Origin of the sequence: Peribacillus phoenicis, from assembly GCF_047238085.1 — a bacterium.
In the GTDB taxonomy this organism is placed as follows: Bacteria; Bacillota; Bacilli; order Bacillales; family DSM-1321; genus Peribacillus.
Genome location: NZ_JBDFMF010000001.1, coordinates 3,239,280 through 3,296,950 on the forward strand (window position 1 = coordinate 3,239,280; position 57,671 = coordinate 3,296,950).

60 protein-coding genes, 1 pseudogene and 2 riboswitches (2 of these 63 cut by a window edge) are annotated in these 57,671 nt (G+C 41.4%); of the genes and pseudogenes, 10 read left to right on the forward strand and 51 right to left on the reverse strand.

Annotated elements, in window-relative coordinates; translation table 11 throughout:
- The 4 genes from ABC374_RS15830 to ABC374_RS15845 form a co-directional block, all read right to left on the reverse strand.
- Positions 1-177 carry the 5' portion of a thiamine pyrophosphate-dependent dehydrogenase E1 component subunit alpha gene (locus ABC374_RS15830; RefSeq protein WP_413020381.1) on the reverse strand. 819 nt of this gene lie to the left of the window's left edge, so only the first 177 of its 996 coding nucleotides appear in the window; it begins with the start codon at positions 175-177; its stop codon lies off the left edge, out of view.
- A 24-nt stretch (positions 178-201) separates the two neighbouring features.
- Entirely contained in the window at positions 202-1,623 is a 1,422-nt protein-coding gene (lpdA, locus tag ABC374_RS15835; protein ID WP_413018824.1) for a dihydrolipoyl dehydrogenase, read from the reverse strand.
- 131 nt (positions 1,624-1,754) lie between these two features.
- A complete protein-coding gene (gene bcd / locus ABC374_RS15840; protein ID WP_350299437.1) occupies positions 1,755-2,852 on the reverse strand; it encodes a branched-chain amino acid dehydrogenase in 1,098 nt (365 codons plus the stop codon).
- 368 nt (positions 2,853-3,220) lie between these two features.
- Positions 3,221-5,278, reverse strand: a complete 2,058-nt coding sequence (locus ABC374_RS15845; RefSeq protein WP_413018827.1) for a sigma 54-interacting transcriptional regulator — start codon at positions 5,276-5,278, stop codon at positions 3,221-3,223.
- Positions 5,279-5,485: 207 nt separating this feature from the next.
- On the opposite strand from ABC374_RS15845, the gene ABC374_RS15850 reads away from it, so the two are divergent.
- Positions 5,486-5,722, forward strand: coding sequence for a DUF2627 domain-containing protein (locus ABC374_RS15850; RefSeq protein ID WP_101222519.1), 237 nt, complete (start codon positions 5,486-5,488; stop codon positions 5,720-5,722).
- Positions 5,723-6,045: 323 nt separating this feature from the next.
- Here ABC374_RS15850 and ABC374_RS15855 read toward each other — a convergent pair whose 3' ends face one another.
- From ABC374_RS15855 to ABC374_RS15990, 28 genes and pseudogenes are all read right to left on the reverse strand, one after another.
- Positions 6,046-6,780 (reverse strand): glycerophosphodiester phosphodiesterase, encoded by a 735-nt coding sequence (locus tag ABC374_RS15855; protein ID WP_350299439.1) that lies wholly within the window; start codon positions 6,778-6,780, stop codon positions 6,046-6,048.
- Between the two features lie 71 nt (positions 6,781-6,851).
- Positions 6,852-8,441 (reverse strand): flagellar assembly protein A, encoded by a 1,590-nt coding sequence (locus ABC374_RS15860; protein ID WP_413018829.1) that lies wholly within the window; start codon positions 8,439-8,441, stop codon positions 6,852-6,854.
- 353 nt (positions 8,442-8,794) lie between these two features.
- Positions 8,795-9,586, reverse strand: a complete 792-nt coding sequence (gene spo0A, locus ABC374_RS15865; RefSeq protein WP_137016177.1) for a sporulation transcription factor Spo0A — start codon at positions 9,584-9,586, stop codon at positions 8,795-8,797.
- A 329-nt stretch (positions 9,587-9,915) separates the two neighbouring features.
- On the reverse strand, positions 9,916-11,208 hold the full coding sequence (gene spoIVB, locus ABC374_RS15870) for a SpoIVB peptidase (protein WP_137016179.1): 1,293 nt from the start codon (positions 11,206-11,208) through the stop codon (positions 9,916-9,918).
- Positions 11,209-11,370: 162 nt separating this feature from the next.
- On the reverse strand, positions 11,371-13,086 hold the full coding sequence (recN, locus tag ABC374_RS15875; protein ID WP_350299441.1) for a DNA repair protein RecN: 1,716 nt from the start codon (positions 13,084-13,086) through the stop codon (positions 11,371-11,373).
- Positions 13,087-13,108: 22 nt separating this feature from the next.
- Complete coding sequence (gene ahrC / locus ABC374_RS15880) at positions 13,109-13,558, reverse strand: transcriptional regulator AhrC/ArgR (RefSeq protein WP_034308279.1); 450 nt, start codon at positions 13,556-13,558, stop codon at positions 13,109-13,111.
- Between the two features lie 326 nt (positions 13,559-13,884).
- Positions 13,885-14,712, reverse strand: a complete 828-nt coding sequence (locus tag ABC374_RS15885; RefSeq protein WP_350299442.1) for a TlyA family RNA methyltransferase — start codon at positions 14,710-14,712, stop codon at positions 13,885-13,887.
- A 4-nt stretch (positions 14,713-14,716) separates the two neighbouring features.
- Entirely contained in the window at positions 14,717-16,609 is a 1,893-nt protein-coding gene (dxs, locus tag ABC374_RS15890; protein ID WP_413018832.1) for a 1-deoxy-D-xylulose-5-phosphate synthase, read from the reverse strand.
- Between the two features lie 248 nt (positions 16,610-16,857).
- Positions 16,858-17,751: a polyprenyl synthetase family protein gene (locus ABC374_RS15895; RefSeq protein WP_413018834.1), complete on the reverse strand. Its 894-nt coding sequence runs from the start codon at positions 17,749-17,751 to the stop codon at positions 16,858-16,860.
- A 1-nt stretch (position 17,752) separates the two neighbouring features.
- Positions 17,753-17,986, reverse strand: coding sequence for an exodeoxyribonuclease VII small subunit (locus ABC374_RS15900; protein WP_413018836.1), 234 nt, complete (start codon positions 17,984-17,986; stop codon positions 17,753-17,755).
- Positions 17,983-19,335, reverse strand: a complete 1,353-nt coding sequence (gene xseA, locus ABC374_RS15905; protein WP_413018838.1) for an exodeoxyribonuclease VII large subunit — start codon at positions 19,333-19,335, stop codon at positions 17,983-17,985. The genes ABC374_RS15900 and xseA overlap by 4 nt, the downstream gene beginning before the upstream one ends.
- 130 nt (positions 19,336-19,465) lie before the next feature.
- Entirely contained in the window at positions 19,466-20,341 is an 876-nt protein-coding gene (folD, locus tag ABC374_RS15910; protein WP_413018840.1) for a bifunctional methylenetetrahydrofolate dehydrogenase/methenyltetrahydrofolate cyclohydrolase FolD, read from the reverse strand.
- Positions 20,342-20,410: 69 nt separating this feature from the next.
- Positions 20,411-20,803 carry a transcription antitermination factor NusB gene (gene nusB, locus ABC374_RS15915; RefSeq protein ID WP_063233092.1) on the reverse strand — a complete coding sequence of 131 codons (393 nt, stop codon included), beginning with the start codon at positions 20,801-20,803 and terminating at the stop codon, positions 20,411-20,413.
- A 450-nt stretch (positions 20,804-21,253) separates the two neighbouring features.
- Positions 21,254-21,658 (reverse strand): Asp23/Gls24 family envelope stress response protein, encoded by a 405-nt coding sequence (locus tag ABC374_RS15920; protein ID WP_222620245.1) that lies wholly within the window; start codon positions 21,656-21,658, stop codon positions 21,254-21,256.
- A gap of 37 nt (positions 21,659-21,695) precedes the next feature.
- On the reverse strand, positions 21,696-23,048 hold the full coding sequence (gene accC, locus ABC374_RS15925) for an acetyl-CoA carboxylase biotin carboxylase subunit (RefSeq protein WP_101222529.1): 1,353 nt from the start codon (positions 23,046-23,048) through the stop codon (positions 21,696-21,698).
- 14 nt (positions 23,049-23,062) lie between these two features.
- Positions 23,063-23,554, reverse strand: coding sequence for an acetyl-CoA carboxylase biotin carboxyl carrier protein (accB, locus tag ABC374_RS15930; protein WP_137016193.1), 492 nt, complete (start codon positions 23,552-23,554; stop codon positions 23,063-23,065).
- Positions 23,555-24,169: 615 nt separating this feature from the next.
- Positions 24,170-24,763 (reverse strand): SpoIIIAH-like family protein, encoded by a 594-nt coding sequence (locus tag ABC374_RS15935; protein ID WP_413018843.1) that lies wholly within the window; start codon positions 24,761-24,763, stop codon positions 24,170-24,172.
- Between the two features lie 14 nt (positions 24,764-24,777).
- Positions 24,778-25,449 (reverse strand): stage III sporulation protein AG, encoded by a 672-nt coding sequence (gene spoIIIAG / locus ABC374_RS15940; protein ID WP_413018845.1) that lies wholly within the window; start codon positions 25,447-25,449, stop codon positions 24,778-24,780.
- A gap of 7 nt (positions 25,450-25,456) precedes the next feature.
- Positions 25,457-26,065 (reverse strand): stage III sporulation protein AF, encoded by a 609-nt coding sequence (spoIIIAF, locus tag ABC374_RS15945; protein WP_413018847.1) that lies wholly within the window; start codon positions 26,063-26,065, stop codon positions 25,457-25,459.
- Positions 26,066-26,081: 16 nt separating this feature from the next.
- Complete coding sequence (gene spoIIIAE / locus ABC374_RS15950; RefSeq protein ID WP_413018849.1) at positions 26,082-27,290, reverse strand: stage III sporulation protein AE; 1,209 nt, start codon at positions 27,288-27,290, stop codon at positions 26,082-26,084.
- A gap of 33 nt (positions 27,291-27,323) precedes the next feature.
- Positions 27,324-27,704 (reverse strand): stage III sporulation protein AD, encoded by a 381-nt coding sequence (spoIIIAD, locus tag ABC374_RS15955; protein ID WP_223255841.1) that lies wholly within the window; start codon positions 27,702-27,704, stop codon positions 27,324-27,326.
- A gap of 23 nt (positions 27,705-27,727) precedes the next feature.
- Positions 27,728-27,931 (reverse strand): stage III sporulation protein AC, encoded by a 204-nt coding sequence (gene spoIIIAC / locus ABC374_RS15960; protein WP_034308319.1) that lies wholly within the window; start codon positions 27,929-27,931, stop codon positions 27,728-27,730.
- A gap of 21 nt (positions 27,932-27,952) precedes the next feature.
- Positions 27,953-28,468 (reverse strand): stage III sporulation protein SpoIIIAB, encoded by a 516-nt coding sequence (gene spoIIIAB, locus ABC374_RS15965; protein ID WP_350299449.1) that lies wholly within the window; start codon positions 28,466-28,468, stop codon positions 27,953-27,955.
- A complete protein-coding gene (spoIIIAA, locus tag ABC374_RS15970) occupies positions 28,461-29,393 on the reverse strand; it encodes a stage III sporulation protein AA (RefSeq protein ID WP_413018852.1) in 933 nt (310 codons plus the stop codon). Before spoIIIAA ends, spoIIIAB begins: the two co-directional genes overlap by 8 nt.
- Before the next feature lie 645 nt (positions 29,394-30,038).
- A complete protein-coding gene (gene efp / locus ABC374_RS15975; RefSeq protein ID WP_034308328.1) occupies positions 30,039-30,596 on the reverse strand; it encodes an elongation factor P in 558 nt (185 codons plus the stop codon).
- Between the two features lie 26 nt (positions 30,597-30,622).
- Positions 30,623-31,685 (reverse strand): annotated as a pseudogene (locus ABC374_RS15980) (M24 family metallopeptidase).
- On the reverse strand, positions 31,686-32,132 hold the full coding sequence (aroQ, locus tag ABC374_RS15985; protein WP_137016305.1) for a type II 3-dehydroquinate dehydratase: 447 nt from the start codon (positions 32,130-32,132) through the stop codon (positions 31,686-31,688). It lies immediately after the preceding pseudogene.
- A gap of 94 nt (positions 32,133-32,226) precedes the next feature.
- On the reverse strand, positions 32,227-32,739 hold the full coding sequence (locus ABC374_RS15990) for a YqhR family membrane protein (protein WP_413018854.1): 513 nt from the start codon (positions 32,737-32,739) through the stop codon (positions 32,227-32,229).
- Between the two features lie 332 nt (positions 32,740-33,071).
- On the opposite strand from ABC374_RS15990, the gene ABC374_RS15995 reads away from it, so the two are divergent.
- Together ABC374_RS15995 and ABC374_RS16000 are read left to right on the forward strand one after the other, a co-directional pair.
- Positions 33,072-34,025 carry a DUF1385 domain-containing protein gene (locus tag ABC374_RS15995; protein ID WP_413018856.1) on the forward strand — a complete coding sequence of 318 codons (954 nt, stop codon included), beginning with the start codon at positions 33,072-33,074 and terminating at the stop codon, positions 34,023-34,025.
- A gap of 138 nt (positions 34,026-34,163) precedes the next feature.
- Positions 34,164-34,538: an SA1362 family protein gene (locus tag ABC374_RS16000; protein ID WP_048677789.1), complete on the forward strand. Its 375-nt coding sequence runs from the start codon at positions 34,164-34,166 to the stop codon at positions 34,536-34,538.
- Positions 34,539-34,561: 23 nt separating this feature from the next.
- On the opposite strand, the gene ABC374_RS16005 is transcribed toward ABC374_RS16000, so the two are convergent.
- A complete protein-coding gene (locus ABC374_RS16005; RefSeq protein WP_350299454.1) occupies positions 34,562-35,443 on the reverse strand; it encodes a patatin-like phospholipase family protein in 882 nt (293 codons plus the stop codon).
- Between the two features lie 84 nt (positions 35,444-35,527).
- Entirely contained in the window at positions 35,528-36,553 is a 1,026-nt protein-coding gene (gene splB, locus ABC374_RS16010; protein ID WP_350299455.1) for a spore photoproduct lyase, read from the reverse strand.
- Between the two features lie 137 nt (positions 36,554-36,690).
- Here splB and ABC374_RS16015 point away from each other — a divergent pair, with 137 nt between their 5' ends.
- Complete coding sequence (locus ABC374_RS16015) at positions 36,691-36,876, forward strand: hypothetical protein (protein ID WP_048688331.1); 186 nt, start codon at positions 36,691-36,693, stop codon at positions 36,874-36,876.
- A 148-nt stretch (positions 36,877-37,024) separates the two neighbouring features.
- On the opposite strand, the gene ABC374_RS16020 is transcribed toward ABC374_RS16015, so the two are convergent.
- Entirely contained in the window at positions 37,025-39,595 is a 2,571-nt protein-coding gene (locus ABC374_RS16020; RefSeq protein WP_413018859.1) for a vitamin B12-dependent ribonucleotide reductase, read from the reverse strand.
- Between the two features lie 387 nt (positions 39,596-39,982).
- Positions 39,983-40,819 (reverse strand): lipoate--protein ligase family protein, encoded by an 837-nt coding sequence (locus tag ABC374_RS16025; RefSeq protein ID WP_413018861.1) that lies wholly within the window; start codon positions 40,817-40,819, stop codon positions 39,983-39,985.
- Positions 40,820-41,020: 201 nt separating this feature from the next.
- Between ABC374_RS16025 and ABC374_RS16030 the strand changes: the two genes are divergently transcribed.
- On the forward strand, positions 41,021-41,404 hold the full coding sequence (locus ABC374_RS16030; RefSeq protein WP_076365383.1) for a rhodanese-like domain-containing protein: 384 nt from the start codon (positions 41,021-41,023) through the stop codon (positions 41,402-41,404).
- A 139-nt stretch (positions 41,405-41,543) separates the two neighbouring features.
- Here ABC374_RS16030 and gcvPB read toward each other — a convergent pair whose 3' ends face one another.
- The 3 genes from gcvPB to gcvT are packed head-to-tail and all read right to left on the reverse strand — an operon-like array spanning position 41,544 to position 45,464.
- Positions 41,544-43,001: an aminomethyl-transferring glycine dehydrogenase subunit GcvPB gene (gene gcvPB / locus ABC374_RS16035; RefSeq protein WP_413018863.1), complete on the reverse strand. Its 1,458-nt coding sequence runs from the start codon at positions 42,999-43,001 to the stop codon at positions 41,544-41,546.
- Positions 42,994-44,340 (reverse strand): aminomethyl-transferring glycine dehydrogenase subunit GcvPA, encoded by a 1,347-nt coding sequence (gcvPA, locus tag ABC374_RS16040; protein ID WP_350299459.1) that lies wholly within the window; start codon positions 44,338-44,340, stop codon positions 42,994-42,996. The genes gcvPB and gcvPA overlap by 8 nt, the downstream gene beginning before the upstream one ends.
- Before the next feature lie 17 nt (positions 44,341-44,357).
- Positions 44,358-45,464 carry a glycine cleavage system aminomethyltransferase GcvT gene (gene gcvT, locus ABC374_RS16045; RefSeq protein ID WP_350299460.1) on the reverse strand — a complete coding sequence of 369 codons (1,107 nt, stop codon included), beginning with the start codon at positions 45,462-45,464 and terminating at the stop codon, positions 44,358-44,360.
- Positions 45,465-45,602: 138 nt separating this feature from the next.
- A riboswitch (glycine riboswitch) is annotated at positions 45,603-45,686 on the reverse strand.
- A 3-nt stretch (positions 45,687-45,689) separates the two neighbouring features.
- Positions 45,690-45,777, reverse strand: a riboswitch (glycine riboswitch).
- A 375-nt stretch (positions 45,778-46,152) separates the two neighbouring features.
- On the opposite strand from gcvT, the gene ABC374_RS16050 reads away from it, so the two are divergent.
- Both ABC374_RS16050 and ABC374_RS16055 read left to right on the forward strand, forming a co-directional pair.
- A complete protein-coding gene (locus ABC374_RS16050) occupies positions 46,153-47,841 on the forward strand; it encodes a DEAD/DEAH box helicase (protein WP_350299461.1) in 1,689 nt (562 codons plus the stop codon).
- Positions 47,819-48,616: a YqhG family protein gene (locus ABC374_RS16055; RefSeq protein WP_413018866.1), complete on the forward strand. Its 798-nt coding sequence runs from the start codon at positions 47,819-47,821 to the stop codon at positions 48,614-48,616. The genes ABC374_RS16050 and ABC374_RS16055 overlap by 23 nt, the downstream gene beginning before the upstream one ends.
- Before the next feature lie 46 nt (positions 48,617-48,662).
- Here ABC374_RS16055 and ABC374_RS16060 read toward each other — a convergent pair whose 3' ends face one another.
- The 9 genes from ABC374_RS16060 to ABC374_RS16100 all read right to left on the reverse strand — a co-directional run bounded on the left by ABC374_RS16060 (position 48,663) and on the right by ABC374_RS16100 (position 53,514).
- Positions 48,663-48,848, reverse strand: coding sequence for a YqzE family protein (locus ABC374_RS16060; RefSeq protein WP_063233067.1), 186 nt, complete (start codon positions 48,846-48,848; stop codon positions 48,663-48,665).
- Between the two features lie 111 nt (positions 48,849-48,959).
- Entirely contained in the window at positions 48,960-49,316 is a 357-nt protein-coding gene (gene comGG, locus ABC374_RS16065) for a competence type IV pilus minor pilin ComGG (RefSeq protein ID WP_413018868.1), read from the reverse strand.
- A gap of 22 nt (positions 49,317-49,338) precedes the next feature.
- Complete coding sequence (gene comGF, locus ABC374_RS16070; protein ID WP_413018870.1) at positions 49,339-49,821, reverse strand: competence type IV pilus minor pilin ComGF; 483 nt, start codon at positions 49,819-49,821, stop codon at positions 49,339-49,341.
- Entirely contained in the window at positions 49,769-50,107 is a 339-nt protein-coding gene (locus ABC374_RS16075; protein ID WP_413018872.1) for a hypothetical protein, read from the reverse strand. Before ABC374_RS16075 ends, comGF begins: the two co-directional genes overlap by 53 nt.
- The gene (gene comGD, locus ABC374_RS16080; RefSeq protein WP_350299466.1) at positions 50,094-50,552 is read right to left on the reverse strand and encodes a competence type IV pilus minor pilin ComGD; all 459 of its coding nucleotides are present in this window, start codon (positions 50,550-50,552) and stop codon (positions 50,094-50,096) included. Before comGD ends, ABC374_RS16075 begins: the two co-directional genes overlap by 14 nt.
- Complete coding sequence (gene comGC / locus ABC374_RS16085) at positions 50,545-50,856, reverse strand: competence type IV pilus major pilin ComGC (RefSeq protein ID WP_063233178.1); 312 nt, start codon at positions 50,854-50,856, stop codon at positions 50,545-50,547. Before comGC ends, comGD begins: the two co-directional genes overlap by 8 nt.
- Positions 50,857-50,934: 78 nt before the next feature.
- On the reverse strand, positions 50,935-51,969 hold the full coding sequence (comGB, locus tag ABC374_RS16090; RefSeq protein ID WP_413018873.1) for a competence type IV pilus assembly protein ComGB: 1,035 nt from the start codon (positions 51,967-51,969) through the stop codon (positions 50,935-50,937).
- Entirely contained in the window at positions 51,953-53,038 is a 1,086-nt protein-coding gene (gene comGA / locus ABC374_RS16095) for a competence type IV pilus ATPase ComGA (RefSeq protein ID WP_413018874.1), read from the reverse strand. The genes comGB and comGA overlap by 17 nt, the downstream gene beginning before the upstream one ends.
- Before the next feature lie 95 nt (positions 53,039-53,133).
- A complete protein-coding gene (locus tag ABC374_RS16100; protein ID WP_350299468.1) occupies positions 53,134-53,514 on the reverse strand; it encodes a Spx/MgsR family RNA polymerase-binding regulatory protein in 381 nt (126 codons plus the stop codon).
- 215 nt (positions 53,515-53,729) lie between these two features.
- On the opposite strand from ABC374_RS16100, the gene ABC374_RS16105 reads away from it, so the two are divergent.
- Together ABC374_RS16105 and ABC374_RS16110 are read left to right on the forward strand one after the other, a co-directional pair.
- On the forward strand, positions 53,730-54,431 hold the full coding sequence (locus ABC374_RS16105; RefSeq protein ID WP_350299469.1) for a helix-turn-helix transcriptional regulator: 702 nt from the start codon (positions 53,730-53,732) through the stop codon (positions 54,429-54,431).
- Between the two features lie 85 nt (positions 54,432-54,516).
- Entirely contained in the window at positions 54,517-54,759 is a 243-nt protein-coding gene (locus ABC374_RS16110; protein ID WP_076365317.1) for a DUF2626 domain-containing protein, read from the forward strand.
- Between the two features lie 52 nt (positions 54,760-54,811).
- Here the strand turns inward: ABC374_RS16110 and ABC374_RS16115 are convergent, their stop codons facing one another.
- Together ABC374_RS16115 and ABC374_RS16120 are read right to left on the reverse strand one after the other, a co-directional pair.
- On the reverse strand, positions 54,812-55,912 hold the full coding sequence (locus ABC374_RS16115) for a class I SAM-dependent methyltransferase (protein ID WP_413018877.1): 1,101 nt from the start codon (positions 55,910-55,912) through the stop codon (positions 54,812-54,814).
- Positions 55,913-56,243: 331 nt separating this feature from the next.
- Positions 56,244-56,870 carry an MBL fold metallo-hydrolase gene (locus ABC374_RS16120; protein ID WP_413018879.1) on the reverse strand — a complete coding sequence of 209 codons (627 nt, stop codon included), beginning with the start codon at positions 56,868-56,870 and terminating at the stop codon, positions 56,244-56,246.
- Positions 56,871-57,102: 232 nt separating this feature from the next.
- Here ABC374_RS16120 and ABC374_RS16125 point away from each other — a divergent pair, with 232 nt between their 5' ends.
- Positions 57,103-57,276 carry a DUF2759 domain-containing protein gene (locus ABC374_RS16125; RefSeq protein WP_101222560.1) on the forward strand — a complete coding sequence of 58 codons (174 nt, stop codon included), beginning with the start codon at positions 57,103-57,105 and terminating at the stop codon, positions 57,274-57,276.
- A 231-nt stretch (positions 57,277-57,507) separates the two neighbouring features.
- Here ABC374_RS16125 and ABC374_RS16130 read toward each other — a convergent pair whose 3' ends face one another.
- On the reverse strand, positions 57,508-57,671 hold the 3' end of the coding sequence (locus tag ABC374_RS16130) for a YqgU-like beta propeller domain-containing protein (RefSeq protein WP_413018881.1). Its footprint extends 1,006 nt past the window's final position; 164 of the gene's 1,170 nt are visible here — the last part of the coding sequence; the start codon falls outside the window, past its right edge — the gene reads right to left on this strand; its stop codon occupies positions 57,508-57,510.

The window sequence follows — 57,671 nt, forward strand, 5'->3', positions numbered from 1 at the left end:
CGCTGCCCCAACCTGTGCAGCTTCTTGCCCCTGGCAGGAAATCACGAAGGGAATTTTCCCGGATCGGTTTAAAAGCCACATGCGCTCATCTATTCTGCGGGACAAAAGCATTGTCCGGTACATATCTAAAACCGTTTCCTCATTTAAGCCTAATTGTTCATGACGTTTTTCTACCATCATAAAACCTCCTGACCTTATTCTTTATGAATGAATGGCACGTCCATCGACAGCAAGCGCCGCCTCTCCGATTGCTTCAGAAAGACTTGGGTGCGGATGAATTGTCTTGCCTATCTCCCAAGGTGTTGCATCAAGCACTTTTGCAAGTCCCGCTTCTGAAATCATATCCGTAACATGTGGTCCGATCATATGAACGCCCAGTATATCATCCGTTTTCTTATCGGCGATGATTTTGACAAAACCATCCGCTTCCCCGAAAACAAGGGCCTTGCCAACTGCACGGAATGGGAATTTCCCAATTTTAAGGTCATAGCCTTCCTTGTTTGCCTGTTCTTCAGTCAAGCCGACACTTGCAGCTTCAGGGCTTGAATACACACATTTTGAAATGAGCGAATAATCCAGCCGTTCCGGTTTTTGGCCTGCGATATGTTCAACGGCCATAATACCTTCATGGGAGGCAACGTGAGCCAATTGCAGACCGCCGATACAGTCACCGATTGCATAGATATGTGATTCCTTCGTTTGGAAGAAGTCATTGGTTTCAATAAAACCTTTTTCTTTCACAATTTCCGTATTTTCAAGGCCGATCCCTTCAACATTTGCTGATCTGCCTACGGAAACAAGCATTTTTTCAGCTGTGAATTCCTCTACCGAACCTTTGACTTCAGCAGAAATGGATACTGAAGCATCCGTTTTCAGGGTTTCAGGCAATACCTTGGCACCTGTAACGAATTTGACGCCTTTTTTCGTTAGGAGACGAAGCATTTCACTTGAAATATCCTGGTCTTCAGTCGGGATGATTCTATCTGCATATTCAAGTACTGTCACTTCCACACCAAAATCATTGAGCATCGAAGCCCATTCAATGCCGATAACTCCACCGCCTACAATAATCATTGATTTTGGCAGGCTCTCAAGCTTTAGAGCTTCATCCGATGTAAGCACAAATTCCCCATCAATCGCCAAACCGGGCAGTGTCCTCGGACGCGAACCGGTGGCAATGATGACATTCTGAGGAATGAGCATTTCATTTTCACTGCCATCATTCATTTCCACGGAAATTGTCCCAGGCATCGGTGAAAATATAGAAGGACCAAGTATACGTCCTAACCCTTCATAAACCGTTATCTTTCCTTGTTTCATCAAGTGCTGGACACCTTTATAGAGTTGATCGACCACTTTATTCTTTCTTTCTTGCACCTTAAGGAAATCTACCTTTACATCCCCGGTAACAACACCGAATTCCTCACTTTTCACTGCAGTCTGATAAACTTCCGCACTCCTTAAAAGTGCTTTTGAAGGGATACAGCCTTTATGTAGACACGTTCCGCCGAGCTTGCCTTTCTCCACGACAGCCGTTTTCAATCCTAATTGAGCAGCCCTTATCGCTGCCACATACCCGCCTGTTCCTCCGCCGAGGATAACGAGGTCAAATTCTTCAGCCAAAACCGCTCCTCCTCACAAATACATACTATTGTCATCATTTTTACTTGCCCTATGTTTATTACGTTATCCATGTTGAAAATTCCTGTGTTTATTTAAAAAAACACAGGAATCTAGATCTTGTACAATTACATTCATTTTCTTCCATTCAAGATATGTTTTTCATTTTGCAAGAATTGGCTTCTTGAATTTCTCATGCGAGCAATTCTCTCCTCTGCCATCCTATCCGCCGCTTTATAAGTTGGGATTTGATCACGTTTTGCAATCTCGATGACTCTTTCAATTGTATCATAAACCGTTTCCACTTTCTTAAGGGCTCTTTCCCGATTATACCCTAAAAGCTCATCGGCCACGTTTATGACTCCACCTGCATTAATTACATAATCAGGAGCGTATATAATACCCTTTTCATGAATTTGATCGCCATGAACAGGTTCCTTTAATTGATTATTTGCCGCACCTGCAATGACCTTCGCCTTGATTTGATTGATTGTATGATCATTTATGACAGCCCCTAATGCACAAGGTGCATAGATATCACAGTCGACTCCATAAATTTCATCAGGATTCACTGCGGTCGCCCCAAAGGATTCAACCGCACGGGCCACGCTTTCTTTATTGATATCCGTAACGATTAGCTTGGCGCCTTCCTCATGAAGGTGACGGCATAAGTTATAAGAAACATTCCCGACGCCTTGGACTGCAATTACCTTGCCTTCTAAAGAGTCAGTTCCGAATGCCTCTTTTGCAGCAGCTTTCATTCCTCGATATACCCCATATGCAGTAACAGGGGAAGGGTTACCCGATGAACCGAATGCAGGGGAAATCCCAGTGACAAAATCCGTCTCCTCATGAATGAGATCCATATCCTCTACCGTTGTACCCACATCTTCAGCTGTTATATAACGGCCATTCAGCCCTTGGATATACCTTCCGAATGCACGGAACATCTCTTCATTTTTATCCTTACGCGGATCGCCGATGATGACGGTCTTCCCCCCGCCTAAATTTAAGCCGGCAGCGGCGTTCTTATATGTCATTCCTCTCGAAAGCCTTAAGGCATCTTCAATGGCATCTTCTTCAGATGCATACGTCCACATCCTTGTGCCTCCAAGCGCAGGCCCTAATGTTGTATCATGAATGGCAATAATCGCTTTCAAACCTGATTGTTTGTCCTGACAGAATAGCAGTTGCTCGTAATCATACTTCTCAAGATATTTAAAAATTTCCATAAAGGAATCCTCCCTAGATGTTTTAATACATGTCAGATATGAGAACACTGAATTTCTCCTCATTCTTACTTGTTCCTACGTTCATTTTAAATAAAATCCGCTACTCACATGATATTTTCCCTATGGGGAATGGTTCCCTTGAAAAACCCATGCACCTTTAAATATGCAAATAACATGCCAATAAAATACATAATGAGAGCGTTTTTATCCAAAAAAAGGAGATGCTGGTTAATATGTTGGGCAACTATAGCCTATAACAAATTGAAAAAAATTTCATGTTAGAAGTGGAGTCCCGCTTAAATTAAAATAAATCAGAAAATTCCGTGCAGTTTTTTTCATAGTGCGCAATTACTTGCGTGCAAAAATTTTCACAGTTTTAATTTTTCCATTTTGTAATATAGATTTCTGACAGAAATCCCAAGAGCTTTTGCCGTAAGTGTTTTATTTCCCTTGTGGGTATGGAACGCTTGCTGAATGATATCGGCTTCATACTGGTCTATTATCTCCGAGAGTGGTTTCCCCGATACGTAGCCAGAAGGCTTCATTAATAATTTCTCTTGTTTTAATGGAATCTCTTCGATAAAATCCGGAATATGATGTATATCAATGATCGTCTCGTTCAATTTCATGAAAATGATTGCCCGTCCTAAGATATTTTCCAGTTCCCTCACATTACCTGGCCAGTTGTAGATTTGCATCTTATGTATAGCTGCTGCTGTAATTCCCTCTATGCTCCGTCCATACTCCTGATTGATTTTATTAATCAAATGCTCCGCCAATTCTCTCAAATCTTCTTTTCTCTTTCTTAATGGAGCAATGAAAATAGGCATGCGGTTCAGCCTGAAATATAAGTCTTCCCTGAATGATCCGTTTGCGATGGCCTCTTCAAGATTGATATTCGTAGCGGCTATGACCCGGACATTGATGGGAATCGGCTTCGTCCCCCCCACTCTGATGATTTCCTTTTCTTGTAAAACCCGAAGCAATTTAGCTTGAATGTTGGCTGGTAATTCACCAATTTCGTCCAAAAAGATACTCCCTTGATTTGCCTCTTCAAAAAACCCGACCTTTCCGCCCCTGCTTGCCCCTGTAAAGGCTCCTTCATCATAACCGAACAGTTCACTTTCAAGTAATGATTCCGAGATGGCCGCACAATTTACACGAACGAATTTATTGAATTTCCTATCGCTCGCATTATGGATGGCATGTGCAAATAACTCTTTGCCAGTCCCTGATTCCCCTCTTAATAAGACAGTAGCAGGTGTTCTTGCCGATAATTTCGCCTGTTCAATGGGAAGCTTCATCTCTTCGGAAGCCCCAATTATATCATCAAAGGAATATTTAGCCTGCAAAGTACGGATGATCTGTCTTGCCCGATTCAGTTCGTGGGTCAAGGCTTGAATTTCCGATACATCATGAATGACGCCAACACTCCCTTTCAGGCACCCGTCCACAATGATTGGAGCAACATTTACGATCACTTCCTTATGTTTTGGGCCGACACGCATATTGACACCCCGAACAGGCTTTTTTGTCTGAAGCACTTTCATATGCATACTTTCACCTTCGTAAATATCGATGGAAGCCGGCTTACCGATCACTTGGGTCTTTGTTAACCCGGTGATTCTTGTATATGCCGGATTGATCAAAAGACCCCTGCCTTGATCATCCACAACCGATATGGCTTCATCACTGGATTGAATGATCGCCTGGAGCATCGTCTGTATTTCTTTTAAATCAGTAATTTGCTCCGCCAATTGGACAGCTTCCGTTTTATTCCTAAACACGGAAAAAGCCCCTATGATTTCCTTATCGGCATTCACAAGAGGTATCCTTGTCGTTATGAGTTCCATTCCATTGCTAAGGGTGATTTCCTGATTCACTTCTTTTTGGTTCGTTTGCATCACTCGCAGCAATCCAGTTGAAGGGATGAAATCTTTGATATGTCTGCCTATCACATCCTCGCGCTTTGTGTCAGTTGCACGTTCCGCACTATCATTGAACATGATGATGAATCCTTCATGATCAATCACCACCATCCCTTCACTGGTCGTATTGAGGATCAAGTCCATTTTTGCCGAGGCATTCTCCAATTTACTTATTAAACGATTTTTCTCTTCAAACAACTTAGTCATAATGAGGGCGACACTACCAGGAATGAGAATCGTTTGTTCGCCCATGTCCCTTTTTATCTTTTTATAGACAGACGGGTCACCGGTCGTATCAAAAATGATGTCCAAATCCCGCTCCAATCCCATGCTCCAATTAGTCACTGTAGGAATCCTTCGTTCCTTTGCAGCAAGCATCCCTTCAGCGGATTCATTCGTATCAGCCATACAAACAATGGAGAATACTTCACTTTCTGATAGGAGTTTCAACACGGTTGTCCCTCCCACTCCTCCCCCTACTATCATGACCTTTTGCATCAGCCATCCCCCTTAAGATATAATTACCCCTTTTAAAAGATCATTCCCTGCAATTTTTTTCATACTCCACTCTATTTTACCATATCGGATCCCTTTAAAAAAACAGCCGCCAACTCCCAGTCATTATCTAGATTCCCGAAACTTGACAAATAATTTATATCCTTTATCATTTTTTAAAGACGGAATTTTCGGAAGGGATTTGACCGCATGAAACGTTTAATCGCTTTTTTGATACTTTTTATACCGGGTGCCTTTGCTGCCTATGGCATAAAAATAATGAGGGACATGGTGTTCGGTATCCTGCAGCCCCCCTATCCAGTCCTTTGGCTGCAATTTTTAATAGGACTGCTCATCACGATTGGCGGAATAGCCTTTATCGCCGGCTTCGTCCTTCATCGAGATCGAAAACAAAATAAAGTCCAAAGCAGGTTCAATAAATTTTAAACGCAAAAAGAAGGTGCCATGTTTCGTATGGCACCTTCTTTTTGCGTTTACAAATTTGGACGTTGATTTCCACTTCAGGCACTCGCTTTCCGCGGGCGGTCCGGGAGCCTCCTCGGCGCACTTGCGCCTGTGGGGTCTCCCTTGGACTCGCTATTCCCGCAGGAGTCTCGCACCTTACGTTCCAATCAACTATGTTTTTAGTTAGAACTCCTTTTGCCTACAGTCTTTTTTGTTTTAAAATAGATCTATTAAAAACTTGAGGTAACCGAACCCCTTTTGTCTACAAACTGAAGGTGCCATGTATCATATGGCACCTTCTTTGTTTATCTTGATTTCAATCCTTCCCTGACCCGTACGGCTGCCTCGGGAAAATCGGTTATGATGCCACTGCATCCCAAATTGAATAATCGCTTCATCTCGGCTTCTTTATTAATGGTATATGGCCGCACAGGAACACCCATACTCACCGATGTTTGAATGAGTGCATCAGGGGCAGCCCGGATATTTGGATGGATTGCACTTCCGCCAATTGCCTTGGCATATATCCAAGGCATGTATAGTCCATCCCTATAAAGAGGTGCGGTTTCCAATTCAGGTGCCAATTGATGGCAATTGACCAAGCTGTAATGATTGAAAGAAGAAAGAATAATCCTTTCCTCCATTTCGTAAGTACGGATAAGTCGGATGACTTTCTCTTCTAAACCTGGATACAGAAAAAGCGTATTTTTCAATTCAATGTTGCAAAAAAGCTGATTTTCGTCAAGCCAAATAAATAGTTCTTCAAGTGTCGGAATCTTTTCTTTCCCCAATCTACCCTTATAGTTTGAAGACGCATTAAGGGTTTTCAACTCCATCAAGGTCCTGTCTTTTACATATCCCGAGGCATTCGTGGTCCGATCGAGCTTTTCATCGTGAATGATGACCACTTCCCCATCTTTCGAGAGCTGGACATCCGTTTCAATACCGTCCGCCCCGACACGGGCAGCTTCTTTGAACGCCGACATCGTATTTTCCGGATGTGTCCCTGCTGAGCCTCGATGTGCAAAGATTAGGGTCATGAAGAAACGCCGCCTCTCTCAATAATGGTTATATCCGAATGTTATGAACAGAAACAGCAAATTATTTTCATCTAGCTCAATACTCTAATAAAATGCAGCTGATTATTTTCTGCATAGAAGGTTCCTTTCGTCAAATCATTCAATTTTTTTTGCATGCTTTTGATTTGCAAGCAAGTATCCGGAAAAGCCATTTGACCAATCGTAATTTCCCCTTCCCCTTTTGATTCAAGCATATCCATGATTGACTTCCGTTTTTCGTCCAATTGATATATTTGAACCATCAACCTCTCGTATTGATTTGTTGTTTGTTCATATTGAAAATTTTGCTCACCAGTAAATTCTCCAAGAGGCGTTTCATACACTTCAAGCTTTTCCTTTATTGATTCAAGTTTCATTATTATTGATTTATATAAAAGCAAAGTCTCATTCAATTGTTCTTTTAAGAGTTCACGGTCAAATCCCTTCACATTTATTAATGTTTTCCGTTCCATTCGATTCCCGATTACAGCCGCCCTCACTTTTCCATGCGCTTCAATTACACCGCCGATTAATTTTCCCTTCTTTTCATCCGTGAAGATATTCTTGGCTTTCAGGAAACTCCCCAGCGAATATGATCCTATATGTATATTTCCCCCCGCTGTTAAGTGGCATTCGTTGGCATGTTTCACAAAAATGTTCCTTGCTGCATATATTTTGGACACACCTTTACCAAATATCCCCCCTTTAATGAATACATCCCCCTCCCTTGAGTTGATTTCCTTCACATTACTTACACCAAGCTCACTTAAAATCGAAATATCTTTCGTAGCCGTCACGGAAAAATGATCGATAACCGTACCTTTAATGGTCACACTTCCATCAAATTCAATATTCCCTGTTTTATTGCCTATATCACCGTCAATCAATAGGTGATCACCTACCGCAATCTTCCCTTCCCTAAATTCCACCACACCATCGATCAATGCCCTTAGAATGATCTTTCCGTCTTCCTCGACAGCAGCAACCGTTTTTTGATCGTATAAAAGTTTCTTATCCTTTCCTTTCCTGGGCAAGGCAATTTCCCCCGTAATTCGCCTTCCCATCTCACCAGATGATGGCGGTATCCTTTCCCCCAGCCAATCTCCCCTTTTCACTTCATCAAGAAAATGCATATCATAATAATCAGCTTTTCCATTTTCACGGACCGCTGGTTTTCTGTCCGATCTTTTGAAATAGGTAACCACTGCGTCTTTGGCGTGTACTGGTTCCATCCCTTTAGCAATGATTGTTTGATTTTTGATGCTCAGCTCATTTTGCAATACATGCATTAAAATCCCTTCGGAAATACCTTCACATTGAAGACTCTCTAAAATACTCCCCATAATTACTGAATAGTTCTCATTCAGGTAGTTTTCTGAACAATTGAGTTTTACACTTGCGGACATTTTATCAGTCGCTATGTCCAACTCCGCGATTGGTTTCTGTCTTCCCACTTGAATTCTTTCCCCGCTCGCCTCTGTCAGTGCATCCTTCAAGTCTTTGACGTTCTCCAGCATGATTTGTGGAAAATCCAACAGTATAGGATTCAATTGAAAAATGGAAAAGCCCTTTTGAATAACGGTGATAAAAACCATGTTCCTATCCACTTCCAATACAAAATGCTCATTTTTTACACAAATCATTTACTCCCCTCCTTTTCTCATGATTAAATATACCTATAATTATAATCTAAAAACTATGAAAAGGAGCTATATAGCCCGAACATCGTCTAAAATAATTCGTGCCGCTTTTCAACCAAACAAAAACGCCTTTTATTTATGGGATTTCCTGAAAAATCCAATAAATAAAAGGCGTTTAATTTTTTTAACCGGCAGCGTAAAAAATTTAAAGTTGCCGATTAGAAAAAATCACGAAGCAACTTCTTCCTGTCCTTTACAGCCAGACGGAGAGTTCTTATTTATATTTAGCGGCTCTAGCCTTTATATGGTCAATTGTTACCCCTGGCTCTTAACAACCGGTGTTCCCCCTACCCTTGTCAAGAAGCTTTATGTTCGAGGCGCAGCTTATCGGCAACCATGGCAATGAATTCGGAATTTGTAGGTTTTGCCTTAGTCATGCTTACGGTATATCCGAAAAGTGATGAAATGGATTCTATATTGCCACGGCTCCAGGCCACTTCAATCGCATGCCTGATGGCACGTTCAACACGGCTAGCCGTTGTATTGTATTTTTTTGCGATATCCGGATATAAAACTTTGGTGATGGAACCCAATAGTTCAATATCATTATATACCATGGATATGGCTTCCCTTAAATACAAATAGCCCTTTATATGTGCAGGGACTCCAATCTCGTGAATGATGCTTGTGATGCTGGCATCGAGGTTCTTCGGCTTGGATTCATTTTGGGGACGATAACTAAACTGACTATGATTTTTTAAAACTGCTTGCCCTTTACTGCTTACCTGACGTATGTGATTGGCCAGATTTTCCATATCAAAGGGCTTAAGGATAAAGTATGAGGCACCCAAATCAACAGCTTTTTTCGTTACATCTTCTTGACCAAAGGCAGTAAGCATAATCACATTAGGCATGGCACCCCGTTTTACTTCACGAAGTTTTTCAAGCACACCTAATCCATCTAAATGAGGCATGATAATATCGAGGATCAATATATCCGGGTCAACGCTTTCAAGCATACCCAGGCAATCTTGACCGTTATGTGCCACCCCAATTACTTCCATGTCATCCTGTGCAGAAATGTATTCTTCCAGAAGGCCAACAAGTTCTCTATTATCATCTACAACGCACACCTTAATTTTTTTCACGCTTGATTTCCTCCTCAACTACAATTGGTCTTTTTTTCTATATGACTAAATTCTATTGTAATTGAACTTTTCGACAATGGAAACTAAATTCCTTTTATTTTTGAAAAAATATAAGGAATTCAATATTATTCTCCGGATATCTCTTGTTTTCGACTTCGTTTGCTATTCGAATAAAGCGATTGTCGAAAAATCTTCATATCGTTATCATTTTATCACATCGTTTCAAAAAAACCTCTACTTTTTGAAGAAATCAATTTAATTCCTACCCAAAATATATGCTAATCATAACTTTCCATTAAAAAGGGGCATCCAAAAGGATACCCGGATTCTTAGCTTGCCTTTTCATAATTATCTTTGTCGTATATATTTATACCGGCTTCGTTTAACATCCATTCGATATGGACTCCATACCCACTTGTAGGATCATTAACGAATACATGGGTGACTGCACCGATTAATTTCCCATTTTGTATGATAGGACTGCCGCTCATACCTTGAACGATCCCACCCGTTTTTTGAAGCAATTCCTTATCCGTCACTTTTAAGACCATTCCCTTAATTGCGGGGAACTTCTGTGGTATGGAACTGACGATTTCAACATCGAATTCCTCCACTTCAGAACCATCCACCACTGTAAGGATTTTTGCTGGTCCTTCCTTTACCTCATGGGAAAGGGTGATGGGGAGTGGCTTATCGTTAATTCCATTTTTAAAATCTTGATTTAATTTCCCAAAAATTCCAAAGGGACTATTGCGATTGATATTTCCTATTTTTTCTTTATTGGAAGAAAAGCGTGCCAATTTTTCTCCCGGATCACCATTGCTTCCCTTTTCGATGGATGTGACCGTCGATTGAACAATCTGTCCGTCCTTGACAACAATCGGCTTTTTTGTATCCATATCGGATATGACATGTCCCAACGCCCCGTATTTTTTCGAATCCGGGTGGTAAAACGTCATCGTTCCGATGCCAGCTGCCGAATCACGGATATACAAACCCAATTTGTAAGTTCCTTCATTCTTATCTTTTAGAGGTAATAGGGTACTATGAAGCACTTCATTATCACGGTTAATGACAAGATTCAACGCCTCACCCTTTTCGCCTGCCTGCTGAACAAAAGGGGTTACATCCCCCATCTTCTTTATCGTCTGACCATTGATTTCTGTAATAATATCACCGATTTCAATTTTTGCTTTTTCTCCCGGTGATTTTTTCCCCTGCGCAGTATCAATTAGATGATGACCTACTACGAGTACCCCAAGAGTATTAAGCTTTACTCCAATGGATTGGCCTCCAGGCATGACTTTAAAGTCTTTTAACACCCTGATGTCGACCTTTTTGGCAGGTAATCCTGCTACATCGAGTAACACTTCATTCGTACCAGGTTTTTCAGCACCAAGCGTAATCGAGGCTTGTTCATCATGAAGCGAAATTCCATCACTGGATCCCGAAGTTTTTGCAGAAACAGGCAATGATTTGGAAATACTATATTGACTTCCTTCAAATAGTACAAGATGATTTGGAATTAAAAAATATTCACGAGATGGCTGGTATAACCCTAATGTTAATAGCGAAACAAGGAGAATTCCACCGATGATCCTGTTTATCCATATAAATTTCAATCCATTCACTCTCCTCGCTCTCTGAAACTTTATGGCTACACCTTTAATTTAGCCCTCATGACAGTCATTTATAACAGGTGCAAAAAATAAAAGCTATCCGTTTTTGGATAGCTTTACAATGAATGCTTATGATAAATTTTAAATAATCTTCTAACCGGCCCTTCATGATGTAATCTTCAGCCTTTTGGCCAGCTGGATTAATTCATTGGCATGCTGCTTCGTCAAATCCGTAATCTCGACTCCTGAAATCATCCTGCCGATTTCTTTTACTTTTTCCGTTTCAATTAACGGCTTGACCGAGGTATTCGTGCGTCCTGCCCTTACATTTTTTGCTATGAAAAGGTGGGTATCCGCCATAGCGGCCACCTGTGGCAAATGGGATATGCACAATACTTGTGATCCAGTTGCCACTTTATAGATCTTTTCGGCAATGGATTGTGCAACCCTTCCGCTCACACCTGTGTCCACTTCATCAAATATAATGGATGTTATGCCTTGATGTTTGGAGAAAATGCTTTTCAAAGCCAGCATGATCCTCGACAGTTCTCCGCCAGATGCGATTTTGGAAAGAGGTTTTAACGGTTCACCTGGATTGGTGGAAATATAAAATTCCATTGAATCCAGGCCTGATTGATTAATGCCCCTATCTGACAATTCATCGAAAGTATAAGCAGTTTGAAGGAAGTGTGGTTCGAAAATTGTCTTTTCCATGTATAAATCTTTTAATTCCTTATGGATCTTTTTGGTTAACTGCTGAGCGAAGTTCTGGCGAAGTTCAGAAAGATTCTTTGCTTCGACAATTAAATCTGCCTTAATGGATTTCATTTCCTTTTCAAGCTTCGCTATATGGGTTTCCCTATTTTGCAGTTTTTCGACTTCTTCTTCTATAGCGGCTCCATATTCCAGGATTTCCTCGATGGTCCGCCCGTATTTCCGCTTTAATTGATTTATTTCATTAAGGCGGCTTTCAATGAATTCCACACGCTCTGTATCATAATCCAAAGAATCTAATTGGTCTCGGATGTTTGACACGGCCTCTTCAAGCAGGAAGTAGCTATTTGAAACGGTTTCAGAGCTATTCTTTAAACCCTCATCAAGCCCTGCCGCTTCCTCCAAATTATTCATGGCTACGGAAAGCCAATCAATTGCATGCTGCTCACCATTTAAAGCATTATAACTGGTTTGCAGCGCTTCATGAATTTTTTCGAAATTATTAATTTTCTTCCGCTCTTCCATCAATTCTTCATCTTCGCGTAACTTCAAATCAGCTTTTTGGATTTCATCGAATTGAAATTGGATCAAATCAAGGCGGTGGACCATTTGCTGTTCATTTTGGCTCAAGGCATTCAATTGTTTAGAAGCGGTTTCATAACGTTTATATAGCTTTTGGTATTCAGTGAGTGCAGATGCGATTTTTTCACCGCCGAATTGATCGAGCAGTGGAAGATGGAGTCGTTCATCCATTAATTCCTGATGTTCATGCTGACCATGGATATCTATCAATGTCCGGCCTATCTCGCGTAAAGTGGAAATCGTTACAAGCTTCCCATTTACCCTGCAAACGCTTTTGCCACTTTGTGAGATGTCCCTTCGAAGTATCGCCATCCCATCATTCATATCCAGGCCAAACTCTTCCGCTTTGGCAAAGACCGGGTGTTTTTCATCTTCAATTTGGAATAATCCTTCTATTTCGGCCTTAGACTCACCATGCCGAATGAACTCTGCAGAACCACGTCCCCCAACCAAAAGATGAACGGCATCTATTATGATCGACTTCCCTGCCCCTGTTTCTCCTGTCAAGACCGTCAAGCCTTTCTCAAATGAAACGGACAGGCTGTCTATGATCGCAAAATTCCTAATCGATAGTTCTGTTAACAAACTAGGTCACCTCACAACATTATTAGAGCATGTCCAAGAATTTGCCGGAAATGATCTTTGCATCTTCCTCAGAACGGCAGATAATCAAACAAGTATCGTCGCCGCCGATCGTCCCGAGTATTTCTTGCCAATTTAAATTATCAATCAATGCGCAGATTGCCTGGGCATTACCTGGGAGCATCTTCATAACCAGTAAATTGTTGGCTGAGTCAATGCGTACAAATGCATCGACAAGGATTCTCTTTAATTTTTGAAGTGGATTGAAGCGTTGGTCGGCCGGCAGACTGTATTTATACCTTCCATCCGTCAAAGGAACCTTTACAAGGTGAAGCTCTTTAATATCCCTTGAAACAGTAGCTTGAGTTACATTGTATCCAGCTAATTTCAATTCTTCAACTAACTCATCCTGGGTTTCGATATCATTATTCGTTATGATGTCCCTTATTTTTATATGTCGTTGTCCTTTATTCATAAGTAGAAGCACCTCTTCTCAACTGTTGCTCATTTAATGGTAATGGTCTCACTTTCATTTCTTACATAAGCAAGCTGCCCCAATATGGGATTGCTTCGTTATCTTCAATACGTGCAAATAGGCCGCTTTAGAAAGTGGCTAATATTAATGTTATCGGATTTTTATGCAATTGTACAACTTTTTCTCTAAAAATGAATACAAGTGTATTTTTTTACGTACCTATTTTATGTATCCACCCTTAAATGATTCAGTGCATGACCACAATGTATAGTTAAAAAGCTCCTTTAGCCAACCATTCAGCCAAAGGAGCCCATACAAAGTTCTAACTATTCTTTTTTAAATTGGGCATGGGCCTCTCCAACGATGTCGTCAACCGTTTTCGAAAGCAATATCGCTCCTTCATCCTTGGACCCTTGCCAGTGTAAATGAAGTAAGAATTCAATATTTCCATCACCGCCGGTAATCGGTGAGAAGGAGGCATCCTTAATATCATAGCCTTCCTTTATAGAAAAAGAAATGATCTTATCCAATACTTGTTTATGGATTTTGGAATCGCGAACAATCCCCTTTTTACCCACTTGATCCTTCCCAGCTTCGAATTGCGGTTTAACCAAGGCAACGACATCACTATTCGGGACGAGCAAGGTCTTTAGCACCGGTAAAATTAACGTAAGCGAGATGAAAGAAACATCAATGCTTGCAAAGTTTGGCATCTCCCCATCGAGATCGGCGGGTGTAACATAACGGAAATTGGTTCGTTCCATTACTTTAACCCGCTCATCCTGCCTAAGCTTCCAGGCAAGTTGATTATAACCCACATCAAGCGCATAAGACATTAGAGCGCCATTTTGCAATGCACAATCCGTGAACCCACCCGTTGATGAACCGATATCAAGCAGTATTTTTCCATTCACTTGTAAATCGAATTCCCTTAATGCCTTCTCAAGTTTAAGACCGCCTCTTGAAACGTAAGGCATGACTTTTCCTTTGATCGTAAATTCGAGATCGACCGGCACTTTTTCCCCCGGTTTTTCGTACCTCTCTTCATTCGCGTAGACAAGACCTGCCATAACCATACGCTTCGCTTTTTCACGTGTATCGGCCAAGCCTTGTTCTACAAGTAATACATCTACTCTTTCTTTCATCACTTTCATATTGTCAGGCCCTTTTTTCTTTTTTGGGTGTTATCATTTTAATTTTTTTGATGGCTGTCTCAGTCGTTAAACCGATTTCTTCAAGCAGTTCATCGACACTTCCATGTTCAATGAAATAATCAGGTATCCCCATTCGATCTATAATTGCCCCATAAAATCCTTGATCATGGGCATATTCAAGTACTGAACTGCCAAAACCACCTTGAAGAACCGCTTCTTCTATTGTCAAAATAGGCATTTTTTCACCAAGGAGACTGCTTAGCATGTTCTCATCCAAAGGCTTAATGAACCGGGCATTGATCACCTTAACTGAATAATCCTCTTTCTCGAGCAGTTCTGCCGCTTCAAGAGCCATGGGAATCGTTGTACCGAACGTTAAGATGGCAACATCCGTTCCTTCTTTAAGAACTTCCCACGAACCGATTGGAATCTGCTGTAATTCAGTATCCATCACAACTCCCCAACCATTCCCACGAGGGAAACGCATAGCAATCGGACCATCATTATAGTTTAAGGCCGTATTGACCATATGCTGACCCTCGTTTTCATCTTTCGGCATCATCAACACCATATTCGGTACATGGCGTAAGAAAGCAATGTCGAAAACGCCTTGATGCGTTTCACCATCGGAACCAACCAATCCGGCACGGTCGATCCCAATGAATACGTTCAAATTCTGACGGCAGATATCATGCACCACCTGGTCATAAGCCCTTTGAAGGAAAGTTGAATATATAGCCAGGAAAGGTTTCATTTTTTGCGTTGCCAATCCGGCTGCAAAAGTTGCAGCATGCTGCTCGGCAATCCCTACATCATAGAAACGCTCAGGAAACTCTTGAGAAAAGCCCACCAATTTCGAACCTACGGGCATTGCAGGTGTAATCGCGACAATCCGCTCATCGTCACGGGCTAGCCTGCTGACAGTATCGCTTACAAGAGCGCTCCAAGCAGGACCTTTACTAGGGGATTTCACGAAATCGCCTGTCTCGATTTTGTATGGGCCTGTCCCATGCCAGTTTCCTGTTGTATCCAGCTCGGCAGGTGAATAGCCCTTGCCTTTTTTCGTGATGACATGCAACAGTACAGGTCCCTTCGTTTTCTTGGCATATCTTAAATTCTCCAGCAATTCTTCATAATTATGACCATCCACTGGTCCAAGGTATGTGAAACCGAGCTCCTCGAAAAAGATTCCTGAAACCAATAAGTACTTCATGCTATCCTTCAGGCGTTCAGCTGTAGCTGCAAGTTTACCACCGACTGCAGGGATTTTTTTCAAAAGCAGCTCCAATTCATCTTTTGCCCAGTTATATTTGCCGGCTGTACGCAATCTTCCCAATATCGTGTGCAGGGCACCTACGTTAGGGGCTATGGACATTTCATTATCATTCAGGATAACGATCATGTCCTTTTTTTCATCACCGATATGATTCAACGCTTCAAGCGCCATTCCACCTGTTAGGGCACCGTCCCCGATCACTGGCAAAATAAAACTATTTTCACCTTTGATATCACGGGCAGCCGCCATTCCCATTGCAGCTGAAAGGGAAGTCGAACTGTGACCGGTTTCCCAAACATCATGGGGGCTTTCAATCATTTTGGGAAAACCGCAAAGACCTTTGTATTTCTTTAAGGTGTCGAACTCACCTGCTCTGCCAGTCAGGATCTTATGGACATAGGATTGATGTCCGACATCCCATAAAATTTTATCATTCGGACTGTCGAATTCTTTATGCAAGGCTATAGTCAACTCGACGACACCTAAATTGGGACCAATATGCCCACCTGTCACCGATAATTTTTCCACAAGGAATTTACGTACTTCCACACTTAACTCGACAAGTTCTTCATTATTCATCTTCTTCAAAAAAGAAGGGTCTTTTATAGATAGAAGATCCAAACAGGACCACTCACTTTCTGTCATTTTCGGTTGTAAGCATAAACAAAGCCTCATAAAAGAGGGCTATGGGGGACTTGACCGAAAAATTGGTTTTAAGTTAAAAAATAGCCGCCAACACCCAGGTGATTTCGGCGGCTTAATATACCTATTTTATCACGTATCTCAAATAAAAAATTCATTTTGATTTTCACATATTTTTGCACAATGAGTATACCATAAAACCTCAATTGATAACAAATTTAGCTCAATCAATGGTTACGGTTCGCTATTAAATCGGTTAGTTCATCCAACAAACCCGTTTGTAAGGTTGTTTTTCCTAAAGCGGCATGGGCAAGTTCTATATGATGTTCCAACTTTTCCTTTGCCCCTTGAAGCGTAAGTATAGAAGGATATGTGCTTTTATGATTACCCACATCACTGCCAACCGGCTTACCGATCAACTCGACGGACCCTTCAATATCCAGAATATCATCCCGAATTTGAAAAGCAAGCCCCAGGTGGTATGCAAAGTCACGTAAATGGAGTTGCTGTTCTTCATTCGCCCCGGCTAATATAGCACCGGAAAGGATGCTTGCAGTCAATAACTTCCCTGTTTTATGTTCATGGATATACTCCAATTCCTGAAGGGTCAGCTGTTTATTTTCACCTTCCATATCGGCAACTTGACCTCCAACCATTCCTTCGGCTCCGGCAGACTTCGCAATTTCACTTACAAGACTCAGCTTCATTTCAGCCGTCACCTCGGGATCGATCATATCCGTCACCAATTGAAAGCTATATGTAAGAAGCGCATCACCTGCCAGTATTGCCACCGCTTCACCGAACACTTTATGGTTCGTCGGTTTTCCGCGGCGGAGATCATCATCATCCATCGCCGGAAGATCGTCATGAATCAAAGAATATGTATGGATCATTTCAATGGCAGCCGCTGCAGGAATCCCGATTCTCAAGCTTTTCCCAAAGGCCTCCAGAACCGCAAAGACCAATAACGGGCGAATCCGTTTACCCCCTGCTTCCAGTGAATAGATCATGGCTTCTTTGACCACTGCCGGTGCTTTAAGCTTATTGACATATTCCACGATTTCCCGTTCTATAACCGTTTTATATTCTTTAGAAAACATTTCAAAGGACGCCGTTCCCATGTCATTCTTCCTCCTGTACAGCGAAGTTTTCAAGTTCCCCATCTTCGCGTAAAATTTGAGTCAACTGATCTTCAACTGACTTAAGCTTTGAATGGCAAAGCCTTGATAAATCCATTCCTTGTTTGTATATGGAGATGGCCTCTTCCAAGGGCACATCGCCTTCTTCCAACTGTTCTACAATTTTTTCGAGATTCTCCATCGCTTCTTCAAATGTAGCTTCCTGTTTCTTTGTCATGGTTCAATCCGCTCCTTTATTTCTTTAATTTCACATTCAAGGGTTCCATCTTTAATCGAAACCGCTATCTTATCCCCTTTGGATACTTGCTGTGTACTTTTCACTAATGTCTCATCCTCAGCAAAAACCAATCCATAGCCCCGTTCCATGATTTTTAGTGGACTGAGGGCAGACAAAGTGGCTGTAATATGAACGAATTGCTGTGATTTTTGCCGATAGATGGCTTCCATGGCCCTACGTAAAACCTTTGCATGCTGCCGCAATTCATCTTTCGCATTTTTCACCGCTTGTTCAGGATGCTGCTTTTTCAGAATTTCGTTCAGCTGATTCAGCTCATCTCTCTTTTTCATGAAATATCGCGTGCTGGTCCTCCCTAGCCTTTCCATCGTCTTGTCTAGCTGTTCCAGCTTCTGTTCATACATTTTATGCGGATAACGGAAAGCATAAGACCTCTCCATCCTGGTCAAACGGGTTCGTTCAAAATTAACCGCTTCTTGAATGGAACGGGTCAACCGATTTTTGCGGTTCATCAGTCGTTCGAGTATTTCATTCAAGTGAGGAACCGCTAACTCCGCTGCACCAGTCGGTGTAGGAGCACGCATATCGGCGACAAAATCAGCAATGGTAAAATCAGTTTCGTGACCGACAGCAGAAATTACCGGTATATCGGAATCATAAATCGATTCAGCCACTATCTCCTCATTAAAGGCCCATAACTCCTCGATCGACCCGCCACCCCTTCCGACAATGAGAACATCGCTTTCCGCCCTTGCGTTAGCCATTGAAATTGCCTTGGCAATCGATTTAGCGGCATTATTCCCTTGTACAAGTGCTGGATAAACAATGATCCTGGCGATTGGATATCTCCGCTTGATGGTTATCAGGATATCTCTTAATGCAGCTCCGGTCGGAGATGTTATGACTCCTACAGACTTAGGGTACTGCGGGATCGGCTTCTTATGTTCGGCCAAAAACAAACCTGCTGCCTCCAGCTTTTTCTTCAGCTGTTCATAAGCAAGATACAAATCCCCCACACCATCAGGGGCCATGCTTTTCACATAAAGCTGATACTGTCCCCCTGCTTCATATAATGATATATCGCCCTTAACAAGTACCTTCATACCATTTTCGGGCAGGAATTTCATCCCTTTATTATTGGCGGCAAACATAACGGAAAGTAGTCGGGCCTTCTCATCCTTTAAAGTAAAATACATATGTCCGCTTGTATGTTGTTTAAAATTCGAAATTTCACCTTTTATGTATACATTTTGCAAATGGGGGTCGGCATCGAATTTCCTTTTGATGTACTTCGTTAAAGCCGACACACTCAAATATTGTTGGTTGCTCATATAATGTCTCCTTCCGATGGAAATCGGATATAAAGAAAACTCACCTATGGATCCATAAATGGAAAAAAAAGCGGTCTCCCGTTATTATAAAACAAGAGGTCCGCTTCTTTAAAATAATTTAACGTTTTTTTCAGCTTTTTAATGCTTGCTTGTTCTGTTCAAGTGCTTTTTCAGCAGATTTGACCGTATTCTTCATAAGCATCGTAATCGTCATGGGACCAACGCCTTTAGGAACAGGTGTAATGTATGAAGCCTTATTTTTCACTTCATCAAACGCCACATCACCGCAAAGCTTCCCTTCATCATTCCTGTTCATTCCGACGTCAATGACGACTGCGCCTTCTTTAATATGGTCACTCGTGATCGTGTCCCTCTTTCCGACAGCTGCCACAACGACATCGGCTTGCTTGGTATAATATGCAAGATCCTTTGTCCGTGAATGACAGTAAGTAACGGTTGCATTTGCATTTAAAAACATTTGTCCGGCTGGTTTTCCGACGATATTACTTCTCCCTACGATGACAACATGCTTACCTTCAAGGTCATAGTCGATATACTCAAGCATCACCATGACGCCGTATGGAGTACAAGGTAAAAATGCATCCTGTCCCGTCATCATCCGCCCAATATTAATCGGGTGGAATCCATCTACATCCTTTTCAGGGGAAATCGCTTCAATGATCGCTTTTTCCTGAATATGTCCAGGCAATGGCAGCTGCACCAATATACCATGAATGCTGTCATCCTGGTTTAATTCAGCAATGCTCTGAATTAATTCCTCCTGAGAGAGTTCCGCAGGCTTTTTAATTAATACGGAATGCATGCCCAAGTCCTCACAGGCCTTTTGCTTATTGCGCACATAAGTTTGTGATGCTTGATTGTCACCGACCAGGATTACAGCCAAACCCGGAACGACATTTTTTTCACGTAACTGTTGAACTTCCTTTCTGATTTCCTGCCTAACTGACTCTGCAATTTCTTTACCATTAATGATTTGAGCTGACATGTGTTTATTCCTCCCAAGTTAATTTTGCTAAAGAAATTGCTGAGAGAATCCTTGTTCAAGGCTGCAGCTTTAGCTGCCGCTTTTCACCTTTACTTTGGATAAAACGGCATTTACAAAGCTGCTCGATTGATCATCACCGAATTTCTTAGCAATTTCAATAGCTTCATTCATTGCAACACTTACAGGAACACCTTCACTGTGAACCATTTCATAGACCGCGATCCGCAGTAAATTCCGATCAATGTTCGCCAGTCTTTCCAACGTCCAATTCTCTAAATTGTCCCTGATCATTCCATCAATTTGTTCACGATTTTCCGTTATCCCCATTACTAATTTCTTGAAGTATTCATCAGTAGGAGCACCATCCAGTACGCTTTCCATTGCTTCTTCTGCATTCGAGTTGGCAATATCTATTTGATATAGTGCTTGAAGGGATTTTTCACGGGCTTCTCTTCTTTTCATAATCTTACTCCTTTAACATCTACTATTATATATGAAAATGCTAGAACAAACGAACATTAAATAACATTTTTTCAAAAATATTAAGATTTTCGCTATATTATTTAAAAAACAAGCTAAATCCCACTAAAATTAAGGCCAAAAGACTCAAATATCTTGATTCAGGATAACAATTCAAGATTACTTTCGGAATTAAACGGCCAACACAGTACCATACTTTTTGAAAGTGTCAAAAAGCTCATGCCTAGCTTTCATGCTCATATTTCACCTTTTACACTCTAACAGAAATCACCCTTGAATTAAAGGGAAACTTCCAGACACCGCCTTATTATGTTCATTTAAATTTAATATTATAAGCAGGCCTCAAAAACGGGGTATCTGGAGTAAACATTCAAAAAAACAAAAACCCGGCTTTTTGCCGGGTTTTTGCAGGTGCGAATCGAATGAAGCCACTTACACTTCTTGTTCGTAATCCGCTTCTTGTTTAGCGTTTTCAAACGCAATGCCCACTACATGAATGTTCACTTCGCCCGCGTCGATAGCGGTCATATTCAACAAAGCTTCACGAATGTTATCTTGCACTTCCTGAGCAACTTTCGGAATTGAAACACCAAACTTCATGACACAATAAAGTTCGACTTTGATGGATTCTCCCGTTAAGTCCACTTTAACACCTTTACCGTGGTTCTTTTTCCCAAGCTTTTCAACAACACCTGTGGCGAAATTCCCGCGCATATGTGCAACACCTTCAACTTCCGATGCAGCGATACCCGCAATCACCTCTATTACCTCAGGTGCGATCTCCACTTTGCCCAGCCCACTATTATAATCATTCATTTCGAGTAATTGGCCTTCCATTTCACTCATTCAAAAGCACCTCCTGTCTTCCTTTACATTATGAGTTCATTACATCATATATTTCAAGGAATTTGGTATTAAATTCTCCGGAAACAAATTGTTCATGCTGAAGTAACTTAATATGGAAAGGAATTGTGGTACTGATCCCTTCAATGACAAACTCACCTAAGGCGCGTTTCATCTTTTCGATTGCCTCTTCCCTAGTAGGTGCATGGACAATCAATTTAGCGATCATGGAATCGTAATACGGCGGTATCGAGTACCCAGGGTATGCCGCGGAATCAACACGAACTCCGTAGCCGCCTGGCGGTAAATACATTTGAATCTTACCTGCGGAAGGCATGAAATTCTTTTCTGGATTTTCAGCATTGATCCGGCATTCGATAGACCATCCGTTATAAGTGACATCCTCTTGCGAAAGCGATAGTTTGCTGCCTGAAGCAACTTTGATCTGTTCTTTGATCAAATCCACGCCCGTTACCATTTCTGTAACAGGGTGTTCAACCTGGATACGTGTATTCATTTCCATAAAGTAGTATTTTCTATTCACATAGTCATAAATAAATTCTACTGTTCCGGCACCTGAATAATTAACGGCAAGTGCTGCCGTTACTGCAGCCTGCCCCATTTCCGCACGTGTTTCACCATCCAATGCCGGTGAAGGGGTTTCTTCAACAAGCTTTTGCAAACGTCGCTGGACCGTACAATCACGCTCACCTAAATGGATGGCATTGCCATGATTATCTGCCATGACCTGTATTTCAACGTGTCGGAAGTCCTCGATGAACTTTTCAATATACACGCCTGGATTCCCAAATGCTGTCGCGGCTTCCTGTTGTGTGATGTTAATGCCTTTAATGAGCTCTTCTTCCGTCCTTGCGACGCGGATACCTTTACCGCCCCCGCCGGCAGTAGCTTTGATGATGACTGGATAGCCCATTTCATTAGCTAAAGCCACACCCTCATCCGTATCCTTAATTATGCCTTTAGAACCTGGAACGATCGGTACACCAGCTTTGCGCATGGTTTCCCTTGCTACGTCCTTTGTTCCCATTTTATTGATAGCTTCTGGGCTAGGACCGATGAAAATGATATTGCATTCACGGCATAGCTCAGCAAAGTCAGCATTTTCAGCAAGGAAGCCATATCCTGGGTGAATCGCATCGGATCCCGTTTTCTTGGCTGTGCTGATAATGTTCGTTGTATTTAAATAACTGTCTTTTGATAATTTAGGACCGATGCAATATGCTTCATCCGCAAGTTGAACATGTAATGCTTCTTTATCCGCTTCTGAATAGACCGCAACAGTCTCGATTCCTAATTCCTTGCATGCCCGGATGATTCGGACAGCAATTTCCCCGCGATTGGCAATTAATACCTTTTTAATCATTTAGAAACAGCTCCTCATTCCGGCTTTACTAAAAATAATGGTTGACCATATTCTACAAGCTGGCCTTCTTTTACAAGGACTTCAACGATTTCACCGCTTACTTCGGCTTCGATTTCATTGAAAAGCTTCATCGCTTCCACGATGCAGACGATGGAATCCCCCGTTACTTTATCGCCTGTTTTTACGTATGCAGGTGAATCCGGTGCAGGAGATTGGTAGAATGTCCCGACCATCGGAGAAGTGATTTTATGTAAATTTTCAGTGTCGGCTGCAGCCGGTTTTGCAGGTTCAACAGCTTTCGGCACTTCAGGGGCAGGGGCCGCTGCAGGCTTGACCTCTACAGCTGCATTGGTTTGAACAACTGCTGGAGCTGCTGCTGGGTGTAATACTGTACCCGTTTCAGTTTTTTTCAATTTAATTTTCGTTCCTTCATTTTCAAAAACGAATTCACTGATATTTGATTGATCGACTAGCTTAATAATTTCACGAATTTCTTGCACTTTCATTTTGTGGCACCCCTTGTCTAATTTAATATGAGTTTGTGAGGCAATAATATTTTATGTAACCTTACCCTTAGCTTATCCTACTTTGTCCAATACTGCACAAAGTAGCCGCTTTCTTTATGCGAATGCGAATAAACTGAATACAAACCTCACCTGTATTATAACAGATATTTCACTTTCTCAAAATATTGTTTCCCTTAGAGAATTGAAAAGTTTATGACCAGCTTCTAACATCATACAATATTAGCTTATACAAATTCAATGATAGATTAGTTGTAACTTGTTATCCATACTTTTATATTACACCTTTATTATAATATTGTGAATATTTTTCAACTGGGGCACCTTAACGCTTTCTCTTGAATTTTGCATTTCACTCGTAGAAAATCAGCAATAATATCCACTATAATTACTTTTCTAGAATATTACGGAGGATCATTATCAACGATTCTATTTGCGTTCCTGATATCAATTGACATAAAAAAACTTTTCCTCTAAAGTTTCCCGGTTTGAGATAGTAAAAAAAATCATAATTAAAAGCCTCCCTTTTTTTATTAAGGAAGGCTTTCAAATTTTTAGGATGTTGCACTGTTCTGTATCAGCGTTCTGTATGTGTGATCACTTTTCCGGTTGGAAGTCGACCACTACATTTTGCGCATCGCTCACTTCTTTCCTTACGAGGCGGATAATGTTATTAGCCTCTGTTTTCGTTTGTTTATCGGCCTTGACACTCACCTTGACATCCGTTCCGTCCACCCGGACCAGTGCGGCATTGTAATCCATGGCAACAATTAAGTTTTCGATGATATTTTCTTTTACTTTCGTTTCACTTAATTGTTCGATTTTTGCATAAGCCTCGTCTCGTTCTTCAGCTGATAATTCTGTGTTGCCCATCTTTGCAGTCAATTCTTCATTCAGCTTCGCCCGTTCATCTTCAATCTGCATCCTTAAGGATTCGAACTCATCTCCAGATGCAATGGTTACAGAGGAACCTTCTGTATTTTTGGACGTTTCTTTTTCACTTTTAGTTTCCCCTTTTGTATCCTCTTTGTTCTCTGTTTTGCTTTCAGTTTTATTTTCTTCCTGTTCCATTTGCTCTGTTGACGTCATATCGGCGGCATTTTCTTCAGGAGCGGTTAAATAATAGACTGAAAGCACAACGACCAAACTTAGCATAGTCAATAACCAAACGGTTTGTTTTTTTAATAACATGTAGATTTTCCCCCTTATTTTTTAGGCATGACAGAAACCCTGTGACTCGGTACATCAAGTGAGCGTGTGACAGCCTCGATGATCCACTTCTTTATTTGAATGTTTTCGGCCCCTTTTGCAACTACCAGGACTCCTCGTACACTAGGCTTTTTCGTTTCCGAAATGATCGGTCCTTCTTTCTCACCGCTCTTAACCAAAACGAGCTGTTCATCAACCGATGTGTCTTCGACCGTCCTTTTGCCGCCTTCCTGGTCGGTTTCTTCAGTGACTTGTTTTTGGGTGACTTTGTTTCGTTCATATACTTTCTTCTCGGATGCATCGACGTAGATTACGACTTTTACATCCTGGACGCCTGCGATGGATTCAAGCGCTTCCTTCATTTCATTCTGTAGATATATTTCATAGTCTTTTGTAGTCTTGAATTCTGATTTCTTCTGTCCGAATGTTTCAACATCCTCTTCATCATCCTGCTTTTTATCATTATTGAATACAGTCGTCACTTCAGATGTTTGTCCCGTCTGGTTGGTGGTTAACAAATTCCCGGCCATCATGATTCCCGATCCCAAAAGGACAACTATTAGAGCATAGACATACAGGGAAGGTTTTTTTTCCTTAGGCTCTTTTTGGTCAGGGTCTTTATTTAATAGTTTTTGCAGCCAGGATAATGGACCTTTGTCTTTGTTCAATACTCAGTCACTTCCTTTCCCCGGCGATTTCAATGATCTCTTCATCAACAGACCAACTTGTTGCCAGAAACCTTTTGACAGCATCCAGATTGGCATCATTTGAAGTGGATGGGCTATCTGCATTGATATCAACCTTCGCTACTGCCTCTATCTCCGAGTTTTCTTTCCCTTCTGCCTTTTCCAATGAGATGGTTATGTTCTGCAGATCATCAACACCAGGTTCTTCCTCATTCTTGACCCCTACATCAATTGAACTAATTTTCATGTTATAATCCACTATCAGCTCCTCTTCCACTTCTGTCTGTAATTGGACAGCCATTTGTTCTAAAATATATGCACCCTGTGCTGCTTGTATTTCTTTTTTCTTCATTTCTGTCAAATTTCCTAAATCTTTTTTTTTCTGATCTTCAAATTCACTAGTAGCCGCAGAGAGGATTTCGTCGAAATCCTTATTGAATAATCCCAATATAGGAGTGATGATGATCGCAATCAGTAAAAGTCCGATTACCATTTTGGCATACTTCTGTAAAGCCGAATTCGGAAGAAGCATATCGATCACAGTAGCCAGCAATACAAATATGATGATGTTGGATACCCAGCCAGCTAAAAAACTCACCAAGCCCTCCTCCTTTCTAACGAACCATCAAGGTAATGTTTCCAGAGGCGATAATTACCGTGATACTTAAAAAAAACATGAGTGAGACAATGGCCAATGCAGCGAAAATATAAATCATGCTTTTACTAATAATGTCAAGGCATTTTATTACTGGTCCTCCGCCAAGCGGCTGCAAAAGACTCGCTGCCAATTTATAGACAAAAGAAATCATCAGGATTTTTATGGCGGGAAACGTGGTAATGAGCAAGAGTATGATGACTCCAGACAAGCCGACTGTATTCTTCAATAGAACGGAGGCACTTATGACCGTATCCGTTGCATCGGTAAACATACGCCCTATTACCGGTATAAAGTTACCTGTCACGAATTTGGCCGTCCTGATCGTCACTCCGTCAGCTACAGCAGATGATGCCCCCTGAACGGATATCACACCAAGAAATATGGTCATGAAAGCCCCAAGGATACCGATAGCAAAATTACGGAGAAGCTGTGCCAGCTGTGTCACTTTATAATGTTCGGTCAGCGTACTGACAATGCTTAAAATCGCTGCAAAGAATAATAACGGAAGGACGACAAACTGGATCAAGATACCGCTTGTATTCATCAAAAACATTAAAACCGGATGAAAGAAAGCAGCCGATACAAGTCCCCCTGAAGCAGCTATCAATGCCAAGAGTAAAGGGATGAGCGCCATTAAAAAGGAAATCATCAAATCTATCGTATCTTTTGTATATTCAATCGCCACATGAAAACTGTTAAGTGCCAAAATGATCAGCACCATATAAACGATTGCATAAGCGACCTTACTCACGGAGCTTTGCTCGAACGCATTCTGCAAAGACTGGAGGAACATGCTGAAAACGGTTAATAAAATGAGTGATCCCAGCAGCTTTCCATTCACGAGCAGTTCATGAAAAATGAATTTTGTCATTCCCTTTATCCATTGCTCAAAGGAAAATTTCTTATCGCCGCTTACGAAGTCCATAAAGCTCCCTTTCTGGCTTTCTGGTAGAAATCCTCCATATTCCGTAACGATGTCATCCCAATATTGTTTGAGCTCATCGACACCCAGCCTTTCTATTTGGGCTTGTACCAGCTCGGACTGCATGATCGGCTCTTGTTCGATTTCACCATTATCAGGATTTTCGGCAGCTTGTCCAATAGATGCATGCAAAAAAAAGAGTAAAACGAATAGAATGGATAAGTAAGGCATCCGCTGCTTCATACATTCACCTCATTGACTAGTAGGAGTAATCCGTTAACTTGGGAGCATCTGTAAAATCGTTTCGATAATGACCGTTAAAATCGGAATCGCCATGGCAAGTATCAAGATTTTTCCGCTTAATTCTATTTTGGAAGCGAGGGAACCTTGCCCTGCATCTTTTGTTATTTGAGAAGCGAATTCTGCAATATAGGCAATTCCGATTATTTTTAAGATGGTCTCTAGATACACGGTATTTACATTCGCATTAACCGCAATTTTTTCTAACATTAAAATAATTTCGTATATTTTGTCAGCTAAAAAAAGAAAAATGGAACATCCTACAAAAACGACAAGCAGGAAGGCTAAATTTGGTTTTTGCTCTTTGACGATCAGTGCCAAAAAGGTGGCAACTAGGGCAATGGCCACGATTTTTATGATTTCAATCGCGAATCCCTCCCTTACTGAAATAGAAATACAGATTTAATTTTTTGAAATAAATCCTCTACTACAGAAGCTACCATGAATAAAATATAGATGAATCCGAAAAGTGTCACCCACTGGGCATATTCCTTCTTCCCAACCTGATCGAGTATCGTGTGAAGAAACGCCACTACTAGCCCCACACCCGCTATTTTAAATATGATGTCCACATCAATGCCCATTTTCATTCCCCCCACATATTCCTACATCAGCAAGATGATCAATAATAACCCTGATAAAAAACCAAGACTTTTCATCATTTTTTCATATTTTCCCTGTCGGTCTAGTGCATCGCTCTCTTCCCGTTCCAAGTGTGCCATCGTTAGCATGATTTGCTTTTGCTGATGATATTTATCGCTTTTTCCAAGCGTCTCCCCAAACTGTGAAAGAATCTCGAATTCTCCCTGTTTTAAAGCAAGGGATTGCCATATTTTCTTCAAACTATCATCCCATGCTTCCTTGACGGTGGTCTCTCCGGACTCGAGTCGGTTTGCAAATGTATCGAAAAAGATGGATAAAGGTTTGGCCATCTGTTTAGAAAGTTTCCTTGCCGCTTCTTTCAAAGGTGTATGACCAAACATGATTTCAGCTTCAAGCGATTGCATGGCGACTTTCAGCTGTCTCAGTTGACGAGGCCTCATACTTAATTTTTTCGCAGCTTCAAAACCTGCCCATGTCGTTGCAATAATAATTATCGCTGCTCCTATTAACTTAAACATGCGGGTTCACACTTCCCCCCAAGAAAATGGGAACTCCCGCAGAATCAAGGACATTGTAGCTCCTCTTGCCGGATTTACTTCTCTGTAATTCTATAAACCGTTCAAAGATGTTTTGCTTTAATATTTCGGCGATAAAAGGTCGCTTCTTAATTTCATCCAGTGTATGGCCATGTGTAGTTATCATGAGTTTAATACCTGCGTTCACGGCTTCCAGCACAGCCTGCGTATCCGCTGCGCGGCCTATTTCATCCACGATCAATACATCTGGGGACATCGAACGGATCATCATCATCATCCCTTCCGCTTTAGGACATCCATCGAGCACATCAACCCTTGTTCCAAATTGGAGCTGCGGCACTCCATGGACACATCCGGCAATTTCCGAGCGCTCGTCCACTATCCCCACCTTTTGAGGGGCAATGCCGTGTTTTTCATTACCACTGGATATCAGTCTTGCAATATCACGTAATATGGTCGTTTTTCCCGTTTGCGGAGCACCAATCAACATTGTATGCTGCCATTCCCCGTCATATAAGTAAGAAGTGAGCGGTTCAGCTGCACCTATTTTTTCACGTGCAACCCGAATATTGAAGGAGGAAATATCCCTGATCGCTTTGACCGACCCATTTTCCAAAATCACCTTGCCAGCAAGCCCCACCCGATGTCCGCCCGCAATGGTTATATATCCTCGCTTTAATTCTTCCTCAAGTGTATATAACGAAAATTGACCTATTTGATTCAATAATTGATCCGCATCCGAATGGGTCACTTCATAGGAAAAGAAGTATGGTTCCCCTCCTACAATGACTTCAAGCGGCCTTCCAACCCGAATTCGCAGTTCTTCCATCTTATCGATCATCATCGGTGTCATACCCCGGAGTTGCTCGTATAATTTTTTCGGTAAAAAAGAAAGAATCGTTTCCATTTTGACAATCCTCCTGTATACACCACTTTCAATAAAATATATGCCGTCCAGCCTGCAATGATGACAGGCTATTAAAGAAACAGACCATTTATTGATTTTTTTATGACTTCGGGGATCTAAAAAACACACAAAAAAAGGCCGAGAAATTAATCTCGGTCTCAGGCTGTAAAAAAAATTCGAACAAAGCGAGTTTGCCTACAGGATGGCTTGTACAATTTGGACGTTGATTGGAACGTAGGGCACTCGCTCCAATCAACTTTGTTTTAACTTTTAGATAGAACCCTTTTGCCTAATAGAATTATTAAAACTTAAGGTGATGAGGATTCTTTCTAAACATGATTCTATTCAGCGAGATCAGCTTGAAATGTTAGACCAACTGGTGCCAGCTTGTAAAATGGAGGTTTAAAGTACACAACAACAAATAAAAAGGGCTATCGTGAGTACAAATCCTTCAGTGTACAGAAAGTAAAGACCATCAGATGTGGTGACACGCCATATTCGGCAAGAATATATGGAAGAAGCAGATCATCTGCGTCATCCGAAGTCAAATCCACTAAAAAATCAAAAAGGTTTCGGAATGAGTCCATTCCGAAACCTTTTTGTCTACAAACTGAAACCGAGATCTTCACCTCGGTCTTCTTTCATTTATGCACGTGATACGTATGATCCTTCATTAGTATTGATCAATAGTTTGTCACCTTGGTTGATGAAGAATGGAACTTGAACCGAAAGGCCCGTCTCAAGTACGGCTGACTTCGTGCCGCCTGAAGATGTATCGCCTTTAATTCCCGGCTCCGTTTCCGCCACTTCAAGTTCCACTGTGTTTGGAAGCTCGACCCCAAGTGTTTCCGCTTGGAAAGTCATGATATGCACTTCCATATTTTCCTTAAGAAACTTAAGTTCACGTTCAATGCTTGAAGCAGGCAGCTCGATTTGGTCATATGTTTCGTTATCCATGAATACATGGCTATCTCCACTTGCATAAAGGTACTGCATCTTGCGGTTTTCGATATGTGCTTTAGCGACTTTTTCACCAGCACGGAATGTTTTCTCTTGGATTGAACCCGTACGAAGGTTACGAAGTTTAGAACGTACAAAAGCTGCACCTTTACCAGGTTTAACGTGTTGGAACTCGATAACCTGCCAAATTCCGTTATCTACTTCAATCGTAACACCCGTGCGAAAATCGTTTACAGAAATCATAAATTTGTCCTCCTACATGTACATGTTTACAGAATGATTAACTCTTTGGTTGAATGAGTAAGTGCTTCGTTACCATCAAGTGTAACGATTGTATCATCTTCAATCCGCACTCCGCCTACCCCAGGTAAGTAAATGCCCGGTTCAACGGTTACGGCCATACCTGGTTCTAAAATGATATCAGACCTAACGGATAATGCTGGACCTTCATGAACTTCAGAGACCGATACCATGTCCAGTCGAATGTCCAAAATACTGCCCATATCCCTTTTCTTCAATTAGATTTCGAGTTAGTGCATCCGCTTCCTTGCCAGTCATACCAGGTTTGATCCCAGCCATTCCTCGCAGTTGAGCTTCCAAAACAATGTCATAAATATTAATAAGTTCTTCACTTGGCTTGCCAACCGCTAATGTCCGAGTGATGTCAGACACATACCCATTATAGTATGCCCCGTAATCCAATGTGACGAAATCGCCTTTTTCAATGATTTTATCCGTAGCCACTCCATGCGGAAGTGCGGACCTTAAGCCGGAAGCCACAATAATATCGAAGGAAGAAGAAGTTGCCCCTTGTTTCCTCATAAAGAACTCAAGTTCATTGGATACATCCAGTTCCGAGATCCCTGGACGCAGGAAATCCAGAATATGTGTAAATGCAGCATCAGCAATAGCAGCCGCTTCCTTTAATATCTTAATCTCTGATGAAGTCTTTATCAAGCGTAAATTCTCAATAACCCCCGACACCGGCAAAAGCTGACCATCAATGGCCGCTTCGTATGCCTTATATGTAGCATAAGTCAGGTGTTCTTGCTCAAAGCCCAGCTTGCCGATATTCATCGCTTTAGCCTGCTTGCCGACTTCTTCGATGATGGTTCCTTTGTGTTGAACGACCTCATAGTCCGGCGCCTGCTTGCCCGCTTGTTCCACGTATCTGAAATCAGTGATGAATTTAGCTTCTTTTTGGGAAATAAGTACAACGCCTGCACTTCCCGTAAAGTTGGTCATGAATCGGCGGTTATATGTACTGGTAATCAAAAAACCATCAATGCCCGCCTTTTCCATTGAGGCTCTTAAGCGTATTAGTTTATTCATTTAATTTCTCCCCTTTGCAATCTTTGTGATCGCCTGCAACGCCAATTCATATCCGTGTATCCCCAAGCCGACAATCTGTCCCGCCGTTACCGGTGCGGTCACTGATTCATGCCGAAAGCTTTCACGGGCATGTATGTTCGAAATATGCACTTCCACCACTGGAACATCAATTCCGGCTATTGCATCACGAATCGCATAGCTATAATGAGTAAAAGCTCCAGGATTAATGATAATCCCGTCGATCCCATGATCCTCTGACCAATGGAGCTTGTCGATAATCGCTCCTTCATGGTTAGTTTGAAAAGAAGTCAATTCCACATCTAACCCTTGAGCTTGCTGCATTAATTGCGCTTCCACATCCGCAAGCGTCGAGGATCCATAATGCGCAGGTTCCCGCTTCCCCAAGCGATTTAAATTCGGACCATTGATTAGTAAGATTTTTGTCATCATCAAACACCTGCTCATGTTAAAAGAATGCTTTCCATGAACATTCTATCATAATTCCAAATTGTCTTACTACTTTTTTACAACCAAGAAGCAATCAGCTTTCCGATTGCTTCTCGGCTTTGTTTTTTTGACGTATATATTCCTGATGATCGTATGAAATAGAAAACCCTACAAAAAGACCGTATATAATAAAAATGCATACACTTGTTATAACCGTATTTGCTGACATTTTATAAAAGGTTGGCAAATCGATGAACATCGGTTTCAGGACAAATACCAGCAAAGCCCAGCAAACCACCCCCAAAATAATACCCGGAAAAATACTCTTCATCCTTTTAAAAAGACTATAGTAGATAAAAGCGATCCCCACGGATAGAATTCCGAACAAAATTATGGTCATTACCGTACCGAGCCAATGATCGATCCAGGTCATATTGGACCACGAGGTAAGTATGAATTTTGGGCTAAAATCCATAAAGTTAATATAATGGGCTATGATTCCGATAAAACTGGCTAAAGCCCCCCCAACAAAACCGACAGCAAGTACATTGTAGATTAACATGCTTTGATATTCCTGTTGAATTTGTCCTTTTTCATTAGAAGACATATCAATCACCTCCGCTACGTAGTATGCCCTTTGTTAAATAGAACTATTTTTTTTTATTCTTAGGAAGGAGAATCACTAGAGGTTTTGTGATTTATTCTGTATGATTAAATCATAAATAATCTACTTTTTTCAGAGGAAAATACCCATCCTCTGTTGAAGTTTATAATGTACACGGGATACTACCTTCCTGTGATTCAACATTCATAAAGTACTTGCAGGGTTAAAGCTTCCATTCAATTTTGGAGGGGCGCCTTTACCCATGTGATGCTTGATAATAAACATGTTAGCACCCTTGAGAGAGCTACGTGAATAACTATTAGGTTGGTGTAGAAATGTCTGAGGTTCAAAAACCCGTTTACGGAGGGCAGGCTGTTGTGGAAGGCGTCATGTTCGGCGGCAAACATCACACAGTCACTGCGGTACGCCGCAAAGATTCGACGATTGTATATTATCATCTGCCTCGTGAATCGAAACCTGTCGTCAACAGCTTAAAAAGAGTACCGTTTCTACGGGGTATCGTATCACTGGTTCAGTCAAGTGCCACCGGCTCGAAACATCTGAACTTTTCAACTGAACAGTATGAAGAAGAAGACGGGGAAAAGCAGGAAGAAAAGAAAAATGAAACGAAAGAATCTTCTAAAATGAGTGTATGGCTTGGAGTTGCCGTAATCGGCGTTCTTTCCTTCCTATTCGGGAAGCTGCTTTTCACCTTGATTCCTGTCTTCCTCGCAAAATTGACAGAACCCATTTTCAGTGGCTATACGGCTCAGGTATTAGTGGAAAGCTTGTTCAAGCTGATCTTACTACTCGTATATATTTATGTAGTTTCCTTGACGCCATTAATCAAGCGGGTCTTTCAGTATCACGGAGCAGAGCATAAGGTGATCAATTGCTTTGAAAGCGGAAAAGAATTGACGGTTGCAAATGTGCAGGCAAGTTCCCGCCTTCATTATCGCTGTGGCAGCAGTTTTATTTTATTTACTGTCATTGTAGGGATGTTTGTCTATCTTCTTGTACCAATTGATCCGCTATGGGTACGTGTCGTCAATCGAATTTTGCTTATCCCGGTCGTGCTAGGCATTGCCTTCGAGGTATTGCAGGCAACGAACAAATTAAAGGATATTCCTGTTCTGCGCTACCTTGGTTACCCTGGACTTTGGCTTCAGTTATTGACGACCAAGGCTCCCACCGACGATCAAGTCGAAGTCGCATTGGCATCCTTCCAAGAACTGTTAAGGATGGAAAAAGAGACAGAAAAAAGTTTAGAATCCGATGTAATTGTGTAAAACATCTATACACATTTTGATTATGGAAAATCATATACTAAACTAAGGGAATGACCTTCATTTTTTTCAAATATTTTACATGAAGAATGTTTAAAATAAGCTAAAAATGCTTATGATGCTCTTAAGGAGGTGTCTTTGTTGAAACGTTTCATATCTTTCATGATATACGGAATCATCGCCCTCGGAGTCCTCGGACTATTGAGCCGACTATTTAATGACCCGATTGGCTTTTTTAGAAACATTCTCATAATAGCCATTGTCGCAGGGATTATTTATATGATTTATACCGGATTAACAAAGGGAAAACCAGTTAAGAAAGAGCAGCAAGCATTCCGAAAGGCTGCCCGCCAATCGAAAAAAAGGCTAAAAAATCGAACTTCGAAAAAAGATAATGTGGCTAGCTTCTCTGCAGCAAAATCATCTAAGAAAATAAAATGGAGAAAGAAAACGGATAGTCACTTAACCGTCATCGAAGGGAAAAAGAATAAAAAGAAAAATCGGGCTTCTTTTTAAGAGCCCGATTTTTTTATTCATCATCAATAAGTCCAATTTTTAAGGAATTCTTTCGTGCACTGTCTGCCCCGTTTCATCAATTCACCCTTTTGTTCATCATTCAGATTGAAATCCATTGCAGAAATTCCCTTCATCGGGATAAATACAATATTATGGACGTGTTTCTTGGAGATATATCGTGCATCATGGGAATCTTTCATCGTTTTGAATAGTGCGGAAAATAATTCAACCGCATTATCCACCTCATGCGGTTTCCATATCTCATCGACACTCAGCCGCAAGCCTATGACCGGCCGTTCCTTCCTTACATGATCTGAATTGAATAACCACATAGGAAAATTGCTTAAAACACCTCCATCAACAAAAAGTAACTTGCTTTTTCCGACATCGAGTTTGACTGGCTCAAAGAAATAAGGAATGCTACAACTCATTCTTACTGCCTTTGCAACTGGAAAAGTGATCGGATCAATGCCATAGTTCGGTAGATCATCAGGCAGAACCACCAATTTCCCATTTGTGATGTCAGAGGTTATGATACGAAGGGATTTCGGTCGAACATCCTTAAAAGTGACTACATTCCTTTCGGCAAGTTTACTGGCAACCCAACCTTCCAATGCATCGCCTTTATAAAGGCCAAGTCTCCAGTATACAAGAAGCCATTTGGCAAGCGGGATAGGCAAAAGACCACGCCTTTTATCCAGCAGGCCGCTTAAATCTATATCAATAAATAGCTTTTCCATTTCTTTTCCGGTGTACCCAGCTGCCACGAAAGCTGCAATTATGGATCCTGCACTTGTACCGGCTGTCCGATGGAATACAAATCCCCGTTCTTCTAATTCCTGCAGGGCTCCCACTAAACCATAGCCTTTAATCCCGCCTCCGGAAAAAACGCCGTCAATAATCATAGCTGCCCTCCCCTAATCCGGTCTTTACATTTCTAAGCAGGATTAGAGGAATTTATGACAGTTTTAGATAGAAAATTGCCTTAATCAGGTAAAATACTGAATTTCCGCTTTCGGGAAAAATTCCGCGATATACCCACGAATGGTCGTTTCCAGTTCTGCGGCTTCTTCGGTTTGATAAACATATTTACCAATGCCATATCGGCCCCATTTATATTTACGCTTCGTTTCGTCCAGTTCCAATTTTGTTTTCGGGTAGTTTTTTTGAATCACTTTTTTTGCTGGACCAGTGAACCGATGCTGGATTAATTCAAAAGTCAAATCCGGTATATCCACCCCTTTTAACGCCTCACTCAATCGTTCGAATAATTCGTGATAGCCCTCCTTCCATGCTTCATGACGATATATTGGAGCTACGATAAAACCCAGGGGATATCCGGCACCTGCCACTTTGCGTGCCGCTTCCATCCTTTCCTCGAAGCTCGAAGTGCCTGGCTCGAAATTCTTTATCACAAAACGCGAATTTATACTGAACCGAAATCTCGTTTTTCCATTATGTTCAGCATCCAACAGATGGTCGACATGATGAAATTTAGTTACGAACCTTAAAACCCCATATTCACTTTTTCCAAAATATTCTATGGCCCTTTTTAAAGAATGTGTCAAATGGTCAATTCCGACAATATCCGATGTACAGGCTGCCTCAAAACGGGTAATTTCCGGCTTTCTCTCATTTATATATTTTTCGGCTGCCTCGAAAATCTCGTCAAGATTCACATATGTCCTAATATATGGTTTCGATCCGAGTGTCGTCTGTAAATAGCAATAGTGACAATGCCCCATACACCCTGTAGCAAGAGGGATGGCATATTCAGCAGATGGCTTTGAAGAATCGAATTTCAATGTTTTTCTTATTCCTACCACAAGCGTCGATTTGGCGACACGATATTTTTGCAGATCATTTTCCCCAGGAAGATCCCTAATTTGGTTATGCGATGTGGTCTCACGGATTTCAATGTTCAAATCTTCGAATTTCTTTTTCAATTCCCGGCCAAGCGGGTATTCCAGTGCCCTGGGCTCGATATATACTAACTGTGGCATAAATGGTTTCATTTCGATCTCCATTCTTTTTTCGATTTGTTCATACTTTCAATCGAACTACACAATCTAATTCATAAGGATAGTTTTTCTTTATTCTTTTATCCTCATGATTGTTTTTACTTGGAAATTCAAAATGAAGGAGATGCGATATGGCTAATAAACGAGACTTCTTGACAAATGGAATGGGAAAACAAACGATCACCGTCCAAACAGATAATAAATTTCCAAATCCAAGGAATATACCTGGAGACTCGGTCGATGAATTTTCGGTATTGAAAGATGGCAACCAATATCTAGCCGAAAAGGAAATAGGGCAGCAAAATGAAAATGGTTGATTGAACGCAAAAAGAAGACCGAATTTACGATGATTCGGTCTTCTCTATTGGCATGTAATTGAACAGACTGTCAATAACAACTTTTAAGACACTAAAAAAGCCGTTAAGATAGCTTTGCAGCATACTTAACGACTTCCCTTACATCAGCTTATAGCCCGCATTTTAATTGTGCTCCGCAATTCGTGCAAGTATTGCATCCGCCCATTTCCTGGACTTCGCCTTTACGGCACACCGGGCAAGTGTTGCCCACTTCCGACCCAATCGTAACGTTAGTCGAACGCAGTTCATTTATCGTATCGACCAATACGACTTTTTTCTTTACTTCCACATCTGTCAATTCATCCATTTCAAGCTGTTCGTCCATTTGGTTTTCTTCCGCTTTGAGCGTAAGAACCTGACTGTCACGGCTGCCATCCACATATACAGTACCGCCTTTTGCTCCGCCTTTGTATAGACGTTCATATACTTTTTCAACTTGTTCGACAGTATATCCTTTTGGAGCATTTACCGTTTTACTGATCGAGCTGTCAATCCAGCGTTGAATGATGCATTGAACATCAGCATGTGCTTCTGGAGCTAATTCCATAGCGGAAATGAACCATTTTGGAAGCTCTTCTGTATCGGCTTCTGGATGACGGTCCAAGTATTCCTGTACAATGTCAGCCTTCACTTCAATGAATTTACCAAGACGGCCGCTGCGGAAATACGTGAAGGAGAAATATGGTTCAAGACCTGTTGATACCCCAACCATCGTTCCTGTGCTTCCTGTAGGAGCCACTGTCAATAAATGAGAGTTACGGATGCCATGTGCAGCAATACTTTCCCTGATATCTACAGGCATTTTTTCCATAAATCCGGTTTGTGTGAAACGTGTTCTTAGCTCATCGGTTTCTTTGTCCGTTGACCCGATCAGGAACGGGAAACTGCCTTTTTCTTTAGCAAGTTCCACGGAAGCCCTGTAAGCTGTCGTCGCAATGGTTTCAAACACCTTGTCAACCAGGATATTTCCTTCCTCAGAGCCATATTCCGTCTCACAGTAGATCAAAAGGTCATGCAGACCCATTACACCAAGTCCAACCCGTCGCTCGCCCAGTGCCTGTTTTTTGTTTTCATCCAAGAAATAAGGAGTTGCGTCAATGACATTGTCCTGCATACGCACCCCGACTTCGACAGTCTGCTTAAGTTTCTCGAAATTAACCGTTTTGCTTTCTTTATCAGCCATTTCAGCCAGATTGACGGCTGCAAGGTTACATACTGAATATGGGGCCAATGGCTGTTCTCCACAAGGGTTCGTGGCTACGACCTGTTGACCGTATGCTTTGGCATTCGTCATTTCATTAGCATTATCGATAAAGAAAATACCTGGTTCAGCAGAATATGTTGCACAAATGTTTATTAAATTCCAAAGCTCTTTAGCTCGGATTTTACGGTAAACACGGACTTTGTGACCCATTTTCTCCCATTCGCGAACATCACCGACATTATGCCATTCTTCATTGTAAATGGCCATTTCTTCGGCATTATAGCTTTCAACATCAGGAAAACGCAATTCGTATTCCGCATCTTGTTCCGCCGCTTCCATGAATTCCTTAGTCAGGCAAATCGAGATGTTGGCTCCAGTCAGAAAATCAGAATTATGGACACTGTACGTTCCCCCTGTACGGAGCTTTTCCTCTGCATCCCTAATGATTTTCTCGCTAAATCCGCCTTGGCCAGGAATCTCCTTATAATTGATGATCCCTTGATACATAGCCGTTTCCTGTTCCGTGTGCGGCGTGAATTTCAATTTATCCGTCGCATATTTCTTGATGGCTTCATCTTTAGTATTTTCCACTAGGTAACGCAGAATCCTCGGGTTTTGCATTTTAGAAATGATAAACTCTGCAATATCAGGATGCCAATCAGCAAGCATGATCATTTGCGCGCCCCGTCTGCTACCGCCCTGTTCAACTAGATGCGTCAGTTTGGCAATATCGTCAAGCCATGAGACTGAACCGGAGGATTTTCCATTTACCCCTTTTGCCAGAGTGTTTCTAGGACGCAGTGTCGACCCGTTCGTTCCCACTCCGCCGCCGCGGCTCATGATTTCCATCACTTGTTTCCTATGTTCTGAAATCCCTTCACGTGAATCCGGTACGAATGGCATTACATAGCAGTTGAAATAAGTAACATCCGTATTGGAACCCGCACCGTATAATACTCGGCCTGCCGGGACGAAATTAAGGTTCTTTAATTCTTCATAGAATTTATTGAACCATTCCGTTCTCTTTTCTTCCGTGGTTTCCACTGATGCCAATCCCGTTGCATTACGTTTCGCAATTTGTTCATAGTATATTTCAAGCGGCTTTTCGATTATATCCAACGGACGGTTTACAATTCCCGTCTCCACTTCTTCCGGATTATCCAATACGCCACGGAATTCTTCATCCACCAATACCTTGGCTTTTTTGGTTTCCCAATCAATTTCAACGATGTAGCCGAGACCCCTTGCCGGGAATTTCGGATCTTCCTTAATCGTCAACACGACGAAATCGCCTGCCGAGAGTGTGATTTTTTCAGTATCCTTAAAAGAATAGCGGTCAAGCATGACTAGACGGGACACTCCCTTATGCGCCATTTTCATATCAGCCGTTACAGGGTGAACCTGGGGAAATAAAGAAATATCCTTATTCAACCTTTCTAGATCAACCTTTAAAGCTTCTTTTATTACAACCGACATAATTCCCTCTCCTTTATATGTTTCAAGATCCGTTCTTGCTGCCGCAAAAATCTTTATGTAGCCTTACATGTCCGTTTCGCTTAACAAGTACCCTAAATTTATCATAGCGAAACTCAAAAATCAACATATAGTGTTGCATTAAATATTTCAACTACTATATATTGTGTTTGATTTGAATAACTTTTAATTTTGTCAAACGTTAAATCAATTAATATAGTTAGCAAAAGGGAGGAAAATGTCGATTTACAATAATTTTTCATCAGATTTCAATTAATTTGGACCTTGCTTTTTCCCCATCCCTTTTAGGGCTTATCCCTGCAAGGGATGTGTTATTCGATCAAACAAATCTGAAAAAACTTTTTTATTTCCACTCTAATTATGCTTCCTCTATCTCATGAAATTCCATTCATCGCTTTCATATTTGCTTTCTGCAATGGCCTTCACTTCCAGCAATTGCTTTTCGGTGAGGACGTATGGCTCTAAATCGACCGAAAGTCCTTCGGCAAAACCTTTTTCAAAAGCTTCTTTCGCTTCAGGGATGGTTATCTTTCTCCCGGCAATCTCATTTATGGCCACAGCTTTGTTTTTTAAGTTTTTTTGCATTCTCTCTTTAACCCTGTCATTTGAGAATTTAAATACGCTAAAGAGCTTATCATCATCAAGCTCAAGCAAAATGGACCCGTGCTGAAGGATGACGCCTTTTTGCCTGGTTTGAGCGCTGCCAGCGACCTTCCTGCCCTCAACGACCAGTTCATACCAGCTAGGAGCATCAAAGCAGACGGAAGACCTGGGCGATTTTAAAGCCGCTTTTTCCTGTTCGCTTCGAGGCACGGCAAAATAAGCATCCAATCCCAGATTCCTGAACCCCATTAATATTCCTTCAGAAATGACACGATAAGCTTCAGTAACGGTGGTTGGCATTCCCGGATAGGATTCTGGAACGATTACGCTATAAGTCAATTCATGCTCGTGCAGGACCGCTCGTCCTCCTGTCGGCCTGCGAACAAAACCAAGGCCCTGCCTTTTGACCTCTTCCAGATCAATCTCCGCTTCTGCCTTTTGAAAATAACCGATCGACAATGTCGCTGGATCCCAGCCGTAAAAGCGTATGATCGGCGGAATTTCCCCTTTGCTTTGCCAGTTTAACAGGGCTTCGTCCAGCGCCATATTAAAAGCCGGTGAACAATACCCCGAATCTATAAAACCCCATTTTTCTTTAGTCATCCTTACCCCTCGTTTCGATAGACGTTTTTCAATCCCCCACAAAAAACTCACATGTAGTAGTTTAACAGACTTTAACACTCTAAAAAAGAAAGTGCTATCAAGTCATGAAGAATTTGATGAAAATTCTTTTTGATTATTGGGTAAAGCAATTATATAATAAGGATTGTCTGTATTCGTTAAGGTAGAAGGGAGTTTTTATGTTTGGAAATATTATATACACTGCTCATCATCTTAGGAGTGGTTATTGCGTATTCACTTTTTAATTGGTACCGCCAGCGTAAAATCGTTAAAACACTAACACAGGACGAATTTATCGCTAACTACAGAAAAGTGCAGCTAATCGATGTGCGGGAACCGAATGATTTCGATAATGGTCATATCTTAGGCGCAAGAAACATCCCTATGACTCAAATGAAAACACGCTTGGTCGAAATTAGGCCGGACAAGCCTGTATATTTGTACGCTCAAAGCGAAATCATCAGCGGCAGAGCTGCAGCCATGCTATACAAAAAGGGCTACAGGGAACTTTTTCACTTAAAGGGCGGTTTCAAGATGTGGACCGGGAAAATCAAAGCAAAGAAATAAGACCCCATCTCGGCATGGGCTCTTTTTAATTCCATAGCTCAAGTAAAAGAAAGTCAACTGTTGGACTTTAATGGAAACTTACATAAACATGAAAAATCCCCGCCGGCAGGCAGGGATTTTTTTCGTGTAAGCTACTAATCTAGGCTTGATAACGCAAAACGGGTTTTCTTGCAGCAAGAGTTTCATCAAGCCGCTTTATAACGGTTGTATGCGGAGCTTCCTGAACGATTTCCGGGGTTTCTTCCGCTTCCTTGGCAATCTGGATCATCGCATCGATGAACGAATCCAGCGTTTCTTTTGACTCGGTTTCAGTCGGTTCTATCATCATTCCTTCTTCCACGTTCAACGGGAAGTAAATGGTTGGAGGATGATACCCGAAATCCAGCAATCTTTTAGCTATATCGAGAGTCCTTACCCCCAATTTCTTTTGCCGGCGTCCGCTTAATACGAATTCATGCTTACAATGACGATTATATGGCAGGTCAAAATAAGGTTCCAACTTGCGCATCATATAATTGGCATTGATGACCGCGTTCTCTGTGACGGCTTTAAGGCCATCAGGACCCATTGAACGAATGTACGTATATGCCCTCACGTTTATTCCGAAATTACCATAATAAGGTTTTACCCTGCCAATGGATTGCGGACGATCATAATCAAGGACGAATTGCTCACCTTGCTTGACTATAAGAGGTTTAGGCAAGTAAGGAATCAAGTCGGACTTCACACCTACAGGACCAGAACCCGGACCGCCGCCGCCATGCGGGCCTGTGAATGTTTTATGGAGATTTAAGTGAACCACATCAAAGCCCATGTCACCCGGGCGTGCTTTTGATAGGACTGCATTCAGATTGGCTCCGTCATAATAAAGCTTCCCACCTGCATCATGGACAAGTTGTGCCATTTCCAAAATGTTTTCTTCAAACAATCCCAATGTATTAGGGTTCGTCAGCATCAAGGCCGCCGTATCAGGTCCGACAACACGCTTTAAATCTTCAAGGTCGACTAATCCATTTTCATCGGATTTTACTGTAATCGTTTCAAGTCCGGCAACAGTGGCAGAGGCAGGATTCGTACCGTGTGCAGAATCAGGTACAATCACTTTCGTCCGTTCTGTATCGCCATTCGCTTCGTGAAAAGCGCGAATCATCATTAACCCTGTCCACTCACCATGTGCACCTGCTGCAGGCTGTAATGTCACTTGGTCCATCCCGGTGATTTCCGTTAAGTGTTCCTGCAAATCAAATAAGAGTCCCAATGCTCCCTGAACGGTAGCCGGATCTTGATATGGATGGATATGGGCAAAGCCGTTGAAGCGTGCCACGTTTTCATTTATTTTCGGATTATATTTCATCGTGCATGAACCCAGCGGATAAAAACCCGAATCCACCCCATGATTCCGTTTGGAGAGTGCTGTATAGTGACGCATGATATCCAGTTCGGACACCTCAGGCAGTTCTGCCTCTTCTTCACGGATGTAGTCGGCAGGAAGAATTTCTTCGAGCGGAATAGTTGCAACATCCATTTCTGGCAGACTGTACCCGATTCGACCGGAAGTACTGATTTCAAAAATGAGTGATTGATCTTGATTATTCATGTTGATCCCCCAATTCCTGCGCAAGTGCATCAATTTCTTCTTTTGTTCTAAGTTCAGTTACCGCAACCAGCATATGGTCTTTCAGCTCAGGATAAACCGTCCCTAAATCAAAGCCACCGATCATCCCTTTTTCAAAAAGGTTTTTATTGATTTCTGAAAACGAAGCAGGCAGTTTAATGACAAATTCATTGAACGAAGGACCATCGAATATCACTTCCACCCCTTTTGCCATAATTGCTTTTTTCGCATAATGAGCTTTTTGAATATTTTGCACGGCCATTTCTTTGACACCCTTTTTCCCAAGCGCGGTCATTGCAACAGAAGCTGCCAACGCATTCAAAGCTTGATTGGAACAAATGTTGGATGTGGCTTTGTCACGGCGAATGTGCTGTTCACGAGCTTGAAGCGTCAGTACAAATCCCCGTTTACCATTTTCATCCACTGTTTGACCGACGAGTCGGCCCGGAACTTTCCGAACAAGTTTATTAGTAACGGCAAAATATCCACAATGAGGTCCACCGAATGCCGCTGGAATGCCGAATGGCTGAGCATCCCCCGTTACGATATCTGCACCAAGTGCACCAGGGGATGTCAATGCTCCCAATGCAAGCGGATTACTGGAAACGATAAACATCGACTTGACGCCATGAATGATTTCCTCCATTTCTTTCAATGGCTCGATGCGGCCAAAAAAGTTCGGATATTGCACGATCACTCCTGCAATGTCCTCATTCGCCAATTCCCTTAAAGCAGCTAAGTCCGTCACACCGTCTTTAAAAGGAATTTCGATCACTTCCACGCGTTGCCCTTTCGCATATGTCTTAACGACTTCTCTTGATTCAGGATGAACGGCTCCTGAAATGAGAATCTTTTTGCGTCGTGTCTGGCCTGAAGCAAGCATGGCTGCTTCAGCCAGCGCTGTTCCGCCGTCATACATGGAGGAGTTAGCCACATCCATGCCCGTCAATTCACATATCATCGTTTGATATTCAAAGATGGCCTGAAGCTCCCCCTGTGAAATTTCAGGCTGATAGGGTGTATAAGCCGTGTAAAATTCAGAACGGGATAGAACATGATCGACGATGACCGGCGCGTAATGGTCATAGACACCCGCACCAAGGAAGGAAGCATAGTTTTTAAGGTCCGCATTCTTGGCAGCAAGCCTTGATAATTCTTTCATTAATGCAGGTTCAGATTTAGCAGGCTTGATATCGTATTCTCCTTGAAAACGAACGCTTTCAGGGATATCACTGAAAAGTTCTTCAGCAGTGGATACCCCTATCGCTTTCAGCATTTCTTGTTTATCTTGCTCTGTCATGGGTAAATAACGATGTTTCATCTAATGACCATTCCCCTCTATTTACGTGGTTTTTTATAAAAAGGTGTTTGTATTATAACGGCTTTCAAACGTTTGGAACGGATTTCCACTTCGACTTCCGCATCCAGCACCGAAAATTCCTTATCGATAAGTACCAAACCCACGTTTTTCTTCAACGTTGGTGATTGGGTACCGGTCGTGACCTCGCCAATGACTTTATCACCGCTGTAGACCTTATACCCATGACGTGGAATGCCACGGTCAATCATTTCAATTCCCACAAGCTTGCGGGAAGCTCCTTTCTCCTTTTGCTCAGCAAGAACGGCTTTCCCGAAAAAATCAACTTCCTTATCCACTTTTACTGCAAAACCAATCCCGGCTTCTATCGGGGTGATGTCCGCTGAAAGCTCCTGCCCATACAGCGGCAGTTTCGCTTCAAAACGCAGGGTATCACGAGCACCTAAACCAATCGGCTGAACCCCCTCTTCGTTTCCGGCATCCATAATCGCCTTCCAAAGGGCAGGACCATTTTCACTGTCACTATATATCTCAAAGCCATCCTCACCAGTGTACCCAGTACGGGATACCAGCGTGGAGATGCCGTTAATCATGACATTTTCCTTGAACTTGAAAAATCCTATTTCACTTAAGGCAGTATTTCCCGATAGTTTTTGTAATATCTTCTCTGCAGCTGGTCCTTGAAGTGCCAGCTGTGTATAGTCACTCGATACATTCGTAATTTGGACATCTTCCGTTAAATTAGCTTGCAGCCAATTGAAATCTTTTTCTGTATTCGCTGCATTGACCACGAGCAGATAGTCGTCCTCAGCCCTTTTATACACGATAAGATCATCGACCGTGCCTCCGTTTTCATAACACATGGCGGTATATTGGGCACCGCCCTGTTGCAGCTTTGATATATCATTGGTCAGCATCTTCTGTAAAAAGGAAAGGCTTCCGGGACCCTTAACATCGACTTCACCCATATGGGAAACATCGAATAACCCCGCTTTTGTTCGTACGGCTTCATGTTCGTCCTTTATACCCGAAAATTGGACAGGAAGTTCCCAGCCGCCAAAATCAATCGTTTTACCTCCGTATTCACGATAAACCTCAAATAGTGGTGTTCTTTTTAAATTGGTCAAAAAATGACCCCCTTCAGATTTTTTTTAATTAATTGGCTTCATTATCAAAAGCTTCTTGTCATTACGCATCAGATATTTCCTGATTCATGATGTGAAAAAAGCACAAAAAAGGACAGAGAAAGCCCGTTTGAGCTTTTTCTCTGTCCTGAAACCTGAAAGTTTACCTATGTAATAGGTTTTCCCCTTTGGTGGCCGTCCCAAAATGGGCGGCGCTCTCCAGAGTTGCGTCCAATAAGAGTTCTTTTGCCTGAGAGATTCACTGCTAAGTTTGCTCCTTCGGCGCTACATCCGTAGTCTCTCCCCTTATCTTCACCCGCATATAAATGGTCTACCAATGAAAGGAAGCGAATAAGCCACCAAGCATCGGTAAAACCCCTGAGCATCGTGGAATGCATTCTCTGCCAATTCTCCTGAAACTTCAGAAACCGTTTGATTGGTCTCCTTCAGTAATCTTGGATAAATTAGGAGCCTATAGCCCATACTAAGAAAACGCGAACTGCAAATCGATGTACAAAGATTCTTTGTAGCGTTTGGAAATTGGAATTTTCTAAATATACTTATATCCTACCCTAAGAAACTTATCTCTGCAATATCTTTTGAAGAGAAATATTTTTCTTACTTCACATATGAAATGTTCGGGTTTTGACCTTTTATTAAGGAAATTATGATTTAAGAGGGAGTTATTTCTATGAAAATCAATATATCCTTTAATTCTGAATGGACTGACGAGTTTCTGCAAAAGATGGAAAATGACGGTCCATGGGGGAATTGGGAGCTTTATAAGCTGGCGGTTCAAATGGAGGAAAATCTTATCATCCCTGATTTTGAAGGTTTACAGGCGCCCAAGCACCTTCCGCAGTTAACCCCGCTTCCGCATCAATTGGAAGCAGCCAAGCAAGTGGTGGAAAAGATGAATGGAAAGGCCATTTTAGCTGATGAGGTAGGGCTCGGAAAAACAATTGAAGCTGGATTGATACTAAAAGAGTATATGATTAGGGGCCTTGTAAAAAAAGTTTTGATCCTTGTTCCGGCTTCCCTTGTCACACAATGGGCTTTTGAATTGAATACCAAGTTTCATATACCGGCAGTCGTTCAGAGAAAAAGTTATGTTTGGGACTCCTGTGATGTGGTCATTTCATCCATTGATACAGCCAAACGCGCTCCACATCGAGATATCATTTTCAAGCAGGAATACGACTTCATCATTATTGATGAAGCTCATAAACTTAAAAATAATAAGACAAAGAACTATGAATTCGTCCAAAATCTGAAAAAGAAATTTTGTTTACTCCTGACAGCCACTCCGATTCAAAATAAAGTCGAGGAAATTTTCCACCTCGTTTCGTTATTGAAACCGGGCCACTTGGGAAATGCCTCACTTTTTTCGGAAAAGTATAAAGGGAAAGGCCGGAACATAATTGAAGATGAACACCTAAAGGAACTTGTCAATACTGTCATGATTCGAAACCGGCGGGCCGATACTGGCATTGAATGGACAAAACGGCATGTAGAGACCATCACCATTGAATTTTCTCCAACGGAACAAGCATTGTACGATGCCGTTTCCAAATTCAAACCTATTTCGGATGGTTCTAAAGGAAGCGCATTTTCGGCTCTCACTCTCCAAAGGGAAGCATGCAGCAGCAGAGAGGCGGTCTTTTATACATTAAAGAATATGAAAGCTAAATATGATCAGCCTTCCCCTGACTTTTTGGCAAAGCTTGATGATTTATTTTCTAAAGTGAATGAAACGGTTCAGAACTCCAAGGCTGAAAAAGCTTTGGAACTGATCAAGAAAATTGATGATAAAGTCATTATCTTTACCGAATATCGGGCGACTCAGCTATATTTACAATGGTACCTACAGCAGAATGGAATTTCTTCAGTTCCTTTCCGAGGCGGTTTTAAGCGCGGAAAGAAAGATTGGATGCGAGAATTATTCCAAAAGAATATACAGGTATTAATTGCAACAGAAGCTGGCGGGGAAGGGATAAACCTTCAGTTTTGCCATCACTTGATTAATTTTGACCTGCCATGGAACCCGATGAGGCTCGAACAGAGAATTGGACGGATACACCGCCTTGGTCAGGAAGAAGATGTGATGATTTATAACTTTGCCACGAAAAATACAGTAGAAGAACATATTCTGAAGTTATTATATGAAAAAATAAATTTATTCGAGAAAGTAATCGGCGAATTAGATGATATTCTAACCAAACTGGATATTAACAACATTGAAGAATATTTGATTGATGTGGTCGGCGAATCCAAAACAGAGGGCGAAATGAAAATCAAGATGGATAATTTTTCATCGTTAATCCAATTCGCTCAATCAATGAAGGAAGGTGAGGTTCATGCAGCAACGGGAAATTCATGATTTTTTATTAACTTACTTTAAAGCCAACGATTGTGAAATACTGGATAATGCACCAACCCACCTTACAGTCCAATTGACGATTGATATGGATAAAGAATTACTGAACAGACCCTTTTATTGGCATTATCTAGAAAAAACAGGTGGCGTTCCGAACCCAGCACAGATGACTTTCATTACCGATCCAGAACAAGCTCCATCCGATTTAAAGGGAGATATGATTCATTTTGGCTCCCCTCGCCTTCACCAGATTATTCAATCTACCAAAAAGCTGGCAGGGTATACTAGACTTTTTGAGGATACCCCTCCAACAAAAGGGGGAAATAATCCTTTGTTTCCTTGGCTGACCCTGAATGTGAAAATATCCTATCAATGCGACCGTAAAAAGGATACCTTCATGTCGATCGGACTGAATTTAATCTCAGGTGAGATCATGGAAAGATTTCACCATCGGGTTTTACCGATAAAGGTCACCCCAAAAATACCGGATTACTCCTTTACGCTTTCACCGCTCATCATGCCCAAGAGCGGATTGGCAAGACTCGATACATACATCAGGACCAGTTTCGAGGATGATGACCATTCCTGGGCAGAGGAAGCAATGCTTCGCTGGCAGAATGACTTGAATTTATTGGAGCATTTTTACAAGGATATGGACGAAAAAAGTGAGAGCTATTTTACCGAAAAAGATGCCTTAAAAGCTCAATATGAACCCAACATCCGAATATCCATCATCAACGGAGGGTTATTTTACCTTTCAGATAGGGCATTGGGATAAGTAAGAACAATAAAAAAACAGATGCCCTAAGTTCAGGACATCTGTTTTATTTTTTGATATTTTTCCTTACGAACATCGACAAAGCAAAAGGGACAATGCCAAACCAATGGGACATACCATGATTTTTATCCTCTTTTCTGTGACGGCGCTTTTCTTTTCGTTCTTTTTTCGTCAGATTAAAATACTCGACAAGCTGCTGAGTCAGATATTTAATATAAGCGTTTGTAGACATATAAAATCATCACCCTATGCAAAGTATGCCCCGTTTACGCTTCTTTTATTCTTTCGCTTGTTCCCTGAACACGTGTACCTGTCGCTTTCCGTTTAATGTTGATTTTGCGTATTACACAGCCTGCTTTTCCAACCATTCTTTCACTTCCCCCGCTTCTTTATCATATTGAATGATGACCCTTCCCTCGCGGTCATTTTTAGTCGTGGAAGAAAACTCGATATAGACGTAAGGCCCTTCTTCTTTCATTAAGGAATACCGTACCACACCATTAGGGTATGAAATTTTCCCCTGGATGATTTTGGGGATCTCTTCGCCCCACTCTGCCGTCACATCCTTGATCGCTAAATGGACAAGATGGTCGGCCACAAGCGATTCTTCCACTTCTTTATAAAACTTTTTATCGATGATAAACTGATCGATCATTAGTATCGTGAACATGATGAAAACACTCGCTACAATCATTACCATCGGGAAAACGACTCCTTTTTGATTATTCATCGACTTTCGTGACATTCCTAAAGAAAGGATGAAATCTTCGACTGAAAGTAGTCCCTGCTTTATCCGTTATATTTATAACAATGACACTGCCATCCTTCTCAACCCCGAATTTCGAAATGTTCTGTAAGATGACCTCATGCCCCATACCATTCACTCGTCTTCGGACCTTATCTTCATATTGTTCAAACGATGATAATTGTTCATCTGAATGCAGCAAATATAATTTATTTCCCATTACATCCTGAGCTTTGGAACTCCGGACCTCCTGCTTCATTTGCATGGTAAAGACCTCCCACTCTTTAGAATGTAATTCATCAACGGACCCCATCTGGGTGTGAATGATTGAAAAAAGCTGTAGAACAAAAAGGGACGTCGTCATTAATATCATTAAAGAAAAAAACATTTCAATCATCGTAAAGCCATCATTTTTTCGCAGCATCACAAATGGATTCAAGATTACCCGATTCATCTTCATAACGTACACACCCTTCAATCATCCCCGGGAAATCCCCATGGTCCTTCCAAACCAATTCATAGGATTTTTTTTTGTAGAAGATTTCCTGACCAATTGCTTGTATCTCCCCATCCATGAACGCCGTCAATCTTTCATATAATAAATGGTGGGCTTCTGTCCTTACGGCAATATCTTTCCGATGCGTCATTAACTCTTCAAGAATCGGTAAAATGGCAAGGACCAGGAAAATACAAATGGAAAATGCGGCCATCAGCTCAAGGTAAACGTAACCTTTACAATTTCTCAATCCTGAACCTCCCTTTACCGATATTGAGGACTAATTTGTACATTCCTTTTGACGTATCAATCATAATCGTCCCGGCTTTTGAAGCATTTCCATACTGATTAAAATGGAAGCTGAACCCCAAAGTGTCACTTAAAAACTGAATATCCTTTGGTATGCTTCTCTCTAGAACGATCCCCTCCGTATAAGACGAAACGGTATAAACCTTCTTGGCATTATCTATATGGAGGTAAATGAAGCTCTCATGACTGATGGCATACTGTTGTGCATAGAAGAGATCTTCATGGAATTGAGAAAGAAATAGCCTATTTTCCATGCCTTTAGTGAAGCTAGGATATAGATTAGGACCGATGGAAATCAGGAGTACAACAATAACGAGGACAATAAGGGTTTCAGATAGTGTGTACCCCCCATCGGAATGCCGTATATTCCCTTCTCTCCTACTCAACGACCGTTATCTTTCCTTTACTATCCAAACTAATATCATCCCCATTAGGACAGGATGTCTGTTTGAGATAGCCTTGACTTTCCAATTCCCCGATACTTCCGGGCAGTTTAGCATTATCAATCTCATAAGCCTGTACCTGTGCTTGGGCCATCTTCACGAATGCTTCACATCCTTTGGACTGAATCGTAGATTGGTTCTTTGTGATATTGGGGATTGTTATAATCAAAAGGATGGAAATTACCAGTAAAACAATAAGCATTTCAATTAGTGTAAAACCACGTTCATTCATCACTTTCTTCAACATATCCATCATGCTCCTGAAACCACCTGAATACCAGATAGCCTTCGAGCATTTTCACCTCCGGAATACAATAATAGAATTCTATATACTTTCGAGCAGTGAGAACATCGGCAGCAAAACCGCCAAATAAATGGACACGATCAACAGACCTATCAGTGAAAACATGAGAGGCTGAATGATTTTTAAGATTACATTCATTCTCTCTTCAATTTTCTCCAGTATAAAACGACTGTAATGAAGTAGCTCCGCATCAAGTCTGCCGTATTTTTGACCATTTGCAGCGACCACCGGCAAATTACCATCAAAATATGGAAGCTCCCGAAAAACTAATTCAAGTGATCTGCCCTCGATCAGATCATCCTTAATGATATTGCATAGTTTTTGGTAAAAAGGCTGCTGTTGATTTATCGAGAATAATTTAATGCTATCGTTAATCGATAGCCCTCCGGAGAGTAAACCACTTAATTGGCTTGCAAAAAAATAAGTTTCGTATAATTTGATGAAGGTCCCGAATATCGGAATTCCCATCAAAATCCTCCGCTGCCTTAATGGGCACAATCCGTTAAACCAAAATCGTTTGAGTACATACAAGAATATGAGCAATCCGAGTAAAAAGAAGGGGAGTGCTGGAAGAATGAATGTGAAAGCTGACATTAATCTCAAGAGTGTATGCTGATCGACATCCATCGTGATATAGATTGTCTGGAATTTAGGAAGGAGAACACTCTGAAGAATATAAAAAACGATACCTACAAAAAAGACTAAGAATACAGGATACACCATTAACTTTTTTACTTTATCCATATCCTCGGTTCTTTTCTTCCAATATCGCCCGCCTTCTTTCAACGCCCGTTCCAGGTCGCCGTATTGTTCTCCATAAAATATATAACTTACAAGCTGCGGATGAAAATTCAGATGGGTCAGCACCAAGTGCAGCGGGAAACCGTTCCTTAAATCGGCTTTAGCCTGAGTGAAGTCTTCCGCTTTCTTCTTTGATTCCTGAAATTCAAGAAAATGTAAAGCCTCCGCCAAGGGATAACCATGCTTCAATAATTCACCTAGCTTCGAAATAAAGACCGCCTGCTCTTTTACCCTCCATTTACTTTTTGGTTTCATGGTATACCAGCCGTTCATATTCCTCTGAATCCACATAGCCCATCGCAACCGCTTTTCCGATTTCATCCTTCAATTGGCGGTAGCCTACCGTTGCCATTCCTTTTTCATCTCCCATTATCCTGAGAACCTCAGCCAGGCTTTTTCCATAGAGCAATTCATATACACTGGCCCTTTTATTCCTGGCAGTCATTTTGCAAGCAAAAGCACAGTCCCCTTTACATGGAAGACATCGCAATTCAACCAGCCGCTGTGCTGTCACGCCAATCAAACTCTGTTCAACCTCAAGCAAGCTGACACCAAATTCCAGTAACCTGGAGATGGCTCCCTTGGCATCCCTTGTATGCATGGTTGTAAGTATCAAATGACCGGTTAATGCGGCACGCACTGCAATTTTGGCAGTTTCTGCATCCCTGACTTCCCCAACCATAATCACGTCGGGGTCATGTCTCAGGACAGCTTTTAGACCGACAGAATACGTAATGCCCGCCTTTTCATTGATTTGGACTTGCAGTACCTTTTCGGATACATTTTCAATGGGATCTTCAAGTGTAATGATATTTCGATTGATCATTTCGTGGGCATGGTGAAGCAGGGAATATAATGTCGTGGTTTTTCCACTGCCGGTCGGGCCGGTAAAAATAAGCATGCCATGGGAATGCTTCAGGAGTGCAATCAATTTTTGGACGGTGTTTGGAAATAAGGATAACTGTTCGAGAGGGAGGATATTCTGTTGGGGTATTAAACGGATGACCAAACTTTCGAGATGGGCAGTGGGTAAAGTGGAAAGGCGGAGTCCGACAACCTGGTTAGCCAATTTAATGGTGAGGGCACCACTCTGGGGCCTCCTTTTCTCCCCTATATCCATCGAGGCAAGGAACTTCAAATGAGCGATCAGCCTCTCAGCTTCAAAGAATGATAATGTTTCCTGGGGTACAAGCTTATTGTCTATCCTGAATTGGATGAGAGGTCCCTCCCTCCGAAAAAAAATGTGGATATCCGATGCAGATTCCTGAATGGCACGGGTTAATATTTTTTCTGCGGTCTTTTCAATCGATATCAATTCATTCATCACCTCCTATATTTCTTGTTGTAAGGATTCGACAATCCACGACAAATTCCTGCTCCAGAATAAAAAAAATTCCCGAAAAGAACTTCGAGAATCATTTACATGCTAACTTTCAATTCAAGCCTTTGGGAAACCAAATTTCTTAAAGCGTCTACATTATGACCTATCACCAGTTTTTCCCCGTCTATGAGGATGGGCCTTCTTAATAACTTCGGTTCTTTTGTTAATAATTGGATGACATCAGAAAGCATCATTTCGTCAATATTAACTTGTAAGTCTTTGTAAGCTTCACTTCTTGTAGCTAATACTTCATCAAGTCCTTCCGTTGTCAATTCAAGGATTCTTTTTAACTCTGCTGCAGTTGGAGTTTCTCTGAATAAATGTCGTTCATCGAAGGAAACATGATTGGCCCTTAACCATTTTTTTGTTTTACGGCAAGATGTACAACTTGGGTACGAAAAGAAAGTTAACTGTGCCATACTAATCACTCCCCGTTCACATTTTGTATACAATTATATTTTATATAATGAATGTATAACATTTGTACAATTAATGTATATTTTTTTGCATTATAAAACAGTTTAATTTGTGAACTTTTTTTAAACTAAAGGGAGTTAGCGCTTTCTATTATTCCATTTTTTTCTGCCTGCATTATAATGGACATAGGTAAACTATGGAATACAGGAGGGGTGTAATGGAACAAACGTTAAAAATAACAAACGTGTTAGCAGATCCCACCAGGTATTATATATATCAGCATATTGTGAACAACCATGGCGCTGTATCGGTACAGCAAATTGCCGATTCTTTTAACATCCATCCAAATGTTGCCCGTCTACATTTGTCAAAACTTGAAGATATCGATATGTTGACCTCGGATGCCCGAAAGACCGGTAAAGGCGGTCGACCGAGCCGGCTTTATCGATTATCTGATAAAGTCATTCAGCTTCATTTTCCATACAGGAACTATCAGCTGCTTTCCAGGATTGCAATCCAGACGATGATGACATTAGGGGAACAAGGAAAACAGGCTTTTTATGAAACGGGAAAAGCTTTCGGGGAGGAACTGATCAAGCAGCAACTAGCCCTGAACTCGAAGTCAATCGATCGAATTGCTTTTGCCGAAAAAGTCAGCATGCTTAAAAATGCGGCTACCATCGCAGGGTTATCTCCTGAAATACAAGCAAGCGAAGAAGAAAATAAAATATCCTTCCGTATCTTCAATTGCCCGTTTAAGGAAGTTACTGAAGTGGATCCAGGGACAATCTGCTCCATGCACAATTCATTTTTAGAAGGTATGTTCGAAGCCTTGTTTGATAATGTCAATATTGTGGAATTAGAAAATATGATGTCCAATTGTGCAGCATGCTCATACCAAGCTTCGGTTCTCACATAGAAACAAAAGGCATCCTTTACATTACCTTACAATTTCATTTATAATTATTTAGAATGTACACGACTAGACATAAGGAGGGATTCGGATGGAACGCATGTTCAGAGTATGTGGATTTTGGACAGGAATTATGGCAATTTTCTTTTATCTTGGCCATATGCATCAAACGTCTTTGCTTTTCTTTGCACAAACGATCTTTTTTGTACTTTTAAGTTATTTGAAATTATCTGAGCGCATGTATATTTATGTTTTCGGCGCCTATCTTACCGTTTTCTTTGCAGGATTTTCCTACTGGAGCGTATTTATGATGACTCCTGGTACTGCGCATTAAGAACAAGCAATATTACATAACCCATGAATTTTGATTCATGGGTTTTTACTTGTCACCATTCAGGAAAGATCCTTACATCATTTGCTAAATTCTTCAATTGAAGCAACACTTTGAAATGTTCACTAACTCCCCCTGGAACGATAAGTCCGCGAATTGCACGATTACGCTTCGCCGTTTTCGAGAATGGATCAGTTCCTTGATGGTCCCTCAGTTCCTCTAATATCCCTGCTTTAAGCAAGAATTCATTTTGAAGAAAAAGCCCCTGATTGGAAAGATCCTTTCTTTTTCCAATCTCGATTAATGTGTCAAAATGGATATGTGTCGTCAGATCCATATCACCAGGATACATAAGTGGATCTTTAATCATTTGGTGCTCATAATAGCCCCTCAAGCTCCCTTGAAGATGAGCTGGCTCCTTCCATTCCTTTTCGGTATAGCCATAATCAATTGTAAGGAGTATACCCGATTCGATACAGGAAACGATCTTCTCATATTCACGGACCATTTTTAACGGAACTTCATATCGTTGTTTTTCATTTAAGGTGACAGTTCGTTCTGTAAGGTAAGATAGAATGTCAGGGTTGTCCAAAGGTTCCCTCACCTCTACCAACTCGCCTTCCTTTTCAGTGACGAATACCTCTACGAGGGCTCCCTTATACTTTTCAATCACATGTATAGGCAACGCGTCGAAAAGTTCATTTGAAAAGAGGATACCATTTACCTTCGTCCATTTTTCCAAACTGGCAGCAGAAACTGCCTGTTTGAACATCCCTATACGTTCTTGCTGAAGCCTCCTATGAAATGGACTTTCATCCACAAGGATATAAGTCAAAGAGTCCCATATCTGCGGTTCCATTTCCTTCATGGAAACGAGGATATCATAAGCGAGCTTACCGTCCCCTGCGCCGACCTCGATGATTTTTGGTGAAACTCCGCAGTTTTTTATTAAATAAACGAACCATCTGGCCAGAGATCTCCCAAATGCATCCCCAACATTGCCAGACGTATAAAAATCCCCTCTGGAGCCAATCTTCTTTTTTGCGCGTACATAGTAGCCTATATTTGGCGCATATAAAACAGCTTCCATATAGTCATGATAGGAAATTCTTTTTTGGGGGCTTCCTGCAATCAATTCCTTTAAGTGATTTTTCAACACAATGCCTCCGTCTCCATGCTTCCATCAAATGAAAATTAAATGTTCCTTTCTTTACAAAACACATAAATAAGTTTTTATCGACAATCATACTCAAAACAAAATTTAAAGTTCACAAAATGTTCATTTTTTTCATTTCGCAGTAATAAGCGTGCCATGATTACAAAATGAATGTTTCCAAATCTTAGTTCAGAGCCGAATTAAAGTCTGCACACAAGGCAAGGTCCCGGTTTCTATTTTCAGTATAGTTTGGGAAATGACCCATTTCAATATTTTTACATAATTAAGAACTTAAAATAAAACAGGTGCCAAACGGCACCTGCAAAAGTCATTATCTCAAAAAGGGATTAGTATTCTTTTCATCCAGAATGGTCGTGACAGGCCCATGACCAGGAAAAACGATCGTATCATCAGAAAGTGTCAGCAGCTTCGTTTCAATGCTATTTAACAGCACTGCCTCGCTTCCGCCTATTAAATCGGTTCTGCCTACGCTTCCTTGGAACAAGACATCCCCTGAAAAGAGAAGCCTTTCGTCCTTTACATAATACGAAACGCTCCCTGGTGAGTGTCCGGGGGTTTCGAATACTTCGAAAGTGAATCCCCCAATAGTAAGTTGTTGCTCATTTGCCAGGAAGTGATCGGCAGGCTTCATGCGCATTGGATTTTCCGGGAACCAGTTTTGAGAACCATTCAATGCGGGATCAAGTAGCCACTTGGCCTCTTTTTCATGAATATATGCAGGTATCTCATAATGATCCCGAATAGCATCAAGAGCACCGATATGGTCAAAATGTGCATGTGTCAATAAAATCGCCAAAGGCTTTAAATTTTTTGTTTGTATGTACTGTATGATTTTCTGCGGCTCTTCACCCGGATCGAAAATGATGCAATCCTGTCCATCAGAAACTACATAACAATTCGTTTGCAGCGGGCCTAGAGGTATTTGTGTCCATTTCATTTCCATCAACTCCAATATGATTTTCTATCTTCATCTTACACTAATTAAGCTGCTAATGTTAATCCAGTTTACTCAAGTCATAGAAGTGTCACCTATTAAACCTCGACAAATAATTGAAAAAATATTAAGATATTAACAAATGCAATCTTTTCTACATATTTTTGGTAGTTGCTTTATTCTCTGGGTATATTATTAAGGATTAAGTATTCATTACGAAAAAGGGGGTTTTGACATGATATTAATGGTAGTTTTCGGACTTGTGGCTATATTAGGAGTAGTAGCTGTGTTTACCTCATTAAAAAAGAGAAACTTCTTAGGATTCATTTTTGCTGCCGGCAGTGCAGTCGTGTTTGGCTGGTTCACTGTCATGACTGTCATCAACAGCGGTTTTCCAGTTGCCCATTGAAGAAAAAAGCTCGCCAATCCGGCGAGCTTTCAGTTTGTAGACAAAAGGGGTGTAGAATCGACGAATACGCATTCTGCACTTTAACTTCTATAAGTTGCTGTCTTTAAGAGTGCCTGTAACGGAAATCAACGTCCAATTGTACAAGCCATAAAAAAACTGTAGGCAAACGATTTTCATCGAGTTTCCTACAGTCTGAAAGCTCGCCATCCGGCGAGCTTTTGTTTTAGGTCATCATGTTTGTTTGAACAATCTTTGTATTTGATGGGTTTTCATATCAATGATTTTCTCAAATTGATATCCATATAAGCAGAAGTTGCCATCAAGCGAACAGCTTAATGGTTCATTTTCCATGTCCTTCATCAATTCTTCTTGTGTGCCTTTTTCCCAATTTAATT

Bases quoted from the DNA above. Each gene is read 5' to 3' on its own strand.
- ABC374_RS16125 (WP_101222560.1), top strand. From the start codon at position 57,103: ATGATATTAATGGTAGTTTTCGGACTTGTGGCTATATTAGGAGTAGTA.
- comGF (WP_413018870.1), bottom strand. From the start codon at position 49,821: ATGAAGATGAATCGGGTAATCTTGAATCCATTTGTGATGCTGCGAAAA.
- ABC374_RS15845 (WP_413018827.1), bottom strand. From the start codon at position 5,278: ATGCAAAAGGTCATGATAGTAGGGGGAGGAGTGGGAGGGACAACCGTG.
- ABC374_RS15850 (WP_101222519.1), top strand. From the start codon at position 5,486: ATGAAACGTTTAATCGCTTTTTTGATACTTTTTATACCGGGTGCCTTT.
- efp (WP_034308328.1), bottom strand. From the start codon at position 30,596: ATGATTTCTGTAAACGATTTTCGCACGGGTGTTACGATTGAAGTAGAT.
- xseA (WP_413018838.1), bottom strand. From the start codon at position 19,335: ATGAGCAACCAACAATATTTGAGTGTGTCGGCTTTAACGAAGTACATC.
- ABC374_RS16050 (WP_350299461.1), top strand. From the start codon at position 46,153: ATGAAAATCAATATATCCTTTAATTCTGAATGGACTGACGAGTTTCTG.
- folD (WP_413018840.1), bottom strand. From the start codon at position 20,341: ATGTCAGCTCAAATCATTAATGGTAAAGAAATTGCAGAGTCAGTTAGG.
- aroQ (WP_137016305.1), bottom strand. From the start codon at position 32,132: ATGACAAAAATCTTACTAATCAATGGTCCGAATTTAAATCGCTTGGGG.
- ABC374_RS15990 (WP_413018854.1), bottom strand. From the start codon at position 32,739: ATGTCTTCTAATGAAAAAGGACAAATTCAACAGGAATATCAAAGCATG.
- spoIIIAC (WP_034308319.1), bottom strand. From the start codon at position 27,931: ATGGGCATTGATGTGGACATCATATTTAAAATAGCGGGTGTGGGGCTA.
- accB (WP_137016193.1), bottom strand. From the start codon at position 23,554: ATGAAAGTGCAAGAAATTCGTGAAATTATTAAGCTAGTCGATCAATCA.
- nusB (WP_063233092.1), bottom strand. From the start codon at position 20,803: ATGAAAAGAAGAGAAGCCCGTGAAAAATCCCTTCAAGCACTATATCAA.
- spoIIIAB (WP_350299449.1), bottom strand. From the start codon at position 28,468: ATGTTTAAGTTAATAGGAGCAGCGATAATTATTATTGCAACGACATGG.
- ABC374_RS15895 (WP_413018834.1), bottom strand. From the start codon at position 17,751: ATGGGAACGGCGTCCTTTGAAATGTTTTCTAAAGAATATAAAACGGTT.
- ABC374_RS16110 (WP_076365317.1), top strand. From the start codon at position 54,517: ATGGAACGCATGTTCAGAGTATGTGGATTTTGGACAGGAATTATGGCA.
- ABC374_RS16025 (WP_413018861.1), bottom strand. From the start codon at position 40,819: ATGACTAAAGAAAAATGGGGTTTTATAGATTCGGGGTATTGTTCACCG.
- ABC374_RS16105 (WP_350299469.1), top strand. From the start codon at position 53,730: ATGGAACAAACGTTAAAAATAACAAACGTGTTAGCAGATCCCACCAGG.
- bcd (WP_350299437.1), bottom strand. From the start codon at position 2,852: ATGGAAATTTTTAAATATCTTGAGAAGTATGATTACGAGCAACTGCTA.
- ABC374_RS16020 (WP_413018859.1), bottom strand. From the start codon at position 39,595: ATGTCGGTTGTAATAAAAGAAGCTTTAAAGGTTGATCTAGAAAGGTTG.
- ABC374_RS15900 (WP_413018836.1), bottom strand. From the start codon at position 17,986: ATGACAAAGAAACAGGAAGCTACATTTGAAGAAGCGATGGAGAATCTC.
- ABC374_RS16005 (WP_350299454.1), bottom strand. From the start codon at position 35,443: ATGATTATTGACGGCGTTTTTTCCGGAGGCGGGATTAAAGGCTATGGT.
- ahrC (WP_034308279.1), bottom strand. From the start codon at position 13,558: ATGAATAAAGGACAACGACATATAAAAATAAGGGACATCATAACGAAT.
- spoIIIAA (WP_413018852.1), bottom strand. From the start codon at position 29,393: ATGGAAACGATTCTTTCTTTTTTACCGAAAAAATTATACGAGCAACTC.
- ABC374_RS16060 (WP_063233067.1), bottom strand. From the start codon at position 48,848: ATGTCTACAAACGCTTATATTAAATATCTGACTCAGCAGCTTGTCGAG.
- gcvPB (WP_413018863.1), bottom strand. From the start codon at position 43,001: ATGAATAATCAAGATCAATCACTCATTTTTGAAATCAGTACTTCCGGT.
- comGG (WP_413018868.1), bottom strand. From the start codon at position 49,316: ATGGTAATGATTGTAGCGAGTGTTTTCATCATGTTCACGATACTAATG.
- ABC374_RS16055 (WP_413018866.1), top strand. From the start codon at position 47,819: ATGCAGCAACGGGAAATTCATGATTTTTTATTAACTTACTTTAAAGCC.
- ABC374_RS15995 (WP_413018856.1), top strand. From the start codon at position 33,072: ATGTCTGAGGTTCAAAAACCCGTTTACGGAGGGCAGGCTGTTGTGGAA.
- ABC374_RS15860 (WP_413018829.1), bottom strand. From the start codon at position 8,441: ATGATTTGTGTAAAAAATGAGCATTTTGTATTGGAAGTGGATAGGAAC.
- ABC374_RS15920 (WP_222620245.1), bottom strand. From the start codon at position 21,658: ATGGAAGGCCAATTACTCGAAATGAATGATTATAATAGTGGGCTGGGC.
- accC (WP_101222529.1), bottom strand. From the start codon at position 23,048: ATGATTAAAAAGGTATTAATTGCCAATCGCGGGGAAATTGCTGTCCGA.
- spoIIIAE (WP_413018849.1), bottom strand. From the start codon at position 27,290: ATGAAGCAGCGGATGCCTTACTTATCCATTCTATTCGTTTTACTCTTT.
- ABC374_RS15855 (WP_350299439.1), bottom strand. From the start codon at position 6,780: ATGACCCTAATCTTTGCACATCGAGGCTCAGCAGGGACACATCCGGAA.
- ABC374_RS16015 (WP_048688331.1), top strand. From the start codon at position 36,691: ATGGCTAATAAACGAGACTTCTTGACAAATGGAATGGGAAAACAAACG.
- ABC374_RS15885 (WP_350299442.1), bottom strand. From the start codon at position 14,712: ATGAAAGTGATGAAAGAAAGAGTAGATGTATTACTTGTAGAACAAGGC.
- comGA (WP_413018874.1), bottom strand. From the start codon at position 53,038: ATGAATGAATTGATATCGATTGAAAAGACCGCAGAAAAAATATTAACC.
- comGC (WP_063233178.1), bottom strand. From the start codon at position 50,856: ATGTTGAAGAAAGTGATGAATGAACGTGGTTTTACACTAATTGAAATG.
- ABC374_RS16100 (WP_350299468.1), bottom strand. From the start codon at position 53,514: ATGGCACAGTTAACTTTCTTTTCGTACCCAAGTTGTACATCTTGCCGT.
- ABC374_RS16120 (WP_413018879.1), bottom strand. From the start codon at position 56,870: ATGAAATGGACACAAATACCTCTAGGCCCGCTGCAAACGAATTGTTAT.
- splB (WP_350299455.1), bottom strand. From the start codon at position 36,553: ATGAAACCATTTATGCCACAGTTAGTATATATCGAGCCCAGGGCACTG.
- comGB (WP_413018873.1), bottom strand. From the start codon at position 51,969: ATGAAACCAAAAAGTAAATGGAGGGTAAAAGAGCAGGCGGTCTTTATT.
- gcvPA (WP_350299459.1), bottom strand. From the start codon at position 44,340: ATGAAACATCGTTATTTACCCATGACAGAGCAAGATAAACAAGAAATG.
- ABC374_RS15935 (WP_413018843.1), bottom strand. From the start codon at position 24,763: ATGTTATTAAAAAAACAAACCGTTTGGTTATTGACTATGCTAAGTTTG.